56 protein-coding genes and 4 tRNA genes (1 of these 60 only partly in view) are annotated in these 52,959 nt (G+C 68.8%); 19 read left to right on the forward strand and 41 right to left on the reverse strand.

Going from position 1 to position 52,959, the window contains the following annotated elements:
- The 17 genes from ACF088_RS18705 to ACF088_RS18785 all read right to left on the reverse strand — a co-directional run.
- Positions 1-42 carry the beginning of a hypothetical protein gene (locus ACF088_RS18705; RefSeq protein WP_392376874.1) on the reverse strand. Its footprint begins 2,028 nt before the window's first position, so 42 of the gene's 2,070 nt are visible here — the first part of the coding sequence; the start codon lies at positions 40-42; the stop codon falls past the left edge of the window.
- 178 nt (positions 43-220) lie between these two features.
- The gene (locus ACF088_RS18710) at positions 221-2,830 is read right to left on the reverse strand and encodes an ATP-binding protein (RefSeq protein WP_392376875.1); all 2,610 of its coding nucleotides are present in this window, start codon (positions 2,828-2,830) and stop codon (positions 221-223) included.
- A gap of 3 nt (positions 2,831-2,833) precedes the next feature.
- Entirely contained in the window at positions 2,834-3,652 is an 819-nt protein-coding gene (locus tag ACF088_RS18715; RefSeq protein WP_392376876.1) for a hypothetical protein, read from the reverse strand.
- Positions 3,653-3,678: 26 nt separating this feature from the next.
- Positions 3,679-4,488, reverse strand: coding sequence for a cell division protein FtsK (locus ACF088_RS18720; protein ID WP_392376877.1), 810 nt, complete (start codon positions 4,486-4,488; stop codon positions 3,679-3,681).
- 11 nt (positions 4,489-4,499) lie between these two features.
- Positions 4,500-5,078 carry a hypothetical protein gene (locus tag ACF088_RS18725; protein WP_392376878.1) on the reverse strand — a complete coding sequence of 193 codons (579 nt, stop codon included), beginning with the start codon at positions 5,076-5,078 and terminating at the stop codon, positions 4,500-4,502.
- Between the two features lie 12 nt (positions 5,079-5,090).
- Positions 5,091-5,327, reverse strand: coding sequence for a hypothetical protein (locus tag ACF088_RS18730; protein ID WP_392376879.1), 237 nt, complete (start codon positions 5,325-5,327; stop codon positions 5,091-5,093).
- Between the two features lie 87 nt (positions 5,328-5,414).
- Positions 5,415-6,449: a conjugal transfer protein gene (locus tag ACF088_RS18735; RefSeq protein ID WP_392376880.1), complete on the reverse strand. Its 1,035-nt coding sequence runs from the start codon at positions 6,447-6,449 to the stop codon at positions 5,415-5,417.
- Positions 6,450-6,654: 205 nt separating this feature from the next.
- Positions 6,655-8,628, reverse strand: coding sequence for a hypothetical protein (locus ACF088_RS18740; protein WP_392376881.1), 1,974 nt, complete (start codon positions 8,626-8,628; stop codon positions 6,655-6,657).
- 440 nt (positions 8,629-9,068) lie between these two features.
- On the reverse strand, positions 9,069-10,271 hold the full coding sequence (locus ACF088_RS18745; RefSeq protein ID WP_392376882.1) for a DUF2637 domain-containing protein: 1,203 nt from the start codon (positions 10,269-10,271) through the stop codon (positions 9,069-9,071).
- Between the two features lie 191 nt (positions 10,272-10,462).
- Positions 10,463-11,392, reverse strand: coding sequence for a hypothetical protein (locus tag ACF088_RS18750; RefSeq protein ID WP_392376883.1), 930 nt, complete (start codon positions 11,390-11,392; stop codon positions 10,463-10,465).
- A 384-nt stretch (positions 11,393-11,776) separates the two neighbouring features.
- Complete coding sequence (locus ACF088_RS18755; protein WP_392376884.1) at positions 11,777-12,097, reverse strand: hypothetical protein; 321 nt, start codon at positions 12,095-12,097, stop codon at positions 11,777-11,779.
- Positions 12,098-12,201: 104 nt separating this feature from the next.
- Positions 12,202-12,651 (reverse strand): hypothetical protein, encoded by a 450-nt coding sequence (locus tag ACF088_RS18760; RefSeq protein ID WP_392376885.1) that lies wholly within the window; start codon positions 12,649-12,651, stop codon positions 12,202-12,204.
- Between the two features lie 895 nt (positions 12,652-13,546).
- Positions 13,547-13,966: a hypothetical protein gene (locus ACF088_RS18765; RefSeq protein ID WP_392376886.1), complete on the reverse strand. Its 420-nt coding sequence runs from the start codon at positions 13,964-13,966 to the stop codon at positions 13,547-13,549.
- A 219-nt stretch (positions 13,967-14,185) separates the two neighbouring features.
- Positions 14,186-14,428 carry a hypothetical protein gene (locus ACF088_RS18770; RefSeq protein ID WP_392376887.1) on the reverse strand — a complete coding sequence of 81 codons (243 nt, stop codon included), beginning with the start codon at positions 14,426-14,428 and terminating at the stop codon, positions 14,186-14,188.
- A 72-nt stretch (positions 14,429-14,500) separates the two neighbouring features.
- On the reverse strand, positions 14,501-14,767 hold the full coding sequence (locus ACF088_RS18775) for a hypothetical protein (protein ID WP_392376931.1): 267 nt from the start codon (positions 14,765-14,767) through the stop codon (positions 14,501-14,503).
- 1,092 nt (positions 14,768-15,859) lie between these two features.
- Positions 15,860-16,165 carry a hypothetical protein gene (locus ACF088_RS18780; RefSeq protein ID WP_392376888.1) on the reverse strand — a complete coding sequence of 102 codons (306 nt, stop codon included), beginning with the start codon at positions 16,163-16,165 and terminating at the stop codon, positions 15,860-15,862.
- 200 nt (positions 16,166-16,365) lie between these two features.
- On the reverse strand, positions 16,366-17,103 hold the full coding sequence (locus tag ACF088_RS18785; protein ID WP_392376889.1) for a hypothetical protein: 738 nt from the start codon (positions 17,101-17,103) through the stop codon (positions 16,366-16,368).
- A 423-nt stretch (positions 17,104-17,526) separates the two neighbouring features.
- Between ACF088_RS18785 and ACF088_RS18790 the strand changes: the two genes are divergently transcribed.
- From ACF088_RS18790 to ACF088_RS18805, 4 genes are all read left to right on the forward strand, one after another.
- Positions 17,527-17,721 carry a hypothetical protein gene (locus ACF088_RS18790; protein ID WP_392376890.1) on the forward strand — a complete coding sequence of 65 codons (195 nt, stop codon included), beginning with the start codon at positions 17,527-17,529 and terminating at the stop codon, positions 17,719-17,721.
- On the forward strand, positions 17,721-18,683 hold the full coding sequence (locus ACF088_RS18795; RefSeq protein WP_392376891.1) for a hypothetical protein: 963 nt from the start codon (positions 17,721-17,723) through the stop codon (positions 18,681-18,683). The genes ACF088_RS18790 and ACF088_RS18795 overlap by 1 nt, the downstream gene beginning before the upstream one ends.
- 144 nt (positions 18,684-18,827) lie before the next feature.
- Positions 18,828-19,418, forward strand: coding sequence for a hypothetical protein (locus ACF088_RS18800; protein WP_392376892.1), 591 nt, complete (start codon positions 18,828-18,830; stop codon positions 19,416-19,418).
- Between the two features lie 76 nt (positions 19,419-19,494).
- Complete coding sequence (locus tag ACF088_RS18805; RefSeq protein WP_392376893.1) at positions 19,495-20,040, forward strand: hypothetical protein; 546 nt, start codon at positions 19,495-19,497, stop codon at positions 20,038-20,040.
- Between the two features lie 454 nt (positions 20,041-20,494).
- Here ACF088_RS18805 and ACF088_RS18810 read toward each other — a convergent pair whose 3' ends face one another.
- From ACF088_RS18810 to ACF088_RS18850, 9 genes are all read right to left on the reverse strand, one after another.
- Entirely contained in the window at positions 20,495-20,659 is a 165-nt protein-coding gene (locus ACF088_RS18810; protein ID WP_392376894.1) for a hypothetical protein, read from the reverse strand.
- Positions 20,660-20,745: 86 nt separating this feature from the next.
- Complete coding sequence (locus ACF088_RS18815) at positions 20,746-21,615, reverse strand: hypothetical protein (protein ID WP_392376895.1); 870 nt, start codon at positions 21,613-21,615, stop codon at positions 20,746-20,748.
- Between the two features lie 78 nt (positions 21,616-21,693).
- Complete coding sequence (locus ACF088_RS18820; RefSeq protein ID WP_392376896.1) at positions 21,694-21,858, reverse strand: hypothetical protein; 165 nt, start codon at positions 21,856-21,858, stop codon at positions 21,694-21,696.
- A 350-nt stretch (positions 21,859-22,208) separates the two neighbouring features.
- Positions 22,209-22,454, reverse strand: a complete 246-nt coding sequence (locus ACF088_RS18825) for a hypothetical protein (protein ID WP_392376897.1) — start codon at positions 22,452-22,454, stop codon at positions 22,209-22,211.
- Between the two features lie 255 nt (positions 22,455-22,709).
- On the reverse strand, positions 22,710-22,982 hold the full coding sequence (locus ACF088_RS18830) for a hypothetical protein (RefSeq protein WP_392376898.1): 273 nt from the start codon (positions 22,980-22,982) through the stop codon (positions 22,710-22,712).
- A 493-nt stretch (positions 22,983-23,475) separates the two neighbouring features.
- The gene (locus ACF088_RS18835) at positions 23,476-23,796 is read right to left on the reverse strand and encodes a hypothetical protein (RefSeq protein ID WP_392376899.1); all 321 of its coding nucleotides are present in this window, start codon (positions 23,794-23,796) and stop codon (positions 23,476-23,478) included.
- Between the two features lie 397 nt (positions 23,797-24,193).
- The gene (locus ACF088_RS18840; RefSeq protein ID WP_392376900.1) at positions 24,194-24,592 is read right to left on the reverse strand and encodes a hypothetical protein; all 399 of its coding nucleotides are present in this window, start codon (positions 24,590-24,592) and stop codon (positions 24,194-24,196) included.
- Positions 24,593-24,687: 95 nt separating this feature from the next.
- A complete protein-coding gene (locus tag ACF088_RS18845) occupies positions 24,688-24,885 on the reverse strand; it encodes a hypothetical protein (protein WP_392376901.1) in 198 nt (65 codons plus the stop codon).
- A 112-nt stretch (positions 24,886-24,997) separates the two neighbouring features.
- The gene (locus ACF088_RS18850; RefSeq protein WP_392376902.1) at positions 24,998-25,591 is read right to left on the reverse strand and encodes an LPD29 domain-containing protein; all 594 of its coding nucleotides are present in this window, start codon (positions 25,589-25,591) and stop codon (positions 24,998-25,000) included.
- Between the two features lie 554 nt (positions 25,592-26,145).
- Between ACF088_RS18850 and ACF088_RS18855 the strand changes: the two genes are divergently transcribed.
- Positions 26,146-26,283, forward strand: coding sequence for a hypothetical protein (locus tag ACF088_RS18855; RefSeq protein WP_392376903.1), 138 nt, complete (start codon positions 26,146-26,148; stop codon positions 26,281-26,283).
- Positions 26,284-26,553: 270 nt separating this feature from the next.
- Here the strand turns inward: ACF088_RS18855 and ACF088_RS18860 are convergent, their stop codons facing one another.
- The 8 genes from ACF088_RS18860 to ACF088_RS18895 form a co-directional block, all read right to left on the reverse strand.
- Positions 26,554-26,736: a hypothetical protein gene (locus ACF088_RS18860; RefSeq protein WP_392376904.1), complete on the reverse strand. Its 183-nt coding sequence runs from the start codon at positions 26,734-26,736 to the stop codon at positions 26,554-26,556.
- 123 nt (positions 26,737-26,859) lie between these two features.
- Positions 26,860-27,348, reverse strand: a complete 489-nt coding sequence (locus ACF088_RS18865) for a hypothetical protein (protein WP_392376905.1) — start codon at positions 27,346-27,348, stop codon at positions 26,860-26,862.
- A 1,343-nt stretch (positions 27,349-28,691) separates the two neighbouring features.
- Entirely contained in the window at positions 28,692-28,967 is a 276-nt protein-coding gene (locus tag ACF088_RS18870; protein ID WP_392376906.1) for a hypothetical protein, read from the reverse strand.
- Complete coding sequence (locus tag ACF088_RS18875) at positions 28,939-29,256, reverse strand: hypothetical protein (protein ID WP_392376907.1); 318 nt, start codon at positions 29,254-29,256, stop codon at positions 28,939-28,941. The genes ACF088_RS18870 and ACF088_RS18875 overlap by 29 nt, the downstream gene beginning before the upstream one ends.
- A gap of 46 nt (positions 29,257-29,302) precedes the next feature.
- A complete protein-coding gene (locus ACF088_RS18880; RefSeq protein WP_392376908.1) occupies positions 29,303-29,761 on the reverse strand; it encodes a hypothetical protein in 459 nt (152 codons plus the stop codon).
- A 235-nt stretch (positions 29,762-29,996) separates the two neighbouring features.
- A complete protein-coding gene (locus tag ACF088_RS18885; RefSeq protein WP_392376909.1) occupies positions 29,997-30,677 on the reverse strand; it encodes a hypothetical protein in 681 nt (226 codons plus the stop codon).
- 695 nt (positions 30,678-31,372) lie between these two features.
- Positions 31,373-31,906, reverse strand: a complete 534-nt coding sequence (locus ACF088_RS18890) for a hypothetical protein (protein ID WP_392376910.1) — start codon at positions 31,904-31,906, stop codon at positions 31,373-31,375.
- 486 nt (positions 31,907-32,392) lie between these two features.
- Positions 32,393-32,587: a hypothetical protein gene (locus tag ACF088_RS18895; RefSeq protein WP_392376911.1), complete on the reverse strand. Its 195-nt coding sequence runs from the start codon at positions 32,585-32,587 to the stop codon at positions 32,393-32,395.
- 922 nt (positions 32,588-33,509) lie between these two features.
- Between ACF088_RS18895 and ACF088_RS18900 the strand changes: the two genes are divergently transcribed.
- From ACF088_RS18900 to ACF088_RS18915, 4 genes are all read left to right on the forward strand, one after another.
- Positions 33,510-34,013 carry a GGDEF domain-containing protein gene (locus tag ACF088_RS18900; protein WP_392376912.1) on the forward strand — a complete coding sequence of 168 codons (504 nt, stop codon included), beginning with the start codon at positions 33,510-33,512 and terminating at the stop codon, positions 34,011-34,013.
- 452 nt (positions 34,014-34,465) lie between these two features.
- Positions 34,466-34,951 carry a hypothetical protein gene (locus ACF088_RS18905; protein ID WP_392376913.1) on the forward strand — a complete coding sequence of 162 codons (486 nt, stop codon included), beginning with the start codon at positions 34,466-34,468 and terminating at the stop codon, positions 34,949-34,951.
- A 1,006-nt stretch (positions 34,952-35,957) separates the two neighbouring features.
- The gene (locus ACF088_RS18910) at positions 35,958-36,251 is read left to right on the forward strand and encodes a hypothetical protein (RefSeq protein WP_392376914.1); all 294 of its coding nucleotides are present in this window, start codon (positions 35,958-35,960) and stop codon (positions 36,249-36,251) included.
- 196 nt (positions 36,252-36,447) lie between these two features.
- Positions 36,448-36,753 carry a hypothetical protein gene (locus ACF088_RS18915; protein ID WP_392376915.1) on the forward strand — a complete coding sequence of 102 codons (306 nt, stop codon included), beginning with the start codon at positions 36,448-36,450 and terminating at the stop codon, positions 36,751-36,753.
- Between the two features lie 434 nt (positions 36,754-37,187).
- Here the strand turns inward: ACF088_RS18915 and ACF088_RS18920 are convergent, their stop codons facing one another.
- Positions 37,188-37,826, reverse strand: a complete 639-nt coding sequence (locus tag ACF088_RS18920; protein WP_392376916.1) for a hypothetical protein — start codon at positions 37,824-37,826, stop codon at positions 37,188-37,190.
- 66 nt (positions 37,827-37,892) lie between these two features.
- Complete coding sequence (locus tag ACF088_RS18925) at positions 37,893-38,387, reverse strand: hypothetical protein (protein WP_392376917.1); 495 nt, start codon at positions 38,385-38,387, stop codon at positions 37,893-37,895.
- A 674-nt stretch (positions 38,388-39,061) separates the two neighbouring features.
- On the opposite strand from ACF088_RS18925, the gene ACF088_RS18930 reads away from it, so the two are divergent.
- The 3 genes from ACF088_RS18930 to ACF088_RS18940 all read left to right on the forward strand — a co-directional run bounded on the left by ACF088_RS18930 (position 39,062) and on the right by ACF088_RS18940 (position 40,486).
- A complete protein-coding gene (locus ACF088_RS18930) occupies positions 39,062-39,301 on the forward strand; it encodes a hypothetical protein (protein ID WP_392376918.1) in 240 nt (79 codons plus the stop codon).
- 181 nt (positions 39,302-39,482) lie between these two features.
- Entirely contained in the window at positions 39,483-39,824 is a 342-nt protein-coding gene (locus tag ACF088_RS18935; protein WP_392376919.1) for a hypothetical protein, read from the forward strand.
- 140 nt (positions 39,825-39,964) lie between these two features.
- Entirely contained in the window at positions 39,965-40,486 is a 522-nt protein-coding gene (locus ACF088_RS18940; RefSeq protein WP_392376920.1) for a hypothetical protein, read from the forward strand.
- 519 nt (positions 40,487-41,005) lie between these two features.
- Here ACF088_RS18940 and ACF088_RS18945 read toward each other — a convergent pair.
- Together ACF088_RS18945 and ACF088_RS18950 are read right to left on the reverse strand one after the other, a co-directional pair.
- Entirely contained in the window at positions 41,006-41,590 is a 585-nt protein-coding gene (locus ACF088_RS18945; protein WP_392376921.1) for a hypothetical protein, read from the reverse strand.
- Positions 41,591-41,955: 365 nt separating this feature from the next.
- Positions 41,956-42,570 carry a hypothetical protein gene (locus tag ACF088_RS18950; protein ID WP_392376922.1) on the reverse strand — a complete coding sequence of 205 codons (615 nt, stop codon included), beginning with the start codon at positions 42,568-42,570 and terminating at the stop codon, positions 41,956-41,958.
- A gap of 828 nt (positions 42,571-43,398) precedes the next feature.
- On the opposite strand from ACF088_RS18950, the gene ACF088_RS18955 reads away from it, so the two are divergent.
- From ACF088_RS18955 to ACF088_RS18985, 7 genes are all read left to right on the forward strand, one after another.
- The gene (locus ACF088_RS18955; RefSeq protein ID WP_392376923.1) at positions 43,399-43,587 is read left to right on the forward strand and encodes a hypothetical protein; all 189 of its coding nucleotides are present in this window, start codon (positions 43,399-43,401) and stop codon (positions 43,585-43,587) included.
- Between the two features lie 362 nt (positions 43,588-43,949).
- Positions 43,950-44,204: a hypothetical protein gene (locus ACF088_RS18960; RefSeq protein WP_392376924.1), complete on the forward strand. Its 255-nt coding sequence runs from the start codon at positions 43,950-43,952 to the stop codon at positions 44,202-44,204.
- Between the two features lie 490 nt (positions 44,205-44,694).
- Positions 44,695-44,767: transfer RNA gene (locus ACF088_RS18965), tRNA-OTHER, on the forward strand.
- Between the two features lie 118 nt (positions 44,768-44,885).
- A tRNA-OTHER gene (locus ACF088_RS18970) sits at positions 44,886-44,954 on the forward strand.
- Positions 44,955-45,126: 172 nt separating this feature from the next.
- Positions 45,127-45,202: transfer RNA gene (locus tag ACF088_RS18975), tRNA-Glu, on the forward strand.
- 26 nt (positions 45,203-45,228) lie between these two features.
- Positions 45,229-45,300: transfer RNA gene (locus ACF088_RS18980), tRNA-Arg, on the forward strand.
- Positions 45,301-48,523: 3,223 nt separating this feature from the next.
- Entirely contained in the window at positions 48,524-49,360 is an 837-nt protein-coding gene (locus ACF088_RS18985; protein WP_392376925.1) for a GIY-YIG nuclease family protein, read from the forward strand.
- A gap of 996 nt (positions 49,361-50,356) precedes the next feature.
- On the opposite strand, the gene ACF088_RS18990 is transcribed toward ACF088_RS18985, so the two are convergent.
- The 3 genes from ACF088_RS18990 to ACF088_RS19000 all read right to left on the reverse strand — a co-directional run bounded on the left by ACF088_RS18990 (position 50,357) and on the right by ACF088_RS19000 (position 52,217).
- Positions 50,357-50,953 carry a hypothetical protein gene (locus tag ACF088_RS18990; RefSeq protein ID WP_392376926.1) on the reverse strand — a complete coding sequence of 199 codons (597 nt, stop codon included), beginning with the start codon at positions 50,951-50,953 and terminating at the stop codon, positions 50,357-50,359.
- 166 nt (positions 50,954-51,119) lie between these two features.
- The gene (locus ACF088_RS18995; protein ID WP_392376927.1) at positions 51,120-51,383 is read right to left on the reverse strand and encodes a hypothetical protein; all 264 of its coding nucleotides are present in this window, start codon (positions 51,381-51,383) and stop codon (positions 51,120-51,122) included.
- Positions 51,384-52,022: 639 nt separating this feature from the next.
- Entirely contained in the window at positions 52,023-52,217 is a 195-nt protein-coding gene (locus ACF088_RS19000) for a hypothetical protein (protein ID WP_392376911.1), read from the reverse strand.
- Between the last annotated feature and the right edge of the window lie 742 nt (positions 52,218-52,959).

The following is a 52,959-nucleotide window of genomic DNA, read 5'->3' on the forward strand; positions in this document are numbered from 1 at the left end:
GTACAGCAGCGCGGTCCGGCACCGTTTCAGCACAGCCTTCATCACCCCTCCTCCCACACGGGAGCGGCGAGGCCCTCACCGGGTGAGCCGAAGCCGGCAGCGGCGGGCAGGGGTATCGCCGCGGCGGCGGCCGCGGCTCGGTCGCGGCGATCAAGCGTCATGCGAGGCTGCCTCCTTGGCGCGGCGCGGCCGGCAACGGCCGGGCCGCAGCGGATCGGTGTCATGCGTCTTCCGATGCTGGGGGCCCGGGCCTGTGGACAGAGCCAGCCGCCTCGCCCTCGCCGGCAGGGGAACCGTCCTTGTGCAAGTCGGGTTTGGCGGTGCTGGCTTCGTGGGCTTCGGCCTGGTCCTTGGGATTGGTGGACAGAGCGCGCAGGAGTTCGGCGCTGGGCGCATCGACCTGCATGGTGGCCACCCGGTCCCGGCGGTCACGCACGATGCAGTGTCCGTGCCGGATCTCGCCGTGCGCGGTCTTGCCAACACCGTGGATCAGGGCTCGCGACGATGTACCGACGGGCAACCGCAACAGTTCCGCCATGGCATCCTGCTGTACGGCCGTGCTCTGCTCGAAAGCGAAAACCGTAGTGATCGCTTCCAGCACGCCGTCCATACCCAGCAAGCTCTTGGGGTCCTGCGTGTCGATGGCGAGGCTGGTATCGAGCGCGCGGCCGGTGCGGGCGATGTAGTCGATGAACCGGCGGCCGTCATCCGTGCCGGTCAACACGTGCACCTCGGGAATCGAGATCACCTTGGGCAGGTCGCGAAGGTCCGGCCGTGCGGACGTATTGAGCGCGTACGCGATCAATCCCCTCATCAGAGCCAGCGACGCCCGCTCGGTCATCGTCATATCGCGCGGTGCGGTGCCCATCTGGGGCATCGCCAGGCCAGGAACCTGCACCAGCCACAGGCCCGGCTCGGGACGAAGCGGGGAGGCGCCCGGCCGTGGAGCCCCGAGCAGCGGAGCACCCAGCGGCGTCCGTGAGAGCTCCTCCAGCGCTTCGCCGGCCTCTGCGGCCAGCGGATCACCGCTGTTCTTGAGCAGCTCGACCACGCGCCAGGTCGCTGCATCGGGATGGGCTGCTACCTCGTTGCAGGCCCGCAGAAGCCGCGTCTCCACACCGGCGTCACGCATCCGCTCCGGAAGGATGATCAGGAGCTGGGAGACCACCTGAAGGGCCGCGTCGCCTTGCGGCAGGAGGCGGAAGAGGTCGGCGACGGCCGGGGTTTCACTTCCACAGGTGACGTGGTGCGAGTCGAGACCGAGATACCCACCTGCCTTGATCAACCCCTCCTCATCGCCCTTGAAGCCCAACATCAGCGCAAAACTGCCCTTCAGGGCTGCGATGAGGGTCGCCAGCATCATCGCGGTGGTTTTGCCCCTACCCGAGCGACCCACGAACGCAGTGGTGGTGGCGTCCCCCCTCGCACTGCCCGCGGTGATGTCGATCCGGCACACCCCGGGCGTGGTTCCGGTCAGCAGGCCCATGATCGGCCCCTGGTCATCGCCCGCCTCCGAGCCGCCCCAGAACATACTCGCCGCGAGCGCGTCGGTACCGCGCACATGCCGCAAATCGTCGACACGCAGCATGTCCCCGATCTGGGTCTCCAACCACAGTTCGCGCTGCTCCTCGGAGGCAACGGTCACGTCGATCGACAGGCCGGCGTAGTGTCCGATGACCGCGTCGGTGCGGGCGCGCAAGTCCTCCAACGATTCGGTGGAGACGACGATCAGACGCGGATGGTCCTCCAGCAGGGTCCGGCCGTCCCGGGACATGCTCTTGCGCAGTCCCTCCATGACCACCTCCGTTTCCTCCGTCTCGGCGAAGGTCTCCCCGGCGCTCCCCTCAGCAGCCGAACGCCTCTGCTCCTTGGCGCTCTGGCGCACCTTGTCGACGGCCTTGATCGCATGGCCCTTGCGCCACACGGTGAACCGCACGCTGGCCTCGGGACACACCAGGGCGTCCAACCCGGTCTCGGGGTGCGTGTAGGTGATCTCACTCAGACAGCGCAGCCACTCCTGCTCGCCGGGGGTGACGATCTGCTCGGGAAACTCCGGCATCGCCAACACCGACACCCACGCCGCGGTCTGCCCACGGCCATCGATCAGACGTACATGATCGGCGTGAGGTATCGCCTTGGACTGCGTCAGCCGCACCAGGGAGGCCCCGGTGACGGTGGGCAGGCGGGGCGGAGCGGGCTGAGGCCGGTAGGACTCACGGCTGATCGCCCAGGCAAGGAGTTCGACCGGCGCGATCCGCGCGCGCCAAGGCGTCGCTTCCAGGCGCCGCTCCATACGACGGACGAGGGCGTCGAGCTGAGCAAGCTCTGCCTGCTCCAGCCCGGTGCGGCCGATCCCGAGCGCGTCGCTGGTGGTGCTCTTGACGGTCGCGTTCGTGGCGGAGTCCCGCTCTGCGATACGTACCCCAAGGAGGATGTGACGCTGGGGCAGGTCCAGGGTGTCCAACCGCTCCGCCCACATCGAGGCCACGGACTCGACATCGCCGGCCGTGAAGATCTTGTGGGCCTCTTCGCGGTAGATCTCGCCGTCCAACCGCGCCCAGATCACCTTGAGATGGCAGTCAAAGCCCGGCAACACCTTGGCCAGAGCCAGGGCGGCGGCGTCCTGCTCGGCATCCTGGGCGGCTTCGGGCATCAAGTCGGTGTTCGAGGCCGACAGGACGTACCACGCCTCGGCGGCGGTGTCGGTGACCACGAGACCATCCGCCAGGGCGACGAGCCTGGGTTCCTTCATCATGCGCTCGGCGCCCAGTCCGAGCATCCGGCCGAACCGGGAGACGGACTTCTTGGCCGCTTTGCTGGTGCTGCTCATCGGTCAATCTCCTCGCGTGTGCGGTATCTGGAAGGTTGAGGCGGCCGGCGCGAGGGCTGGCGGGCGTCCCCGCAAGCGGCGTCGGACATGCGGAGGGGTGGAGGAGGTAGCCGCGGTGGAGGCCAGACGGGCTGCCTCCAGATCGGTCAGCTGCAGGAGCTGCACCGGCCGTTCGGTGCTGTTGCTGACCAGGTGCATCCGGCCGGCGTGGAACGACTCCTCCGGTGGCATCGCGGTACCGGCCCCGCCAAGCAGGTGCCACGTGAGAGGGGTGGGGCCGGCCAGCAACCGCGTGGTGAACAGGCTTCGGGCCGTATGGCGGAGCGGGATGGGCACTGCCCGGCAGGCCAGGACGACACGGATCCCGTACAACCGCCCGGCGCCCAGAACGGTGGTCAGGGTGTCCAGACCAGTGCCGCCAAGAGGCGGGTGGTGTCCGAACCGCAACAGGGCATTGATGGTCAAGTCGCTCTCCACCATCACGACACGCGGTGCCCCCGACCGTTCCGCGCGCACCTGCTCAGCCAGGTGGTGCAGGTGACGGTGCACGGAGGCGGCATCTGCGTAGCGCTGGACGCGCGGCTGGCCGCGGGCCCAGGTGTGCTGGTCGGCAACGTCGAGGATGTCGACGTCCGCGCCGCGCCGGGTGTACTGCGCGGCCAGGGAGCGCAGCGCGGTGGTCGCACCCAACCCCGGCCAGGCGACCACCATGATGTGGCCGGCGCGCGGCCCGAGATGCACGGGCGCACCGGCATCCGAGAGACCGAGGAGGGGGCCCGGCCCCCGGTCGAGACTGCCGGCGTCGAGATCGTCGAGTCCCACGCGTGGGACCGCCGGCTGCGGCACCTTCACGCGCAACCCCGCCCGTTCGTGACGCCGGAACCTGCCAGGGCGAACGCGCGCGCTTCGGCGCTGGTCAGGTACAGAGCCTGGAACGGGGTGGCCGCCCCGCCCTCGATCACGTGAAAGCGGCCGATGCGGGCCGAGGGCTCCGGGGCCGGGACGCCGGGGGCCAGGCGCCTCCACAGCAGGCTGCTGCCGTACCCCAGGATTCGGGTCGAGAACTCCCGGGGGCTCACGGCGCCCGGACCCGGGAGGCTGCCACCGGTGTCCCCGGCCAGGATCGTCCAGCCGCAGACGCGACCGGATGCCAGCAGCAGAGCCAGAGCCTCGACTGCGGGCGCCTCCTGCAGCTGGGTCTCCGGCCGGGTGAGCAACCAGTACGCGCGCAGAGCCTCGACGAGCCCGGCGAGCTCCTCGATGACCAGGACGCGGCGTCCGCCCCAGCCGTCGCTCGACTCCTGGCGGTCGTTGCGCAGGCCGCCCGCGGCGATCATGAGGTAGTCGTGGACCTCAGCGACGTCGTTGAGGTGACGAGCTCCAGGAATCTCGCGGGCCCAGGTGTGCTCGGCGTGAGTGAGATCGAGGATGTCGGCCTGGGCGCCGCGGGCCAGGGCCTGGGCGGCCAGCGACCGCAGCACCGTGGTGGTGCCACCACCGGCACCGGTCGCGACCAGGACGTGGTCGGTGCGGTCGGGCACGGTCACCGGCCGGTCTCCGGCGGCCAGCCCGAGGAGCAGGTCCGGACTCACCAGCAAGGGCGGAGTGCAGGCGTCGTCGAGGCGGACCGAGTCGCGCAGGACTGTGTTCGGGGTCATGACGGGACGGCTCATTTCTCATTGCCTTTCGAGCGACGCTGCTTCTTGCGGTACTTGGCGCGTGCCTTGGCGACCGCATCCGGCCCGTAGGCGCGCAACCGCGGACGAATGCGCGCGGCCGGGCCATAGGACTCGGCCTGGTCAGGTCCGTCGTCCTCGGCCGGAGCGAACAGGGGCGCAAGGGAGGGAAGTTCTGCCAGTTGTGGGAGTTGCTCCCCCAGGCGCCGGACACGCAGCTTCATGCCAGGTTTCGGCGCTGGGATACGGCCGCGGCCCAGCACGGGCCGCACACCGGTGTGCAGGTAGTTGAGGCGGATGGCCCAGACGAGGAGGTTGGTCCGCCGCCAGTAGGTGGCGGAACGCTTCGCCCCGTAGTAGGTGAGGCCCAGCGGAGGCAGGAGAAACAGCGGAGCTGCGCCCTGCGCGGGGAAGCCGAACAGCAGCAGCCAACCGCCCCAGTACAGGGGGAAGATGGCCGCGCCGTAGCGCAGCGTGGTGCGGGGCAGTCCCTCGCCGAGGTCCAGCCCGAGCAGTTCATGCTGGCGGGTCTCGATGTCCCAGTGCCGGGAGTAGGTGGACGAAGTGCGCATGGCCGGCCCCGATCAGCCGGTGCCGGTGAAGATGGAGGAGAGCTTCTCGCCCACCATCTTCAAGATCGTGACGGCTTTGCTGGAGTTGAAGATGAAGAAGGCGACGACCGCGCCGCCCACGATGTGGGTGATCAGGGCGCCGTGTTCCTTCTTGGCCCAGTGCCCGAAGGCCCGCGCCGCCAACACGGCGATGAACAGGGATCCGGTGATGGTCAGGATCCACGAGACGAGAGGATTGGTTTCGCCCATGGTGCAGCGACTCCCTTGTGGTTGAAGGTGAGGTGAGGGGAGGGCGCCGGGAGGTCACCGGCAGTGCTGTCGTGCAGACCCGGGAGCTCAGGACTCCGCGGTCACCTGCTGGACCTGCCACCGAGTTCCGCTGCTGGCCGATACCTGGGTCAGGGCAATCCGGTAGGACTGCTGCAGCTGGGCGCCAGCGATCTGCCACCGCACGGCTGCGGTGCCTGTCCGCCTGTCGCCGGATCCGGTGTCGACCGTCCAGGAATCCAAGGAGCCCAGCGTCAGTCCGTGGCCGAGTGGGGCGATGTGAGAACCGGGCGCAGCGGTTTGGTCCTCGCTGCCGGCAGCCCACGAAGTCAGGAAGTTCTTGACCGTCTGCCGGGTCGCCCCGGCCATGGCCGAATCGGCCTCCGGCTCGGTCTTCGGCGTGTAGGGGGCAGCCTCCGGCATCCCGACGAGGGCCGGCTGGCCGCTGACCAGCACCCGGTCCCGGGCCTTCGCCACGGGCACCTCGAGGCCGTACCACCGGGAGACCACGGAGCTCTTCTTCTTCTCCCGCACGGTGTAGCTGACCCGCACATCGACCACGACCCGCGCATGCTTGCCGCCGGTCTGGGTGACCGTGCCAGGAATGGTCTGCGAGACAGTCTGCGCACCCTGGCCGTCCCAACCCATCTTCGTGTCCGCACCCTTGGGCAGATCCATCGCCAACTCCTGGGCCCGCAGCCGGGGAGTCTGCGAATTCCACGTCATGTAGGAGCGGCCGAAACGCGCGGCAACCTGCTGCGCCTCCTCGGTGGGCACATCCTTCTTGCGCGCCTCGGCCGCCGAGTTGGTCTGCGGGGACACCGCGGGCGGTTTGACGGGAAAGACCCAGCTGCGCACGCCGGTGAACGCCGCCAGCCCGATCACCGCCCAGATGGCGACGCGTCCGGCCCGGCGGGCGAAGGAGCGACCGGAGGATTCCGCCTCCTGCGCCCATCCCCCGTGGTTCCAGCCCGACTCCGTCAGGTCTGTGCCCGTGGACGCCGCCGCAGTGAAGGGTGCTTCCTCGTTGGCTGCGGCGGCCTGGTGCTCACCGCCCTCGGGTTTTTTATCGGGAAGATTGAGAATCTTCCGCACAGTACTCATGAATTGCTCCTCGGCCCATCCCGTTTCCCAGTCCCGTCCGATGCGGACGACCGGGTGGTCAGTCCTGCTTTCTGCGGTGGGAAGCTCACCCGAGAAACGTAGAAGCGTGAGCCTGTGGATAAAGTCCGGGACTTCGAGGGGCGGCGACGCACATGGCGGCGGCCGCGGAGGAAACCCTCCGCGGCCGCCGCCATGTATGGCCCTGCTATTCGATGTGTGAGTCTTCGCTGAGAGTCTCTTCTTCGGCCCCGCAGCCATCTGGGTCGTTGTCGGAATCCTGCGGATCGCCACCTTCGCCTTCCTCGACCCAGTCGAGTTCGTAGTAGGTGGCGATGGCTTGCATCGTGAAGCGCTCCTTCCCATCGTCCTGAACGACGCCGACGGGAAAGTCCTTTCGCCGCAACTTGTGCGTCCGAAGTGTGTTGGCGTTCAGTTCCGTCCCGCGGGCGGTGAACCGTCGGGAGATTTCAGCCAGGGTCAGCAGTTCCCGCCGTTCCTCGGGCTCCTGGGCAGGCTCCTCCAACAGGACCGGGGCGGCGTCGACCGTCGGATCGACTTCTGTCTCTCCTTCCGTGTCTTTGCTGAAACGCCCCTGGTCGGCAGAGGTGAAACGCTCCGGCTCGTTGCGGGCTTGACCTGCGGAACTACTGTCCGTGGTAGGCCGTGCATCCGCATGCTCCGCGATGACTGGTGGCGTCTGCTTGGTCAGCAGCGGGCGGGAAACCTGCAGCAATGAGGGCAGGCGCTGCGGGCTGCGCGCAGGGGGAGTGCCGTACAGGTCTCCGGTGGAGTACCCGCGCTCGGCGCGCAGCTGGATGCAGTGCTCGCGGAAAGCGTCGGGGTCCGCGTAAGGGACCTGGATCCACACCCGGCGGTTGCCTTCGATGACCAGCATCCGGCCGGCCTTGTCGACGGACTCGGGCACCGGGCTCGTGTTCACGATCATTTTCCATTGGTTGGCGTTGAAGTTGCCCAACAGCAACAGGCGGAACATGTTGCGCAGGCCGCGGTTTCCGACCGCAGATTCCCGCAAATCCTGGAAGACCCCGATAATCGTCACGTTCACGTGGCGGCCCATGCGCATGATGGACGCGATGTCGCCCCAGATCGGATCGCTTGCCGGGTCTCCCTTCTCCTTGTTTTCGTTCCACCACTCCTTCGAGGCGTCGCCGAATTCATTTCCCTCTTCCAGGATGAGAGTGAGTCGGTCGAAATCCTTTCCAGGATTCTGCTGCTTCATGTAATTGCGTGCTTCGACCTCCCTGGCTGCCCAGGAGATGGCGGCCCGCATGTCCCCGATATTGCCCGGGTCGTTGTAGAGGTGGACTCCCTCGACATCGTCGAAGCAGTTGATCGACGCCATCTTCACGTCGATGCCGATCACCGTGGCCCGCTGGGCAACGAGTTGGGTGATGATCATCTGCAGGAAGCTCGACTTACCGCCGCCGGACCCCACCGAGAGCCCCCACATGGCACTCTCTCCGGTCATCTCCTTCAGCAGAGCGTCGGAACGCTCGTCCAGGCCAAGGAGCAGCTGTCCGGGCTCGCAGTTGCTGATGGCCTGCTGCACCTCGGGGGCGAAGAAATCCACACGGTCCGGGATCTCGTAGGTGACCTTCTTCTTCTGAGGTTGGAAGAGCACATAGAACGGGTACCGCTTGAGGTTCCATTCAGCAGACCACTGCCCGCCGAGCCGGGCATGGATCAACTCGCGCAGAATCTCCTTATGTCCGTCCTGTCCGTGCCACGCGTCCGGCAGAGCGATTTTCACGAACGACCTGTCCAGCGGAATGGTCACTGCGGCCAGCCGCTGGGTGTCGTCCCAGACCGGCATCACTTCCTTCAGCGCCAAAGCCAGCGGTACGACCAAGGTCTGCATATGCCGACGGCGCGTCCTGCCACGAACCCGCAACACACTCACGGCCGTGGTCAGAACGACGGCTGCGCCGGCCGATGGCCAGATCACCCGCTCGTGATCCCCCAACCACCACCAGGTCCACCCGGCCCAAGCCGCCCACCCGAGCACAGCCAGCCGCAGCATCACGTGCTGCCACCGAGGGGCTCCGCCCGGAGCCCGCGGCTGATCCGTCAACGGTGCGCCGCTCAGGAAGCGTCCCACGAACGTCGCAGCGAGCTCGGCTCCCTCCTCGATCTGCCGGTCCAGCTCCGTACGCGCCATCGGTCCGCTCCTCCGCCTGCTTCTTACCGCCCGGCCGGGCAGATACGGACGCTAAGAGCGCGCACCTGTGGACAGGGAATGGCAAAGGACGCAGAGCACTGTCGCCGAACCGCGCGATGGGCAGATGAGCAAGCTAGCTGGAAAATGGGGATACACGCGCTTCGGTGGCTGTGCCGAGCGGCCACCCGTTGATGACCGCACACCAGCTACGTTCGTCGCGTGCGCCAACCGCGGCGCGCTGTGCCACGATCGCTGGTCGGAAGTAGCAGCTACCGCTACTGCTGCTCATGGCTGACGGTCCTGCGGCAGCAGCGTCCGCAAGCTGCTGCCCGTACGGACGCCCATCTGCTGCTGCCGAGCCGGCGCCGTCGTAGGCAGCGCAAAGAGCCCGTTGCTGCCCTTCGACGGATGTGGGCAGCAACGGGCTCGGGCTCGCGCGGCTACTCGGATGCGGTGACGGACGAGGAGCGCTGGCGCTTCCTCTCGGCTTGCTGCTTGACCCGGTAGACCTGGCCCCGGTTCACTGTGCGGCCGAGCTCCGCGAGCCATGTGACGACGGCACTGTCGTCCGCGCCCGCGTTCGTGGCCAGCGCATAGCGAATGGCATCCGCGTTCGTCCGTGCACCCTCCACCGCGTCACGGTGCACCTGCGCAACGGGAGCAGGCACAGTAGCCGTGTGTCCGCCGGCCAGCTGCTTTGGTGCGCGACGGCGTTGCGGCACAGTTCGAACGCCGGTGCGGAGAGCAGGCGCAGAACTTGGTGTCCCCGCCTTTGCTGTCCCATCGGCGGTGCCTGCCGGCCCTCCCTGTAGCGGAAGCGGCTTGGCGGCAGACTCGTCGGCGTCAGTGCTGCTGGAGGCATCGGACGTCGAGGTAGCAGGTTCCCTGACCTCTTCGCCGCAGGGCGATGTGCCACTCTCCGGAGGGAGCGGAGCAGGGACGGGAGGAGGGGGCTCAGTCGCGGAGCCGGCCCCTGCAGAGGTACGCAAGGGAACGCCGAGCCGAGCCAGGCGCAGGGGAAGCAACGCGTCGAGTGGTGCGCGACGCCGCCACTGCCACCCGTACTTCGCACGCAGCCTGGCCTGATGGACCAAGCGGTCCTGCTCATCGCTGATGGCATCGGAGTAGCGTCGAAGCTCCCATAGGCGCATCTTGCGCCAAAGCAGGAAAGTCGGGAGCGGTGCGAGGACCCACCGGCTGACACGGATCCCGTCCATGTGCTGATCTTCGGTGATCGCGGCAAGCCGACCTATTGCATGCCGGGCGGCCTCGACCGCGACCACGAACAGAACCGGAATTGTCGCGTGCATGGCAACGCCGATCGCGTCAGATGCTGCGGCGGCATTGAAACTGATGGTCGCCAAGGTCAGCAGCCATGCCACCTGACGCAGCATCGGCAGCGGGATCCGCAGGTGCGTCAAGAGCAAGTCCAACGAGAGCAGTACGGCAATGCCGGCATCGACCCCGAGCGGGAAATACACCGAAAAGGAGCCGAAGCCCTTGCGCGCGGCGAGCTCGCGAACCGCGGTGTAAGACCCGGCAAACCCAATGGCGGCAATGACAGTCGCACCGAGCACGACCACGGCGACCAGCACCCTCTGGGCCCTGCTCAGCCTGATGCTGCGGTTGTTGCTGCGCCCCACGCCGCTCACTCCCCTTGATCACTTCGGATCGAGAAAGTGTGCGGAGGTGAGCTTGTGGACAGAGGCCCCACAGAAACCGGGGCACATGTCATCAGCCCAGGTGGAGGCGGCCTCGAATGGAGACTGGATGGCGACCGCCGAATGCCGCAGTGCCGTCCGCGCTCACGGGGTTGGGCTGGTAGGCACAGACTTCAGGCGCCGGAAGCCTTCGCTTCAGGCACGGCGTCGGGTACATAGTCGCCGCGGCGGAGCCACGCGCGAACCTCTTCAACGTCCCTCGTGTCGCAGTCGTCGGACGGCGGGAACGGATCGCGACATCCGGCCGGGTAGCGGCGTGCGTAGCCAACGAGGCGGTGAACGCCGAATCCGAGCTCACTCGACAACGCTCGGAGGGGAAGGCGCCCGTTGGGCACCGGGCTTCCCCCCGCGAGGAGTTCGGCAACGGCCTGCGGCTCGTCCAGGTCGAGAAGATCAGCCGTCCACTGGGCATCAACGGTATGCCCCAGGGCGGTGGCGACTCGAACACGCTCCAGAACATCACGCTGCGCCAGGCTCAAACCGTGTTCGTCCTGGAGCTGGCCGACCTCGTCCTTCTCCTGCTCGTAGATGGCAAGCAGCCAGGAGCGGAGCTGCGGCCACGTAATCTCGCCCGACGGAAGGGGGGCGTCACGGCGGAGCAGCCAGGAGCGGACCGCTGGCCACGAGCGCACTGTTGCCCGGCCCTGGCGAGTGGCAGGCGGGAAAGGGTCGGCCGACTTCTCGGGTGTGAAGTGGGAGGTGTAGTACTGCACGGCTTCTCGGGTGATGCCCAGCGCGGTACTCAAGCCCTTCACTGTTACAAGCAGCCCGGGTGAAGCTGTGCGCGCGCGCTGCGCGACGACTTGAGGTCCCCGCCGGGTGCCTAGCAGCTCAGGGTGATCGAGAAGCCAGCGGAGCACTGCGTCGCGGTCGCGGACGTGAGTATTCCCCCGCCCCCCGACGAGGGGGGGAAAGTCGCGGTAGGTCTCGATCAAACTGTTCAGAGCTCCAGCGGAGCGGTGGGTTGCATCGAGGATCTGCCGGCGGGTGATCTGGCTGGGCAGTTCTTTGAACGCCTGCTTGAGGTCGTGTGAGCTCGTCAAAGGAATCTCCTTAAGTCCGGTGTACCCCGAGAGTGCTAATTTACTCTCAATAAGCTGCGATGTCTAATTTATTGCGACGAGCCATGGTGCAGCGCAAGCGTGGGCCCCTGCAGCATGACGCCGGGACCGGCAGGTCTGGAAACCGTTCTTCATGCGGGCGACGGCGACACTCTTGGACTCGTAGTGGCAGATGCTGGAACACAAGGTTGCCCCTTCAGCCGAACAGCGCGAACAGCGGTCTGGCAATCTCACTGTCGGCGGTTGGTTGGAGAAGACAGAAGTCGCAAGGCACCGTGGAGCGGGACGCGGGACTGAAGGTCACGCGGCACAGAACGAGCCAGGCCCCTGGACGGGGTCCAAAGGGCCTGGCTCTTCCCAGTGAGCTCATGCAGCGCCGGAGCGGCCGTCGGAGGGGCCGGGGGTACGTTGCCACTGAGGCTGGCACATCTCGGGGTAGCACTCGACACGGGCGTAGGGCTTCTTCGCGTAGATCTTGCGCCAGGTGGTGATTCGGCTGCTGACCCTGCCCGGTGCGCTGTACGGGCCTTCGTACCAGGTCAAGGTGAGACCCTCACGGCTGAGGGTCTCGTTGTTGGCGTGGTAGCGATTCATGTCGTCGATGAGAGGGTCCTCTTCGGTGTATGTCGCAGTGATCACCGCGCGGTACAACGGCGAGTTCGGCCCCATGCCGATGTTGCGTGCCAAATCTGGCTCCTTGGTGTCCTCAGTGCGGGTAGTGGGCGTGGGCTCGGGGCGAGGTATTGGTGTCCCTCGCCACCGATGCGAGGGTGTGAACTCCGGACGGCGTGTCACTGCCCGAAGAAGTGGTGGCGCTCCCTGGCGCGTAGCTGGGCGTGCACCGCGCCTGCGCGTTCTTCGCCAACGCCAAGCCCGGCGATCGTGGCCAGCGCCTGCTGTTCACGAGCTTGAGCACGGGCGACATCAGCGCGGGCCTGGAGGACGTCGTCCAGTGTGCGGGCTGCGACGATCTCACGGCCAGCGACGACAACCGATTCGAGGTCGCCGAGGTGCTTTTCCAGGATCTGAGAGGCGTGCTCGCCCACGCGGTCCCGTACGGCCTGTACGGAGGTGAGCGAATCCCGCTGCTTGGAGTCGATGCGGTGCAGCTCCCATTGAGCGCCGTCGCTGTGGAAGTGGACGGAGAAGTGCAGGGGGATGCGGAAGCGAGTGGAGACGTCGGCGACGAGACTGACCCTCAGTTCAAGTCCGTGACCGGTGAGGCCCGGTTGGAACGTCACGGTGGTAAGCCGACCGTCGATTTCAGATTCGACGCTCAGAGTGGGGACGCCCTTGGAGTGGTCGTACGGGCGCTGTCCGATGGGCGGGCGATCAGGGATGGTGGGCCTCTTTCGTCAGGGCGGAACCGGGACGGCCCTGGTGGCCGGCCACGGGAAGGGGGGAGCCGATGTGGCTGTCTTTGAGGGATGTGCAGGGGGTGCCGGTCGGAGCTCAGCCTGTTGTGCGGGAACTCGGTGGTGGCGTAGAGCCAGGGGCGGAGTAGGCCCCACTGTGGGGTCGCAGCCTGGTGATGAGGAGGTAAGTCCACGTGAGGGAAGTGCCCGTGCTGGTGGAACGGATGTAGAAGCGGCCTGCGGGCCGGTGATAGTGGACCGCAACCCCACTGCTCTCGACGGCCTCAGCAAGCTCCTTGCGCAGTTCACTCAGCGAGAGGGTCGGGCGGGCAGCATCAGGGCCGGCCATGGATGTTGGAGGCAACGACACATCTGCGGGTGAGTAGATCGCGACACCGGCAGCGTGCAGGCGTAGCACGGCGGTTGTGATGGCTGCGGGAACGGTCAGGCGTGACCCGGGCAGGCCGCCGCGGGTCCGGTCGGAAGGCAGGTACCGCAAGCTGGGGCGGGTGCCCCGGGGATGCCCGCCGAAGATTGCCCGCTCCTGGCCGATCAGCCCGCCCGCAACCTGCTGGTCGCTGAAGGAGGGCGATTCGTCAGCGAACAGCCAGTTGATCCAGCGCCCGCCGCAGCGATGCCAGACCTTCCGGCCGTACGGCTGGGCGACACGGTCACCGTCCCAAAAACGCTGAGGTACGAAGATGGCGGGAGCAGGCACAGATACGAACCCTTCTGGAAGACGGCCGCCGATCGACGGTTGGAACTCGGCTCACCACGGATGTCAGCGGCAGATGTGACGAACGGTCCGGCGAAGCTTGTGGTGGAGGGTGCGCAGTACGGCGAAGAAGCCCAGGGCTGCCAACCCCGGCAGAGTGATCAAGGCGGCCATGGTGCTGCCGGCGATGAGGACACCTAGGACCAGGCCCGCAGCAGTAAGGAAGGCCAGACCGTCCATGAGAAGGGCGAGGGTCGTGAGCTTCGGAGTGCGGGTGAACCGCCTACGGCTCCGCCCATCAGGCCAGATGGCGAAGGCGAGCATCCAGAGGCCCAGGATCACGAACCCTGCAAGGGCCAAAGCCAAGAGAGGAACCAGGCCGCTGAACAGCGCGGGAAGGGCCAGGGCGAGAACCGCGAGCCGTAGCTTGGGCATGACACGCAGGGCGATCGGGCTGAAGATGCGGATCTCGGGGGAATTGCTCATGGTGACCCTCTCGAAGCTGGGACCTGGGGCTGACCACCCCTTGCAATGGATAATTTACTCTCATTAGGCCCCTAAGTCAAATGTTAAGCGTCACTCCACTGCTCGAATGTGCAAGGGGTGAACCGCCTGCGGGTAACCAGCGATGCGGGTAGCTCTCGACCAAGCCCGCTCGACGCGGATCGGCGCCGGGCGCGGAGATCCGGCCGCGCCCGGCGCCGCCTACAGTCGGCCCACCAAGGCATCCCCGATGACGTCGTCGATGGTCTCGGCCAGCTCGCGGCACGCCTCGTACCGGGCCTCGTCGTCGGAGGCTGAGCCGTCAATGGGGAAGTCGGCGACGGTTAGGGGCTGCCGAGCCCCCCACGTCTTGCTGCGCACTGCACGCAGCGCCGCGCGTAGTTGCTCCATCGTGCCCGCGTCGATGAGTGCATCGAGCTGCTGAGTGTTGCCCTGCTTGCTCACGGGGCCTCCATTGGGGTGTAGGAGTTAGGGGGGAGAGCTGGCGGGGCGACCCTCACAGTCGCCCTGAGAGCGTCAGATGACACGCATACCTACGAGACGGGGGCTGGTGTCGCGGTAGCCACACCACTCGTCTGCGCAGTCGGGGCAACTGACCGGGCAGCCGCACTCATCGCGGTCCAGAACATGCCATCCGGCATCCTGGGCGTCATGGTCGCCGTCGCCATCGTCGAAGTACGGAGACTTCTTTGGGCACTGATCGCAGACGATTCGCTCGAACTCTGTCGCGTCCAGGGGGCGGACAGGTGATGAAAGCGGGGCAATGGTCTCGGCGATCAGCACGGTCAAGGCGCGACTCCCTGGGGGTGGTGGCTGTGGTGGCCGGGGAAGACGACGCCCCCGATGTGAATAGTTTACTCTTAATTAAGCGTCGAAGTCAAATGTAAAGCGTCAGAGCCTCGCGGTTGAGGGTTCGGGAGGAGCCGGGGCTCGCCGAAGCTCTCGATGCGGTCCGGGGGTTGCCGCTGAGGAGCGTGAGCGCGCCCGTGGCCCGCGGCCCTGACCCACTGTGTTCCCTGGCCGCCCGCGCCCACCTGATAGGGAGTGCCTCTTCGTGGCGGGTCAGCGCTGGGTGCCGAATGGGGGTCCTTCCGTCCGCCGACTCACGCGAGACCCCCGGTCTGGCTATGGATGGCGCCGGAAGGCTCCATGGGGATGCGCGGTTCTCGGCCGCGACCCGTCCCTGGCGTGGCCTCGGCCAGCTCGCCCTCGGGTTGCCATCTGGGATCAGAGTCCGGCTGAAGTTCCGGGCGTCCTCCTTCGAGCGGGACCCCCGACGGCCGGTTGCTATCACCCCTGAGTCCGGTGTCCGGGGCTGCGAGCCAATCTCCGTTGGTGCAACAGGTAGCACGGCCGGCCGGGTCGCCCCCGCGTCGGAGATCGTGGTTCGAGTCCACGGCGGAGAGCCACCTGCAACCCCGGCACGCCCCGGCGTAGGAAGGTCGTGCGCCCGAAGCTGTGCCTGCCGCCACCACCTGCCGGCGGAATGGGCATTCATGAGCCGGTCCCACAGGGGCACGCAAGGCGGGTGAACTGTAGGGGCGTCACACGCCACAGCTCTGCCATCACTTCGAACAAGCCCCCTGCCGCATCGCGGTCGGGGGCTTGTTGGCATCCCTTTGTGGCTGCCGCACTCTTGAGGCCGACCGGGAGGTTCAGTTTCTGCCTCGGTGGCCGGTGGAGGGCGCACGGCGACGATTGAGCGGGCGTCCGCCCGGCGGCCCTGGGCCCACATCTTGTACCGGGAGTCGGGGCCCTAGTTGGCACGGTTGTTGATGGCGCGGCGCATGTGAGTCGGCCAGCAGGGCGCGGGTGCCTGGGCGGCCGGGCCAGGCGTTCGGTTGAGGTCATACTCATCGGCGCTGTTGGTACTCCTCAGAGCCAGCTGCTCGGGTCCCCACCGAGTGCCAGAGCGGTGGCCGTAATGCCCTCCTGGTGCCCAACGAAGAGCACATCTGTGTGCTCGTCGTGCAACACATCACAGGGGTCTCCCTGCGTACCGGCCCTCTTCACCACGACCGTTAGAGTCGCGTACTCATCTGTGTGGGTCACGCTTGTCTCCTCTTCGTCTTCGTTCAGATCCGTCTGGCCGTGCAGCCCCGGCAGTCGCATTGCCCTTGGCTGAGGTCGCCTCGCCCGGCAGCGCTCCTTCTGCTGATCCGACACCTCGGTGATGTCCACGCCCCGCGTCGCTCACGATGCACACTGACGCGTCCGGCCAGCGCTCTTCGGCGCGACCCAGTTGCCCAATACGCGGGCCGGCGAGGCTGTGGTGGGTGTGGGGGTGGCGAATGGGGCCATGGGAATAGGTCGTTGACGCGACGGGAGAGCAGGGCGGTGCACCGTTGGTGGGGTGCACCGCGTAGGCGGGGAGGGGCGTCCTACAGGCGGCCGAGGCACTTCAGGGCGCTGATGATCGGCTTCATAGCGAGGGGGCCGTGGACGCCCTGACGCCTGATGGGGCCGTTGACGTCGCGCCGGGCGCGGTTGTAGCTGTAGACGCGAACCTTGGCTCCGAAGATGTCGGCGAGGGCGGAGGAGACGCGCAGCAGGTCCACCTCGTCGGGGATGTTGCCCCAGCCGGGCTCTGCGGTGAGCAGCAGCCACCGGCGGCCATCGCCAAGGGGGTTGCTCCCGTCCTCCAGGGTGAAGGGCGAGAATCCCCAGGTCCGTTCGAAACGGTCCCAGTAGGCATCGACGGCCGCGAGCGGGTGGTTGGCGTATGGCTCGCGGTGGATCTCCGCTCCCTCTTCATCAAGCATCCAGGTGATGCGGTGCGGCTTGTCCCAAAGGGAGGAGACCTCCAGCAGTAGCTCCTCGTCGGCCGTGACGGTCCAGACCTCCGCTTCGGTCCAAACGCCGCCGTCGAAAGCCGGGCGCTCCTTGGGGCCGACCCCGCCAACCACGGCGGTCGCGGTGCCATCGCCGTTCGAGCGCAGCCAGGAGTAGCCGGTGCAGGGCTCGAATCCGGGCCCCGGGTGCCAGGTAGGAGCGTCGGCGAACGCGCCGTCCGGGAAGATCAGGAGAGCCCCGACCATGCCCGCACGCCAGGAGTTGGGGTCAGCGCTCCAGGTCTTGTTGACGGCGCGATCTATCTTGCGGGCAAGGCTGCGCTGCATGGTGGCTCCTCAGAAGAAGTCTGGACTGTCTGCGACCCGTGTAACTAATTTACTCACATAAAAGCGTGACGTCAAATCATAAGAGACATGCGTGAGGTTCGGTCCGTGGCGCCGTCGGCGCGAACCCGGCGACACGTGCTCGAGGGTCCGGCCGGGGGTTGCGGGCCCATTCGGGCCGTACTGGCCCGCCAAAAGTCGAGCGTCCCTTAAGATTTGACATGAAATGGGCTAGAGAGTAAATTAGTCAACGAATCGCGTGGGCGTACGGCGGAAAGTCGACTACGACGCAGACCACCACACTCCGCCCCGTCTGCCCGCACTGGTGCTCAACCCCACCCACTGAATCGCGGACGCTGCCTGGGTCGCGCCGGTCGCGCAGCTGCCCACCGACCGCCTCACTCCATCGTCACCAAGTTCGACCTGGTGCCGGAGCAGGTGGACGTCCCTGCCCTGTGCGGCCAGTGTGCAGAAGAGGTGCCCCTTGGCGACGACTGGCAGCCGGCCCTGATCGAGCACGCCTACGATCCCACCGCCGAAGTCCTCATCAGCGCAGGCGCCTCAGTCCACGACGCACACCGCGCCCACACCCATCCCGCGCTTCGAGGAGGACCCTTCTGATGACTCCCACCCTCGCTGTCCCTGCTTCCGCCCCCGCCGAGCAGTACCCGGCGAATCAGGCGGGGCTCGCCGCCGCCGACCGCGACCTGCACGCCGCGCGCGTGCTCCTGCGTACGGAGAAGGCCAAGAGCGTTCAGTTCGCCCTGCACGACCGATGCGCGCAACTCCGCTATCGAATCGCGGAGATCCTCAACATCGTCAACGGCTCCCATGCGGAAACGCCGGTGAAGCCGACGTTCACGTACACGCTGGTCCCGGAAAGCCAGCCCGACAACACCCGTTGCTGCATCCAGTGCGGCAATTCGGCCGACGGGCTTCTGGAAGTCGTGCACACCGCGTCGGGCGTAAGCACGTCCGTCTGCCTGGCCCACGACGGGCGGCAGGTGCGAGACATGCTTGCCACACACGCACGGCACCAGGAGCTGAACGCGCTCGCCGAGCGGTACCCGGTCAACTCCACCGCTGTCTACCTCTCCGAGAGCGAGCCATTCCGCGATGTCGTCGTGCAGTCAGGGCCCGCCGACGACGGCACTGTGGAAGCCATCAGCGCGCGGCAGAAGGGCAAGCCCATCCGGGTCTCCGTGGACAAGCTCAGGCCGCTGCCCGAGCACCCCCCGGTCCTCGAGGGCCAGCCTCTGCCCTGGAAGAGCCGCGTACTGCGAACCTCCGACGGCCGCCACGGCACTGTCACCGGCTACGACACTGAGCGCCGCATGATCATCCAGTGGGACAACGCTGCTGTCCCCGAGCCGCATCACTACACCCAAGCCGAGCTGATGGCGCCCGGGTTCCAGGTCTTTCCCGCGGTCACCCACTGCTCGGGCTGCGGGCACATCGTCGAGGACGCCGAGATCGAGGACAGCTACACGACGTGCTGCAACGAGGGCGCGTGCAGCTCCTGCGCGGCCGTCAATGGCGTCTACGGGTGTGGCACCGAGGCGCCTGCCGCCGACGCCGCGTAGGCCGACAGGCCCCGGCCCGGGGCTCGGCACACGACGCGCCCCGGGTCACTGGCTCTTCCGCGCCACCATCTTGCTCCCTCTACACCACCGCACGGCGGGGCGCGCCACCTGTACCACGCTCCGCCCCGAGCCCAGGAGAGCCCTGTGCGTACGTTCACCCTCGCCGACCATCCCGGCTCGCTCGCCCTGCCCGACCAGTCCACCACCGTCGTCGCACGTGCTCAGAACGCCCGGCCGCGTCTGTCCACCGCACACTTGACCCCCATCTCCGTTCTCGACGACGCCGAGAAGCGGGCACGCACCGCCGCCCGCGCGCTGCTGCCCCTCGTCGCTGCAACAGTGCACGCCCAGTTCCCCGCCGGCGCCTACCTGGTTCTCACTCGCTCCGCCGACGACGAACTGAACCTTGACTCCGTACGCACGGCCCAGGGCGTAATCCTGTGGGAGTCCACCCGAGAGCGGTTCCGCAACTCCGTTCCGGCCGAGATCGCCGCCCTGTGGGGCGACAGCGACGCCCAGAAGCCCGGCACGGTCCTCGACCTGGTCCAGCGCATCGACGGCCTCTCCTCGTACGACTTCCTGCCCGCGCACGCCATGCACGAAGAAGAAGAGACCGCGGAGCGTACGCCGCTGGGCATCCCCCTCGACCCGGCCGCCGTCTGCCCCGAACGCGGCACTGCGCGCGAGTGGGACGACCACGTTCAGCCGTCGACCCCGCACGGTGAGCGCATCTGACCACCCGACATCCCCGCAGCCACCACTCCGCGCGAGCTCCACCACGCCCGCGCCCCATCCGGAGCCGTCTATGTCCATGACCACACCCGAATCCACAGCCGCACAGAAGGCCGCTGCCCTCTTCGTCAACGCCTTCGAAGAGCACCGCAGCCTCAGCCCCGACCGCATCACTGTGGCCGTCCGCACCACCACCGGAACAACCAGCGCAACCGCCGAATTCGACCCCGACCGCTACACCTACTGCTTCCACCCCGACGCCGTCCGCACCACCGTCCACCACATCGTTATGGCCCTCACCCGCAGCACCCCCAACACATGGATCACCACAACCCATCCTGAACACGGCAAGGAAATCAACGACGACGTCGGCACCGCCTGGGAAATCACGCCTGCCCACGCTCGCCCCCTCACCGCCGCCGAAGTCCACCTCCGTCACCCCGACCTCGCCACCATCGACTTCGACCACTCCGCCCGCTTCCACCAAACGTTCGGTGGTGACCCCACCTTGCGCTACGCACTCCGCATTCCGGAGATCGCCACCCACCCCGAGACCGTCGAAGTCCTGCGCGGATTCGGTCTCCGCGTCTGCCAAGAGTGGGACGAATCGCAGCTCAACGACTGACGGGGCGGAGCCCACGCTTCCCGCTGGCTGCTGTCCGTGTCGCATGCCTGGCAATGGCCGACGAGCACGGCCTCGTCCGCCACCAGGTGCTGGTCCTTGGGTGCCCGCCGATGGGCGGGCGGGCCGGCCTGGTTGGCGCCTCCTCTTTGATGAGGCCATGGCCGTCGTTGTGTCCCCGGCCAGGGAAGCTCGTGGGGCTGACCCGACCCGGCTGTCCGCCGACGGTGCGGGGGTAGCGTGTTGTGCGGGCTGCGGGCTGCGGGCTGCGGGCTGCGGGCTGCGGGGGAGGGGTTGGGGCCAGACGACAGGACCGAGGTCCTCCACCCGGAAGGGGCGGTGTGCAAGATCGCCTGGCCCCGCCACGAAGTGCCACAGCCCGGGCGAGGTCTTGCTGGGGCTACGGGGCGTGTGCCGCGTTGTTCTGGGCTGTTGCTGTCAGCATCGGTGGCTGTGGTCAGCTCACGAGGGTGACCATACAGATTCCCAAGGAGCCAATGGTCATGGCCATTCCGTAGAGGGTAACGGGGCGATGCGCGGATTCGCCGTAGACGCGGAGTATCAGGCCCAGGCCGGTGAGGACGATGCCGATGGTGACGAGTGTGCGGAAGGGCTCGGGCATGGACGGACTCCTTGGGGGCGGGGCGTAGCGGCGGCTTCCCGACTCCGGTTGGTCGGTGCAGTGCTGTGGTCGTTGGTGTGGTTGTTCTATGTGGGGTTTTTCCCGTGGCGGGTGAGCCAGGCGCGTACTTCCTCGATGTCGCGTGCGCCGTTGTCGTCAGCGGCCGGGAAGGGGTCGTCGCTGTCGGGGGTGTGGTTGCTGGCGTAGTTGTACAGCGAGCCCCGGCCGATGCCCACAGCACGGGCGAGGGGCGCCATGAGCATGCGGCCGGGCGTCGGCTGGCGCCGTTTGCGGGCGGGGGCAGGTGCGAGGGCGGGGACGTTGGCCTTAAGGAGGGCTTCGGCGGTTGGTGTGCTGATACCGAGCTGGGTGGCGAATCGCTTGGTGAGGTCGCCTGTTTCGGCTGCATGGGGGTCGGCCAAGATGGCTTCGGCGGCCTTTGAGCGGATCTTGAGCTGGGTGGCGAGCCACTCAGCCAAGGGGGTCTGCTCGACGGTCTGGGGGTCCTGGTCCAAAAGCCAGGCGCGTACCTCCGGCCAGCTGCGCCTCCGCTTGTCGTCGGCGGCCGGGAAGGGACGGTCGGCGGTGCCGGGGCGGTAGTTGGCGGCGTAGTAGTTGACCGCCTGCCTGACGACACCGAGGACTTCGGCCATCTCGCTGACGGTCAGACGCAGAGCGAGTGGAGGCAGCGCACGGGCGCGTTCGGCGAGGTTGCGCGGGCCCGGAGGGTTCTCCCTCTGCGCGAACGGCTGCTTCTCAAGCCAGGCCAGCACCGCCTTCGTCTTCCGTAGGCGTGTGCCGCCCGGGCCGCGGGCGCCAGACGGGAAGGTCGGGTCCTGGGCCCAGTTGCGCAGGACCGAGGAGGGTTGGCGTCCGGTGGCCTCGGCGATCTGGTCGGTGTCGATGTCCTCGGGCAGGGAGGCGAAGGCTGCGCGGATGTCGGTGAGGGACTTCACGGGTGGGTCTCCTGGTCGGGGGTGAGCAGGCGGTGGGCGATCGCCTCGCCCCTCCGCCACGCTCTGACATCGGGCGGGTTAGGTGTGCGCGGTGCGGGTGCGGCGGCCCTCAGTCATGCGCTGTTTGGTCTGTTCCTGGGTGGGCGGGGTCCACCGGTGCCAGCCGGCGGCGGTGGACCACCTCTGCATGTGTTCGTGCTTGCCGATGCCGCAGTGCCGGCATGCGCTCGGGGTGGTGGGCATGGGGCGAGGTTCCTTAGGTCAAGGCCGTCAGGTCCGGGTAGGACCTTCCGCGCATGGGTAATTTATTCAAAAATGCCGGAGGCGTGTCAATGCTGCCCGGTGCGGTGGGCTTCTTTGGGCACGGCCGTCGGGCCTTGCGGCCCGCCGCAGATGGCGTCCAGCCTCGGGCGGCGGCGGAACCGGCCGGTGGGGCCGGGGCCGTAGCAGAGGTTTCTCTCCTCCGGGGCTGGTGGTGTCAGATGGCCAGGGCGGGGCCGAGCGGGTGGCGCGCCGCGGCCCAGTGTTGCTGAGGGAGGTGGTGGCGGATCGCGGGGCCTGCTGTCAGGAGAGCGGGCCTTTGAGGCGGTGCACTACGACGCGAAGCCGTGCAGGCCCGGCCACTTCGCCGTGCACGCGGGGCAGGTGACGCCGCAGTCGTTGAGCAACTCCTCGTGGTCGTGCCAGCCTGCGGAGCGAGCAGCCCGGGACCCCTCGACCCGGCCGCCAGGGAACGTGGCCTGGTTCCCGCAGTCCGCGCAGATGGCCTTGTGCTCGTCCAGCTCACCAGCGCGGGCGGCGAGCTGCTTCAGCACCATCTCGGCGTGCTCCACGTGCAAGGCCGCATGCTCGTACCGCAGCGCACGCAGAGGCTGGTCATCGTAGGCGAGCGCGAGGGCGTCGGCGAACAGCGCCCGGCCTGCCGGGTCGCCATCGAGGAGGATACGGGCGAGTTCTTCGGCTCTCGGCGCTCATGGGAAATCCCTTCGAGGTTCGGGGTTGAATCTGGGCTGGCCTCACGCCGCGTGGTCCAAGCCGAGAGGCGGGCCGTGCGTCAGGCGCGGGTGCCGGGGCGGCTGGCGCCCCGTGGTGGATCAGGGGCGCTGCGCGGATGCGGCCCGCAGGCCACGGGCCAGGGCATCGTCGAGCTCGTTTCCGACCGCCTCCCGCGCCTCGTACTGGACGTCGACGATCTCGCGGGGAAGGTCCATGCCGAAGCCGTACGAGGTGACGTTCGGTCCGGCCTGTGCCGAGGCGGTCACGCCCAGGAGGGCGTGCAGGGTGGCCCTGGCCTGCTCCAGGGTGAGCGTGTCGCTGTCGATGAGCGCGCGGATCTCGGACTGGCGCTGCTCGGCTCGCTGATCCATGGGCTTCTCCTCGGGTGGGCGCCTCGCTTCGTGGTGGCGGTGCGGGGCTTGCTTCCCCGACACCACCTGACAGGTAGTTTAGTCGAAATGGGCCGCTAGTGTCAAACCTGGTTCGGGCCGGTGACCCCGTGGACGGGCCCTGGCGCGTAGGCCAGGGGCAGGGTGCGCCGTGGGGCAGGGGACACGGATCCCGAGAGGCTTGAGCCCGGACGCCCGGGATGAGGGCGGGAAGCGGGGAGTGCAGCGTGAGGTCACCAGTCGGTATTGCGACGGGCTATGGCCGCACCCTTCCAATCGCTGACGCGAGGCGCCTCGCAGGCCCAGGCGTGCGTCCGAAGACGCTCCGATACCCCGCCGGGATGCGGAGATATGTGGTCGCGCCGGGTTCGAGCAACCGCGGAGGCGGCCCGCCCACCGGAAGGGTCAGGACTCCGCGACCACAGGCGGTGCCGTGCGACAGCCCGGCCGCGAGGTAGCCGGGCTGTCTGCGGCGTCACTGGTCGCGGTGGACGGAACCCCGCTTACGGGGGGCGGCGAGGAGTCCTTCGGCCAGGCGCAGGGCCTCGTAATCGGTGGCGGCTTCGGGGTTGAAGGCGGTGTCCCCTGTGCGAGCGAGGTAGGCCCTGGCGTTGAGCACCTCGACCAGGGCGAGGGCGACATCTTTGGTGAGCAAGTCGGCGAGCGCGGCGGGGTTCTTGGCCCGGACCGCGTCGTGAACCTTGTCCGCGCCGGCGTTGAGCAGGTCGGCGAGCGCGGTTCGGCCCTTGGCAGGTACGGCGTCGAGAGCCTCGTTCGCGGCGGCGGGGTCGGGCATGTTGGTCTCCTCGGGCGTCGTCATGCTGTAGCAGTTGTTCCGGTGGTCGAGCCGGTGGCTTCATCCGGTGACGTCTGCGGGGTGTTCTAGGCCAGCATCGTTGGTCTCAGTGCTGGGGGAGGACGAACCGGGAATTCGCCTGGCGTGTGCCGGGAGGTTCCGGAGCCGGCGCCGGAGCCGCCGTGGGGACGGTAGGCACCCCCAACCGCTGGGCCCGGGTGGGCCGAGAGGGGCCGCGGCCGATGCCCCGGTACGGGCGAGGTGGCCACGCAGCCGCCTGCTGCGTGGCCACCTCGCTGGCTTCGCCGTGGATGCACACCGTCGCCTGAAAGGGCAGACCGGTTTCCGGCGTTGGGATAATTCGGAGGCGCCGGCGATCACTCGGGGGTGCGGTCGGTCAGCGGTCGTACGCGTCGGTGGTCAGGTCCACATGCCCCTCGCGTGCCTCGAACGCGGCCCGCAGCGCGGCCGCGGTCTTCTCCGGCGGGATAGCGACGATTCCGTAGAGCAGATGCATCGCGTCGGTGACGTCCTCCACGGTGACTTCCCCGCGTGCGGACAGGCGCTCCTGGGGAATCAGCCCGCGCCAGGTGACGTCGTAGAGGGCGCGCCGAGCGAGGGAGATGGCTGCGTCGGCGGCGGTGTGGAGTTGCTGGTCGAACCGGGCCGTGAGCTCCGCTTCATGGCGGTGTCGGCTTACGCGGGCCGCGAGCGGCGCGGTGAGTGTTCGGACCACGCGCCCCAGGAAGACGCGCGTACGGGCCTTGGCGAGGTGGGGCTGCTGGGTCGCGGTCATGGGCTTCTCCTCGTCGGGGCGTGTGCTTCGTGATGGTGTGGGGCTTGCCTCCCCTCAACCAGTGTAAGGTAAATTAGCCATTGAGTGCGATCATGTCAAATCGCAAGGCTTTCATGCGTGTTCTGTCCGGACGCGGTCGGCTCGGTGCGGTCTGCGGCGATGTCCTGCTCGACCCCCCGACGCCATTCCCTGTTCTCGCGGGCGCGTTCGGTGCCGTGGTCGAGTTCCTTGGGGTTGTGTCCGTGACAGCAGTAGTCGCGGCGCTTGCCCTCGCGAGTCATCATCCGTGCCATTGCACTCTCCCTGTACGGGTTGGTGGGCGCCGCCGGGCCGGGCCGGAGCCGGGTGACCCGGCGGCGAGTGGGCTGTGGTTCGGGGCGGGGCGCGGGCCCCGCCCTGGTCAGGTCAGGCGTGAGGGGAGCGGCACAGGTGGATGGCGGCCGCGTTCGGCGTGCCGCTGTAGGTGCGACCGCCAGCGGTGACGGTGATCGCGCGCGGCCGGACACGCTCGGGAGTGCCGTAGTGGGCGAGCAGCGGGGCGGTGATGGTGCGTACGGCGGTCTTGGACGGGCCGCCGCCCCAGGTCACGGTGATGTGGCCCCGCTTGCGGTCGCGGCCGCAGCGTACGGAGAACTTCACGCCGGGGAAGATGGCGAGCAGTTGGCGGCGCAGATAGGAGGCGGTGGCTTTGGTGGAGACCCGCATGTCGGCCTGGTTGGGCTCCTCATCGCCGATGACCGGCGTGACGGAGGTGTGGCGCACGTGGTAGGGCCCGGTGGCCCGACCTTCGAGGGTGCGCAGCTCGTAGCGGGTAGCGGGAATTCCGCGCCGGACGTCGCGGGTGCACCAGCGACAGCTGCAGGGATGGACGGTCCATTCGCCGTGATTGGCGTGGACGCTGCCGTGGTAAGTGACGCGGGCTCCGGGGGTCAGGCGCAGTACGCGGTAGTCGGGGGTGTGCAGGTCGCTGGCGCTGAAGACTGTGTCCGTGCTGCTCATGACGGGGCCCTCCTGGTGACGTTCGTGGCGGCGGCCGACGGGGCTTGCCTCCCCGTGCCGCTTGATAGGTAATTTAGTCAACCATGGTCAACATGTCAAGGCTTCGTCTGCGGTGCGCACCACACTCCGGGCGGGTGGGGCGCACACCGGACGTTGGTCACCGGGTGGGTCCGGGCGACGAGTTGCAGTCGGTTCGGGGCCGACTCGGCGTCGCGTACACGTGTGCCGCCCCGGCGCTGGGCTACGTCGGGGCGGCAGGGGGCAGATGGTGTGGCGCGAGGGAGACCGCGCATGTTGCCGGGCTACCTGTCGGGGCGGAAGGAGCAAGTGCTCCGTCGGGGTCATGGCACCCGCCCGCCTGCGGGGTTCACGTGATCAGGCCGTCGGCGCGGCGTGCATGGGCGGGCTCCCGCTCTGGTCGGCCTGGCGAAGTGCGCGGACCGGCGGAGCGCTTTCTCGCCGTCGTGTACGTGCGCGTCCGGCGTGGCTCCGCCGGCTAGCTGGCCTCGCTCGCCGCCGCCATCGAAAGGGACAATCTGCTGGAGGATGCGGGGATGCATCCGGACGACCGTAAGACGCGCTGGACCCACCAGACCTGGGCGGCCAACTGTGAGGACCGGCATATGCGGCCCACTGCGAGCCAACTTCTCGCAGAGGCCCTGGAGCTTGAGCGCATCCGCGCCGCACGCTGAGCATCCACCTCCTGGCGGAGCAGCGTCAGCCGGGCCGCTGCTGCTGCGCGGTCCGGCTGACGCTGCCCGCGGAAGCCCAATTGATGTGGCACTCGCGAATGCCGCTGGGCTGGGGCCGGCCGTCCTACCCGTGCTCGAGACTGGGGTCCGAGTCGCGAACGACCCGGCACGCCCCCTCCTCGACGCTGGCGACACGGCCAGCGCCTTCACTCATTGCCCCAGCCCTGTCTAATCGAGCTCGCCGCGCTTGTAGCGATTCTGCCGGGGTCGTCACTTTCCGGTGGTGCGCTGGCAGGCGGGGCAGGTGACGGGGTTGTCGTCGTCCAGGAACTCGCCGCCCTCGGCGATCTTGTTGCATGGGGTGACGCGGTCGGCGAATCCGGACGCGTACCCGGCGGCGTGGGTGTGTCGGCCACCCGGGAGTCGTACTCGCTCGGGCCACTTCGTGCTCATGGTCGGTGTCCTCTCTGCGCGGTGCCGCAGTTGCGGGACCGGTCATTGCGGAGCACGACGCGGCCCACCTGCTGGGGAGGCATCGGGGCCGCGGTGCGCCGGGCCCGTTGCCCGTTTGTGGTGCTACCAGGGGCTCGTGGCGTAGGCGTCGTCGTAGGTGTCGGGCTGGTGGTGATGTTCGCCGCCGTGGCCGAGTACGTAGGCGTGCAGTATCTCGGCGGGGACATGGGGGTACCAGCGGACGTCGTCGTCTTCGTAGTGCGCCTCGCGCAGTTCCCAGCGGAGGTCGGCGGTGGCGCTGGGTTCGGGTGCCGGCCAGTCGGCGGGGGCGTGGCGGGGGCCGTCGAGGAAGTCGGGGCCGAAGTCGATGCCGACGCACAGGGCGGTGTAGGGGCCGGGGTAGTCGGCGGGTACGTCGAAGAAACTGTCGCGGTTCCAGCGGTAGATGCGCTCCGGTGCCGGGGTGGGGGTGCAGGTGGTCTCGGGTCCGGCGACCACGATGATCGACTGGTCGTCGGCGAGGAGGATGCGGTGGGGGACGCCGCGGGTGCCGCGTGTGATGGCGGCGTCGGTGAGTGTGGTGATCAACAGTCCTCCGGTTTGTGTGGTCACGAGTGCGGTAGTCGCGGGGCCCTCGGCCAAGAATAGGTAATTTAGCTATAATGCGAGAAGGCGTCAAGTTGTGAGGGCTCGGAGGATGGTCGCTGCGGGCTTGGGGCGACGCTGCCGGATTCCTCTGCTGTGCCGGATTCGGCCAGGCGTCGTACCCAGCGGGCCTGGCTCCCCAGCCGGTGCCGCAGACCTGAATCTCGTGGAGGTAGCGGTCAGCCAGCGGCATGGCGCGCAACATCTCCACGACGTCCTCGACAGCGTCGACAGCCGGGCGGCGGCCGGCGCGCGGCCGGTGGCAGACTGGGGCGTTGGCCGCGCTGCGCCGCCGGCTACCTTCCACTTGCAGCAAGGGCTACCGGCTCCCTGCTGCCCTCCTGGCGGAGATGGGGGATGCTCCTGCTGCTTTGAACCCTGCGATCCGCTGCTTCTCGTGAGCGCTATACGTGCTGCTGAGTGCGGCTGTTACCTTCGGCAGCGCCGTGCCGCCGGCTGTCGCACTGTGCTGCCGCGCTGACGTGCTGCTCCCCATCGCACACGGTGTCCCCGCTCGATAGCCAGCCGACGACGATGGCCTCCGAAACGCACCGTCACGCCTCGAACCACCGCGGCGAATGGATGATCTAACGGAGCCCCAGCACTGAGTCTCTCGGAGCGGTCGGGGCACGCGACGGCGGGCAGGACCCGCCAGCTTCCCGCGACTGCTCGCTCCGGGCACTCCTGACCGAGGCTGAAATTGAGGGTGCAACGCGGGGCGTTGGCTTTGCAAGCGGAAGCGCAACACCGAGCGGCGTTGCGGGGCTGACCTGTGCAAACACCAGCCGAGGACTGCCGCCGGAGAGTGTTGCAGTACGCGACCTGCGGAACATGGGCTCTGTCTGCCCGGACAGCATTTCGCCCCAGGGAGACATAGCCACGTACGTGGACCGACATCCCGCCCCGCACCTGGTCTCTGCACGGCACGAGTCGACGTGGCGGCCGCTATCCGGGCGCGCGTCGCCGCGGCTCACTCCGGATCGCTTGCGCCACGAGTCGAGGCGCGCGGTGCATTCTGCGGGGGCCGACAAAGTGCTGTCATCGGGCATGGTGCAAAGTCGCTGCCTGTGGCGCTGCTGCTTCGGTGCGGCCAGGTCATGCAGGCGCGCTGCTGCTCATGTCGCTGCACTGTGGAGCGCCCACGCTGCCCGGAGACGCGAGAGTCGTGCTGCTTCCAAGCCCAAGCACCCTCTGCTGCCCTTGGCTTGTGCCCTCTCGAGCTACTGCTGGCGTTCGCGAGCTGCTGCTCCTGCGACGGGCAGTGGCGTACTGCGGGCGGCCTACAACGCCCGCCCGCCGCGTTGCCGGATTCAGTTGCTGGGGTAGAGCACGACGGCGGGCACCGCACCCTGAGGCGCGCGGTCTTCCTCATCGTCCGGGTCGGTGTCGTAGATGTGGCCGTAGTTGCCGCCGCCGGTGGTGTCCGGCGCGTACAGGCCCGTGCTGACGTATTGCGCGGCCGGTGACCAGCGGGAGTCGTGCGGGTGGTCGGCCGGGGAGATCACCACGAGTGCGTCGTCCGGCATGTCGCAGAGGGCGTTGAGCCGGTTGCGCAGGTCACCGAGGCGGAAGCCGACGAGATGCATCGGACGGGGCTCGGTCCAGTTCGGGGCGACGCGCGCGGTGTGCACGGTGTGGCCGCGCGCGCGCCGCGTACGCGACGGCCTCGGCATCGGTGATCGGTTCCAGAATCCGGGAGCCGGAGGGCCGGTCGTGCTCGTACTGCCAGGCTCCTACCTGCCAGTGTCCGGCGGCCATCTGGAGGGTGGGCCGGGACAGGTGGATTACGCCGTCGAGGCGCACGTCCCGCAGGCTGGCGAGGCCGTGGACTTCGAGGGCGCGGCAGTCGACCTCCACGCAGGTGTTGGCATGCATCAGAGCATCTCCATTCGTCGGTGTGCTGGGGCAGGGCCGACAGCGTTCAGCTGCGGGTGTAGCGGATGCGGGCATAGAGGATGGCGTTGGGCTGGACACCGATGGTGCTCAGGTAGCGGCGGATGGCATCGTCCTTGGTGCGTCCGGTGGCGCGGGGCTCGCTGGTGCTGTCCGGGGTGCGGGTGTCGTCGACGTACCAGCCGGTGACGCGGCCCGCGGTGTTGCGGGTGCGGCCCAGGGTGGCTCGGGGCGGCCGGATGTGGCGGGTGCCCTGGTGGACGGTGATGGCGCCGTGGCCGGGCCCGGTGAGTTCGGCTTCGACGTCGACGATTTGTCCGGTGGCCTGGAGGTGGAGCTGGTGGAGTTGGTCGACGGCGGCCCGGGGGACGGCGTCGCCCCAGTGGTTGGCCCGGCCGTCGGGAAGGCCGGTGAGGTGCGCCTGATAGAGGCCGCGCCCGGTGTCGGTCAGATGCAGGTCGTACTCGTCGCTGCCGATCGTGAGCAAGCCGCAGGTCACAGCGTCGCCGAGGTGAGTGCCCAGGCCCAGCGCGGTGGTGTGCTTGACCGGGTCGCCCTCGGCGGTGCCCTTGACCAGGGCGAGGACGTGCGTCGGGCTGAGGAGGAAGTGGGCTATGAGCGGGGCTCCTTGTCGTGTCGCGCCTGGAGGCGGGGCGCGCTGCGCCCCGCCTCCGGTGCGGGCTTGTCGGCCGCCGGGCGGCGCGGGGTGGGGCCGGGCGGTGTCAGAGTTGCGGGGCGTGGGGGGCCAGGACCCCAGGGGCCTGCTGGGTGTAGATGCCTTCGAGTCCGGAGGGTGCGGTCAGGCTCCAAGTGAAGCTGTCGGTTTCGGCGTAGAACTGGCCGCGCCGACGGTGCGGGGCGAGGTAGGGGCGCAGGATGCCGACGCCGTAGGCCGCCAGCGTGCCGTCGCGGAATCCGTCCTGCTGCTCCTCGGTGAGGTCCGGCCCGTAGGTGTCGAACTCTTCGTCGGCGACGACGGCGAGCACGGGGCTGAGGTCATCCTCGGCGTGGCCGAGGAAGCTGCGCCTGTGGGCGAGGTCGGCCATCGCCTCGGCGCGGCTGGAGCGGGTGTTGATGTAGCGGACGGCGTCGCGGTGGTCGGGGACCTCGTTGGTGTCGTGCAGCCACGCCTCGACCTGGGGCTGCGCGTACGTCCCGACGCCGTTGTGGCGTAGGCGCAGGAACCCGAACGGCTTGCCGTCGACGGGGACCGGGTGCCGTTCGGTACAGAACTCGCAGGTGATGCCAACGTGGCGCAGGAAGCGCTGCAGGCGGGGGAAGCGCGCGAAGCCGGTGCCGCAGTTGCAGCAGGTATATACCTCCCAGCTGGAGGGGTTGGCGACCGTGTCGTGGTTGCACTGCGGGCACTGGAAGGTCTTGTGGCGGTACCAGTCGATGACCATGGGGCTTCCTCCTGGATGCAAGGCGGGTGTCTTGGCGGTCGGTGTTGGCGGGTGGCGTCAATCGACGTGCCGTGAGGTGCCTTCCCTCGCCATCAATAGGTAATTTAGTCACGGAATTGAGTCATGTCAAATCTTGGCCCTTCGGCTGGTGCCCCTTGAGCGGTGCGCTGGCCAGGTTCGCCAATGGACGGCCCGGACGGCTAGTTGCGCCCGACCCGGGGTGATCTCGTCGTCTACCTGTCCTACGAGGAGCAGCCGTGGCCCAATCGGCGGCAACTCGCTTCTGTCATCAACCAGGTGGCGACCGTGCGCTTGGCGCCAGCCCGCCCCCGGACCTCGTCGCGTGCGTGCGCCGGACGCGACCGCCGTGGTGTCCCCGCGCTGACCTGAGAACCCGTTGGCGCGCCGGCCAGGCTGGCGCGCCGAGGAGCGGCCGCGGAAAGCGGCCGGGCGAGCGCGGTAGCAGCGGACTCGTGGAACTTCACGTCCCAACTGGCATGGTTATTGGCAGGTTCGCGGCGGATCACGCTGCGCTCATCCCTGCGCGCGAGACCGGCACTGTGAGCGCTGGACGGGCACGTGGGACTGGCGAGTGGCGCCCCGGATACCCCGCCGCGGCAGGATCGACGGGATCGACGAGGTGCGCCGCCAGCAAGAAAGCGATCAACGGAGCGGATGCAATCGTCGGCAGAGAATCAACTCCGGCGCTGCGAGGTGCGCCACGCCGCGTCGAGGAGAAGCTCAGCGATGAGCCACTGCCCTTTGTGGTCTGGCCCGCCTATGAAGATGGGGTAACCGGATTCGGCGCTACCGCGTAGCATCTTCGTCCAGTCCTCCCAGGATTCGGCGTCCACCGCGCAGCCGGCGTAACGGTTGCTCACCGTGGTGCGCACGATCTGGAGGGTGGTGCGGTCCAGTGCCGCCAGTGCCGCCGCTGCTTCGGCACTCGTCACGATCCAGCCGGCGCTGGCCAACTTGTGGGCACTAATGCCGGATGGCTGTGCCGGGTGCCAGGAAATGTAGCGATTGCAGGCGTCGGTGTGGGCGCGCAGATCGCTGTCCAGGTTCACCGTCGACAGTCCCAGCACAGCCTGGACGCAGTCGTGTTTACGACCCGGGATCGGCTGGGGCTGCTCCGGCGCGCCGTGAACGACGTGCATCATGCCGAGGTCGTTCATCGCCTGGACGGCGGCGTTCGACTCAGCCTTGGTGAGGGCGAGGAAGTTCATGCGATATCTCCTTGCTGAAAGTGCGCTGGGTCGGCCTCACGGGGCGGCGTCCCGCGCGCGGGTCGGTGCGGGCGCAGCCGCAACAGGGTGCTTCGAGCTCCAGTCGACACATCGCCCGGCCCAGTGGCGCACCACTGCCAGCCCGGAGTGCAACGCGCACGCAACAGGCTGTGCCGTTTCACTCCTTACCTGCGAAAACGTCGTTGAGCCACAGCAAGTGGGAGCGTTGCGCCTTGGGTTGCACCCGTCCGCACCGGAACGCCGAGGGGCGCCGTGCCTGCGATCACCGAGCTTCCCGTGCGGCGCTGAGGTGGCCGTCGGGGTGAAGCCCATGACGGTACCCGGTCACCCGGGCGGGGAGGACATCTCGCCGGTGCCACGCGCGACACTTGTGGGTCACTCTGCCAGGGGTGGCTTCGCCGGAGCGAAGGGAGCAGCGGGTCGTCATGCCTCCTGGGGCTGGTAGTGGCTGTGGGTTGTGGTGGTTCAGGAGTCGCGTGCGGCCTGCCATGCGCAGGGGAGGCAGTACCAGATCTCGGGCCAGTCGGTTTCACCGAGGGCTTCGCCGGTGGGGTGCTGGCCCCGCTCGGTTGCGGTGCGCTCGCAGGCGGCGTAGTCGAGTTCGCACTGAGGGGCGGCCGAGAGTATGGCTTCGAGGATGTCGGTGTCGATGTGGCGCATGGGTTGCTCCTTGCTGGGGTGTGCTTCGTGGTGGTGTGGGGCTTGCCTCCCCGCACCGCTCGATAAGTAATTTAGCCAACCATTGCAACAGTGTCAACATCGGCGGCCGTAAACGAGCCTCGACGTGTGGCGACATCGGAGTCGGGGGCCTGGCGCGAGGTCGAAGCGCCTCGCCGCTGTTGATCTCTCTCGATACCTCGCCCCGCCTGGTGGCGGCCGGTTCGGAGTGACACGGCGGGCCGTCATGCCGACGAGTGGCGCCTTCGTGTACCGGGTGAGATCAGACGCGGTGGCGCGGGTGGCCGACCGGCGGGCATCGCACGCATCTAGGCCCTGCCTACTCGGCTGCGCCCCGCCGCCTCGCGATGCCTGATCGCCCGCCTCGTGAACGCCGCACCTCACCTTGGCTCCACCCCCCTTTTTCTCTGTCCCACCCCCTGCCGCCTTGGAGGTCTGTAGCCGTAGCAGATCCAGCCGGGCACTGTCAGGGGTGGCACCTGGTTGCGTATCGGGTCTGCGCAATATAATATCTTAAGCGTCGCAGAGCAGTTTGATCTCGGCCCCGCCTGGCGAGGACGTGGCAGCGTGACGGTGACGAGCAAGCCCTTCGCGGGCCCCATCTGATCCGGTCCCCGGCCGATGGCCAAGGGGCCACCGCCTGTGCCTGGACCTCTCCCATCCGGCCTGAGTTGGCCTGGCACGGTCTGGCGCGTCGCGTCACCGAACAGTTCTACCCGCGTCTCCGGGCCCCGGCCTCCACCGGCCCCCAGCCTCGGTCGGCGTGTCCCCGAGGCACACACCTTCCTGTCGTGAGAAGAGACGGAGGCACCTCATCACAGATTCGATCTCGCAGTTTCTTGCCCCTGTTTTGGCAGGGGGGTGGGTGCTCCATGTGCACCTCCTCTATAAGCGCCTGCACTGTATGCGGAGGGATCCGCTCACAGGGCTTCTCACCCGAGACGGCTGGAACCGGGCAGCCGACCGCATCATCCGGCGGCACGACCGCGCGGCCGTCCTGATCATCGACCTCGACGGTTTCAAGATGGTCAACGACACCTGTGGCCACGCGGCCGGAGACGCTGTCATCGCGGCCACCGGTCAACGGCTGGCATCCTGGTGCGGCGAAAATGGGATCGCCGGACGGCTCGGCGGAGACGAGTTCGTCGTGGTCGTCCGCGACGGGCCGCGCCTTGCCGCTGCGCTGGCTGACCTGGGGGCGCTCCTGCGTGAGCCCGTCGACTATCGCGGTGGACGGCTCAGTGTCGGAGCCTCTATCGGCGCGGCGCAGGTCGCTGACCTTGACTCTCCGACACGTGAGGCCGCCATGGGAGCCGCCGACGCCGCGATGTACCAGGTCAAGGGTCACGGCCGGAGCGGGCGCCGTCCCGTGGCCTCGGAGGGCACCGCCGCAGCCGACGCCTCCTGATCCGCTCTGTTCCGACTCCTAGGGCCTGACCGTGGCGATCTCGCTGCGGTCAGGCCCTCCAAAGTCGTAAATGGCCTGTGGCACGGGGCGGCATCAGCCGCCCAGTTCGCCCCGAGGGTCGCCTGGCCCTGCTGTCAGGGGGAGTGTGGCGGCCGGCTCGCTCGTGGCCGCCGCCGAGGACGCGGGCGCCGACGGCTACGCCCTCGTGCTGTAGCACCTGGCTGGCCGATCCGGTCGCTTGGACCGCCGTCGTCCTCCGGGTTCTCGCCGCCCTGGCCCGGCCGGAGCCCCGCCGTGCACAGCGGGGCGGGCCTGCGGGGGCCACGTCCGGATCGTAGAGGGTCCCCTGCTGCCCCGGTCCTACCGAGTGAACACGCCGCGTGGTTCAGCTCGCCGCTTGAGGGGTGCCGCGATGCTGGTTCCCAATGACGTCCGAGATGGGGTGAGCCGTTGTGAACGAGCGGGCCGAACGGTTGGAGGGGGCGTTGTCCCGGCTCGGCATCGACTTCTTCGAAGACCCCGAACGCTCTCCTGCCTTAACCGAGCTGGAGATGGCTAACGCTCTGGTGGGTGCGGCCGAGGCGCTTGTGCTTGGTGTGGAGATCGACGTCATGGACGATGAGGTCGCCACGCGTGCGGAGGCGGTGGCGGACCAGGTGCTGGAGGAGTTGCTCCCTGAGCAGATTTCGCCGCTGCTGATCCACCAGTTCAAGGCTGAGCGCCTGGAGCATTCGTTGACACGAGTCGTTGGTGAGGAGGCGGATCCGGATGACCCGGTCCTTGCTGCTGCTCGCGATGCAGCGGTGCTGGCCACGTTGCTTGTCAGCTATCGACTGTCCGCCGAGCGGCTCGACGCGGAGCTGCCGGAGGATCTTCTTCATCTCGCGGTGGCTGCACTGGGGTCCTGCGCGCAGCGTGTGCGGGGCCTGACCGGGTAGCAACTTGCGGGAGATCCGCGCCAGCTTCCGCGATTTCCCAAGTCCTCCAGAGGCCGTGTGGTGCTACAGGGGGCGTTACGACTGCCCTTCGTCGTTTCCGCGGCCTTTCCCGCAGCGGACCGCCGCACGTGGGGATCACCCGTCAACAGCCTGCCGGGCAGGGTTGGTGGCGGCCCGGACGCCTGGCAGGAATCGGGGCCGCCGCACGGCGCCCGGCGTGGGCCGGCCATCAGCGCACGTGTCACCTGGCAACGCGCCAGCCCGAAGAAGGTCACGCGGTATGGGCCGGCCCCGGTCAAGGCGCGGGGCGCGCTCGTCGGCCGGGGCCCACGCCGCCGGCCCGTGCCCCCATCGCGACGGACCACGGCGCCGGCTACGTGCCGCATCCCGCCGAAGTGGAACCGTGGCTGGTGCCCGCGGAGTTCGCGGCGACCCGCCTCGTCCGGCCGTATCAGTTCCGGGAGCGGGCGCGCATGCCGCCCCGGGTGCCCGGGGCGCGGTATAGGTGCTGTCGCGCCGCAGCACCCGCATCTGCTGCATCACGATGGCGACTGGCGCACGGGCCCCGGCGGGTCGCGGCTCGGTGCGGTACCGCCTTAGTGGCGTCTGAGTCGCGCCACGAGCGTCAGTGCGGGTCTCCGTGGCGCCCCGCGTGCCGTCGGGCCGTGGCCTGGAAGTGTTGCACTGGTGAGCAGTCAATGAGACTGCTCACCACCCAGAGCAGTGAGCGACATCTAAGATTTGACGTGGAGCACATTTAGGAGTAAATTAATGCTTGTTCTCGCCGGTTACTTCTCTTGGAGGCCCACATGAAGCAAGCCCTGCCCGGCATTCTTGCCGTCCTGATACTGGTCGCGTCTGTGCTCGCTTGGTTCGCTGCTCCGTGTGAGGTGTACTCCTTCGCCTCGGACGTGCGTACTCCAGCACGCTGCATGGCGGACTGAAACCACAGGCATCGGGCTACCGATTCCACGATCGACGCGCACTGTCATGGAAAGGACCGCACTTGAGCTTGCCGTTGAAAACGGTCACCTACCCCCAGGTTGAACTCGAAGCACTCGAATGCCTTATCCGCTGTCACTACGGCATGGAGTACAGCGTGATTCGGGCGCTCGGCGTGGCCAATGGCTCGTATCGCCTAGTCGAGGCGTGGGCAGAGCCTTTGGACCCGCTTGAAGCCGAGGAGATTGCAGCCTGGCGCGCGGGTGGACCCGAGCCCCACCTGGCTTCGGTCATGAACGACCTCGCGTGCCTCGGTGTCATCGACAGTGGCAAGTACCTCGTCCACGTCTGGTGGTAGCCGCGCCCGTCTGCTCCCACCCGCCCCCAGCCTCGGTCGGCGCGCTGCGGCCTGGAGGCCAGGCGAGCGCGTCCGGCCCCTACAAACCAAGGAGCAACCCATGGCGCCTGCCGCCCGGTCGGTTGCCGGGCCCGCGGACTGTGCGACCCGTTGCAACCTCGGTCTGCGTCGGCCGGAGTTCGGCATGATGGTTGGTATGGGGACCACCATGTATGAGGTCGAGAAATACGGCAATGCTGTTGACGCTGGCGAGTTGACGTTTGAGGAGGCCGTTTCGCTGCTGGTCGAAGCTCGATGCGGTCTGGCTCGGCTGGGGGCCGCGGACCTCCTTGCGAACTGGAGGACTGCCCGCGATGACAAGACGGAGCTCGTTGTTCCGCCCGAGGAACCAGCCGAGCACCTGGCGTTGGTACGGCAGTACGGCAACAGGTCCCGGGCGAGGATCGCCGACCTGGACTTCGCCGTGAAGAGCGGCATCGTCCCTGCCCGGATTCAGGACTGATCGGCCGCGGGGGCTAGCGGCTGCCGTGGCGGGTCGTGTCGTGACCGGCGACGGCACGGCGGCCACGGCGCCCGGCCTGTGGCCGTCAGCCGGCAACGACACCGCGGTGCGCATACGCCTGCCCGGCCTGCGGCGGCCGGGCTTTTAGCTGGCTCACCGCGGTGTGCGGGCCCGGCCACGCGGACCGCCGGCACCGCGGCCCGCCCTGCCGTCGCCCGGGTCCGCGCCCGTCCGTACCGGTGGCAGGAGAAGTGGTGCCGGATCGAATCCGTGGCCCGTCGACTGCGACCCGTCAGACGGGTTCGCCTGGCCGACAGAGGCGGACGGTCTGCCACCGCTGTCGGTCGGCGGCGTGGACGAACTGCCTGTGGTGGACGGGGTGCTAGCCACCGCTCTTGGCGCTCAGGTGCCGGACCCGTACGCGAACTCCTGGATCACGAGGCTTTGTGTACGGGGTGACCGCCGCGGCGGCTCTTGCGATCGACGGGGACGGAGATGGCAGTGATGTCCGGACCGATGGGCAGGGTGGCCAGAGCGGCGGCGACTCGTTCCCGGGAGCCGTGCAACTGCTCCCGAATGTCCGGGTCGGTGGGGCCACTCATGGAGATGGGGTTGCCGCCGAGGGTGACGCGGGTGACATCCTCGGGGTGGCGGCCGTGGCGGAAGGCGACGTTGTCCAGGCCAAACGTCCGATGCGGCTGGTAGATAGCGACGCGGACGCTGGTCACGGGCTGGTCGGGAACATGCAGACGAGCAGCCTCGGCAACTGCGTTCTTCAGCTCGTCTGGCTGGTGGCGGGGGGCAAGGGCGACGACCTGCCGCATCAGGCGCGTCGAGGCGATCGGGTGGAGAGCGAAGGCACATACGACGACTGAGGCTGTCCGGACGTGCGCGACAGCCTCGACGGTCCATCGCGCCGGGTGCCAGGCAGGCTTGGCCAGCCACTGGATGAGGACTGTCCGGGTGCGGGAGCGTAAGCGGCCTGTGGCGCGCGGGACGATGCCAGAGGCGCCCAGGTGATAGGCGACCGCGGTGGCGATGGCAGAGCAGATCAGGACGGGGGTGTTACTCATGAGGCCCTCCGGGGCGCGTGTGGTGGGTGCTGGGTGGCCGGGCCGTTGTGCAGCCCGGCTGTGGCGTCAGCCGTATTCCGTGCGGCTGCGGACAGTCAGTAGCCGCAGCTGCACCCAGTCGCAGCCCGACGAGGAGATGCGCATCGAGTTGTCCGGCCGCAGCAGGAGGCACCCCAGCGTGACGCTCGGGTCGGCGGCGGCGCGGAACGCCTCGAATGCGTGGAAGGGGTCGCAGAAGACGCCCGTGAGGGTGCCGCCCATATACTCCTCGCCTTCCTCCACTACCCAAACGCCGGTCGTCGGGCCGGTGACGCGGTAGGGCTTCAAGGACAGCGAGTCGCATCCCGCCCGCAGGCGCACTGAGCCGTCCGGCTCCTGGCGCACTTCCTCGACGCGCTCGTGGAGCCCCTGTGCCTGGGTGATGAACTCGCTGAGGCCAAGTGCGAACTCGTCGAAGGCGCCGACGATGTGACCGCCCTCCATGTACTCGGCGAACTGCAGGAGCCACACGACCGCCTCGTCGGCGTCGGCGGAGGTCTGCTGGGTCTGGGTCGCGATCATGCGCTTCTCCTTCGGCAGGGGCTTCGTGGCGGCCGGCCCGGGGCGTGCCTCCCCACACCGCCTGGTAGGTAATTTAGCCATCTTTAAGTCGAATGTCAAATGTCGTGGTGGTGTTGGACGTACGCGTGGGCAGGTGCGCCGGATTCCGCGGTGAGGGGACCCTGCGGCGCGTTGCGAAGGCGTTGACGGCCTCCGCCCGGCCATCCCGTCGGACTTGAGGCCCTGAGTCTGACCCTGGCCCGCGCTCTGGGGCCGGCCGAGTCCGTGGTCTGCTCCTGGTCGCGCGCCTGCCAGCCGCCCCGACCCCGAGTGCGACGCCGACGTCCGCCGCCATCGGCCCAATAGCCAGGCGGAGCGCAGAGTCGCTGCTGCTCGATGTCTCGCTCGACTTGGCCGAGGCTCGGTGCATGCCGCCTCAGTGGTGCCCGAGTCGCGCCGCGAGCGTCAGCGCGGGCCTCCGTGGCGCCCCGCGCGCCATCGGACTGCGTCCCGGAAGTGCGCTGGAGAGTAGTCGCTGAGCCCACCCGTCAGGCGACATCTAAGATTTGACTAAAGGCTTATTTGGGAGTAAATTAATCCTTGCGGTAGCCGCAAGGTCGACTCCCGCCCCAGCCTCAGTGATCGGTGAACGGGATGGGATCTTGGGGGCACCTCCTGACCGAAAGGGGAATCTCATGACCACGGACATCCTGAAGGCCATTCGGCTGAAGCCAGCGGGGGAGGGCAACTACTTCGTCTACACGGACAGGCTGATCGGCCGGGTCTGGCGGGAGCCGAACATGGAGTGGTGGGCCACCTTCTATGTCGACGATGGGCGCAGCGAGTTGGGCGGCAAGCACGAAACCCGAAATCATGCCGTTGTCGCGGTGTGGACCCGGGCGCAGAAGCCCCAACCGATCGTCCCTGCGGTGTGACGTAACGGTGCCCCGGCCCCGCTCGTGGCAGATGGAAGGCGTGCTGCCGGTCTCGTTGCCGCGCGACGGGCCCGGACATCCGCGCCCGCGCCGCAGCGTGAACCGGTACATGCCCGGACCACCCTGCTCTGCCGGACCCGGCCGGCCCTGTGAAGAACACCGCTGCCCCTTGGAGGCTTTGATGTCCCGTACCAAGCACCACCGGCGCATCCGCCCGCTGCGTGAGGGCAACCCCGCACGGCTCATGGTCGACAACCAGGCCGCCGTCCGTATGGGCATTCTGCGGTCCGGTTGCCGCGACGAGCACGGGTTTCCTGAGTACACCCGGGGCGTGACCGTCTGGGCCAAGCCGGGCGTCCGCAAGACGTTTCAGAGCGCTGCTCACCGCCGTGACCGGCGGGCCGTCCGGGAGGCGCTCGCCACCACCGCCTACCAGCGCGACCCGGCCCGCCGCCAAGCGCTCCGGATGGAGCGCGCGCTGACTCCCGCCGCGCTCCGCAGCGTGAACGGGGATATGACCTGATGCCAGGGCCCGGGAACTCCAGGAGCCCCAGCGGCAACTCAGCTGGGAACCGGGCCGATCGAGAATCGAGAGCCGCTGGTGATCGTTAACGACAGCGACGCCGTGCTCGGCGGCGCAGGAGAGGCACGGAGGAACGAGAGTTGAGCCAGAGCATGAACCAGTCGGGGGGCGGCGCCGGGAGGTACGAGAGCGATCTCGCGGCTGCCAAGCGGGCGGGAACCGCCTGGGGCTGCATCTGCGGGGAGGACAACCCGCCGTCGTATGACGCCTGCCACTTCTGTCAGCGCCCGTCCTGGACCTGCGCGGCGTGCGGCACCGTCAGCACCTGCGGCCGCGACGAGTGCGGCGAGTGCGGCAACACCATGCCCGCCGCGCTGCTCGGGGACCGCGACGAGGGCTTCGAGATGACCCACGAGGAGTGGGTCACCATGCAGGTCGGGCCACGCGTCGTCGGCGGTCGTTATGACCACGGCAACGTCGCCGTTGCGTACGAGGTTCTCGCCATCGACCGCGGTCCCCGCGCGAGCTGGCCGACCTGGCAGATCAGGGTCCGCTACGACCGGGACGGGCAGGACACCACGCACTGCGCCGGCTGGAACCCCGCCCGGGACCGTGTCCTCGTGCGTCCCGCCAGCCCCGCGGGTGAGCAGGCATGCCGGTGATGCCTGCTCACCCGCCGCCCCGGGACCCACGGTGCGCGCGTGCGCGCACCCCGCTGCGCCGTTCGCCGGGTTACCGGCCGCGCTGACCGCGTCTGCAGCCAAGCGCCCGGCGGTCGTAGATCGGGGCGTGCCGGAGCAAGGCGCACTCGTAGAGCACCGCTGCGCCGCCGGCCTGCCCGGCGAACGCATCGACTGCTGAGGAGCACATGGGTAGTAAGGAAGTCGCGGCGGCACGTACCCGACTCGCCAAGATCGCACGCCAGGTGGAGGCCGCCCTGGGAGAGATGGTCTACAGCCGGACCACGGACTGGGCGAGCGACGGCCATCACGTGATCCGGTCCCGCCCCCGGTGCGGCTCGTGCGGGCGGTACGAGAACGCGCGCGGCGCCCCGCGACAGGCACGGGCGGCCATGTCAGCGCCGCCCGCTGCCGGGCTGCCGCGCCCGCTGGCCGCGCGCCGCCCGGCGTCTTCCCGGCCGGATTCCGGAATGCTCAGGGTGCTAGCAACGCCAGATCTCGTCACCCGACGTCGTATATATGCAAGGTATGGCCGGTTGGCAGCAGAGCAGTACCACTTGCTCCGTACCACCTCACGTCGACTTGGTTCGGCAGGTTCCCGACCAGACGTACAGCGGCTTTCGACGGGGCGTCGGAGCGGGCGATGGCTGCACTGACCTCGTGATCGGTCTTCATATCGGCTACCGAGAGCTGATACAGCTCCGCCGTCTCCAACGAATCGGCCCAGGGAAGCAGGTCCCGCAACACGTTAGCCGTCTTTGCTGTCGTCGTGCTGCGCATGGCAGCCCCCGATTCAGCCCGAAGCGGCGTGAGAGTTATGGCAATGACCCTTGTCCCTCCCAGCTCGCCTTGCACGCTGTAGGTGTAGATACGGTCGGTGACGGGTTTGACGGTCGCCTGTGAGCCCAGCACGTGGGCGACGCGTTCGATCATGCCGCGCTGAGTGTTGATGGGCCCAGGGAACGAGGGTCGCAACGTTATGCCAGGATTCCGCACCTTGAGGTCGACCGTCAGTGGTTGCGCATCACCGATGGCGTCCAGCAAACCGGCGGCTCGCGTCATCAGTTCTGGCAGAGAGTCACTCACTTAAGGCTCCTTGCGGAAAAAACTCGTGTCGAGAATGTTGACGGTGCCGCGTATCCGCAGGGTAGGGAAACGCGGTATGGCGCTCGCCCGCGCCTGTGGGATGCCCCCGGCTGGCCGGTCCGTCGCCGAGGTGGGCGACTGCCGACATCCTGCCGCACCAATCCGGCTGCATGGCGGCGCCATCCCGCCCGTCGCCGTGGGCCCGTGCTGCTACTGGAGCCGCTGTCGGCGTCGTCCTGGTTCCCGGGTTGCCCCGGCTGACGGCGGCACGGTGCAGGAATACTCGGCCTGCGGGTCCGGGGCAGCGGCCAGGTCCCTCATGATCTCGTCGCTGCGGCGCGGCGGGTGGCCTGTGGCTTGTGCTGTCAGATCAGGTCGAGGGTGGGCCACAGGGTGAGGGTGCTGAGTTCGACGATGCCGTCGGGGTGGCCCTCCAGGAGGTAGGGGTCGTTGCGGAGGGCGTCGTCTCCGAGGCGGACATGCATGGACAGTCGGGGAAGATCGTCCAGCGGGTAGCTGTCGGCGTCGGCGACAGTGGCGTACGAGCCCTGGCGGGTGAGGTACACGCGGTCGCCGGGCTGTGCCTGGTCGATCAGGGCCTGCCGAAGGCGGCCCCTGGCCTGCTGGTAGGGGGCGAGCGCCTGGGCGGCGGCGCGGAAGCGCTCGGCGTCCGCTTTCGTGGCGCCCTCGCTGTGCAGGATGCATTCGAGGCGGACGAGTTCGGCGCGCTTGTCCTGAAAATCGGGGAAAGTCGGGGGTTGGCCGTCGGCGGACAGAAGGGCGACGTGCTCGCCGTAGATGGCCTCACCCTTCTCGGGTGCGGATGAGGCGGAGGTGAGGAGGGCGACGTGCTGGCCCCGGACGTCGTACACGCGGCGGACGGTGGCGGGGCGGCCAAGGTGGTCGGTGACGTCCTTGCCGAGCCAGGGCGAGTCGTTCACGGGTGTGGCGGGGGCGACGAGGTCGGCGGTGACGGACATGGTGACTCCTTGTTTTTGGCGGCGTCGCAACGGCGGGGCCTCACATTAGTAGGTAGTTTAGTCAATAAATCCGAAGCTGTCAAAGTGGCTTTGTGTGAGGAAGTTGACGCCAGGGCGCTGCGTCCCGGCCGCTGTGTGTCATCCGGCGCCGCTCTGACCGCCCTCGCGCCCGGCCCCGGTGCCACCGTGCGGCGCGCCGTCCGTCGCCCTTGCTCCGGCGCCGTCTCGTCCTGGTGTCTGCTCCTGCCGTCCCGCCGCCGCGCGGCTCCATCGTGCTTCGTCGTCATCCCGGCCGCTCTCCGCAGCCCGCAATGCCGCGGTGCCGCTGCGCTCCGCGTCCGGCCGCCGGCCCGCCTGTGGCTTCGGCTTCGCGCCGGCTCGGCTGTCCTGTGGCTCTGCCGTCCGACCGCCGTCCTTGCGTCGAGCCCACTGTGCCGGGCTGCCCCTCGGCGGCGGCCGTCCGTTCGCACCGCCGCCGTCCCGGCCCTCGTCGACGTCTCCGTGCCAGCCTCCGCGCCGCTTTGGCGTTGTGTGCGCGCTGGACGTCGGGCGACCCCGGCGCCTACCCCAGGCTGCTGGAGGGCGGGAGCTCGGCTGGCGGTCGACTGTGGGCCGCGCTGGCCCGGGCGCCGTCGGCAGTTGGCAGCCGGCTTCCGGTAGATGCCTGCCCAGCGTTGGTCGGCTTCGGGCCGCGGCAGGCAAGCCGCACTTCGGAGCGTCATGATGACGCTTTACATTTGACACAGGAGCGCTTTTGCGAGTAAATTATGCCTATCGGCCGAGGGGCCACGGATAGGCAACGGCCACCATTCATCGCAGGAGGCACAGATGACCCGCTACGTACTTCGCACCGGCGAAGCCACCCACGGCCGAGTGATCCACAAGAGCCGCGCGTGGCACCGTCAGGACGTCGTCTGCGGCGGCGCCGTCCTCCTCAACATCCGGCTTACCAAGGAGGAGGTGGCCCGCCGCCTCGAGAGGGGTTCGATCCTGTGCCCTCGCTGCTTCCCTGCGTGACAGCCACCCGGCCAGCGCAGCGACCGGGAGCAAGGCGCAGCGACCTGCCCGGCATCTATCGACACCGCCGTGCTTGGGTGACAGTCCATCCGTGTCCGTCCACCGTCCGGTCGCGCTGCGCCACCGACAGCGGCACCTCGGTGGTCTACGGCGGCGACTCGCCCCAGCTGATCTACGAGCGCACCCGGCCCCGAGCGCGCGCCCCAGGGAGCGCGCCCGCGCCTGTGCGCCCTGCGGCAGGTGGCGACCGCCCGGGGCCGCGCCCCGGCGCCCAAGACGCGACTTCGTGCTCATCAGACTTCCGACGAAGGGGTCCGGCCCCGTGCCCACCGCCTACCGCGCTCGACGAGGGCGCCGAGCCGATGGGGGTCACCGCGATCGCCCGTTCCATCTGCGGACGCCTCGACATCGACTGCTCCCCGCGAGCGGGTGAGTCGTCCCAGGCTGCTCTGCGCCGGGCTATCAGGGTCCATGAGATCCGTTCCCTGTTGACGCGCGGGATGCTCGGCCGCGACGTCGAGGCCCGCTACGCCGACGAGTGGCGGCCTTCATGCACCAAGCGGCGGGATCAGAAGCTGTGGACGAGCGCCGGCAACGCCCGGCGCTGGGACGGCTGATCTCCATGCCCACCCAAGGGGCCTCCGTCTCCGGGGGGTGGCAGGAGGGGGGAGTGTCCGACATCGGAGACCTGTTCGCGCACGACCTCACACTTGCCCTCGTCGGCAAGCCGTTGGAATGAGCCGCCGGCAGCCGGGCGTTCGCAGATGTCCGGCGGTGTTCGCCGCTGTTCGGCCCGGTGTCGCCGGTCTCGCCGCCGGGCTACGCTGCGCACGCTGTCCAGCCTGCTCCGCCTGCTCCCGGCCTCGCCGGTCCTGGCCCTTGCCCGCGTCCGCCGCGCGGTCGTCGTAAGCCGCCATGCGGAGGTTCTGACCCGCCCCGCGGCCGCACGGCGGCGAGCGGCTCGTCGACGGAGACGCCCCGGCTCGAGTTCTGCCCGGTGGGTCTGTTGCTGTCCGGCCCGGCCTGCCGGGGTTGCGCTTCAAACGCCCATGAGGTAATATCTTAAGTGTCAGAAGGAGGGGGCGACCGCCCTTGCTCCTCCGCCTGGCAGGTCCGTAGCTCAGTTGGTAGAGCGGCTCCACTTGTGAGTGTGCAGGGGTTCAAGCCCCCTCGGATCGCGGAGTGTTGGTGTGTGCCCCTCCAGAGGCGAGTCCCCGTTGAGAGGGCACACACCGGCACAGCAACGGACCTGGCTGGCTGATCACTGGTCGGGTTGAAGAGGGGAGGACGCTCTCCTTGGGACGGTAGCTCAATGGTTAGAGCAACCCTGAGGGGTTGGGTGCGGGTTCGAGTCCCGTCCGTTCGCGACGTGCCAGCGGGGAGGTGATGCTTCCCCCGGCGGATCCGGTCCGCTGGCACGCGTCGCCGTAGGCTCCTGGGGAGGAGCCGACGGTGGCCCTGCCCCGGCCGGGGAAGGTGACGAGCAAGCCCTTCGCGGGCCCTATCTGATCCGGTCCCCGGCCGACGGCGGGAATCCACGCCCTCGTGGAGTAGTCCGGCTTAGCTCGCCCCGCTCTCAACGGGGAGGTCGCGGGTTCGAATCCCGCCGAGGGTACGCATCACCGCGCAACGCGCGGGCCAGCTCCTGTCGTTCAACGGAGAGGACGCCGGACTACGGATCCGGAGATCGAGGTTCGAATCCTCGCAGGAGTACGCGAGGGACCCCCCAGTCTGGTTATGGGATGGGCGCCGGTAATGCATTCGGGTTTCATGGACGTCAGGTCCCGCCCGGGTGACGACCCCGGCTCCATGGGGGTGCGCAGCCGTTCGGCTGTAGGAGAGACCAGACCCGCTGCCCCGCCCCCGTTTCCCGGGGGCGGGGCAGCGCAGTCCGCACGCGGTGTTGCTGCCCGGGACCAGAACACCCTCTGTAGGCCGTGAGGGCCGGGCGCCGCCCGGCGCCGGCCTGTTGACGGCTCTGGGCCCGGAACACCGTGAGCGGGCGACCGCCGCGCTGTTCCCCGCCCCGGTCCAGCCCGGGGCGGGGAACAGCCGCCGTCCCGCCGCTGACGCGCCGGACTGCGTGCTGTGAAGACCAATCCGCGGGCCCTCTGGCCTAACGAGCATTGACCGCCTGTTCCGCTGTCGCGCCGTCCCGGGCGCCCAGAGACGATAGCTCGCCGCTCAGGGGAAGCGATCTGCGAGCTGCTGTCACCGTGCCCAACCACAGCCATCTCCCGACCAGGAAGGCAGTCCGTGACCTCCCTTGATCAGCCATGCCTGGACCTGGACGGCGCCGCGTATAGCGCGCGCATCACGGTCCTCGGAAACGTCACACCGGAACTTCTCGAAAAGTACGTCGGAAGGCATGTCCAGGCGCTGACTTTCGGCAGCGGAGTAGCTGGGCACCTCGAGCGTATTGAGGGAGTGAACGCAGTGATCATCAACGGTTGGGGTACCTCCAGCCACCCCATCCCCGGGCGGTGGTGGCTGGTTCACCCAGCCCCCTTCACTCTCCGCGGGCAACCCGTAGGTTCCCAGGGCCGATGACAGGAGAGCCCAACGCGCGCGCCTCACAGACCAGACCGGCCTGTGAGGCGCGCGTTGGGCTGTTGCGTCCGGTCCATTGCCGCGGGGCGTGCCGCTGGCTGCCAACTGCGGCGCTGCGAGTCTTTCGCCGCCTGCTGACGCCGGGGCAATCTCCTGGTCTGGCCTGGCCGGTCAGCCGTTCCGTGCCGTCCTACGGGCGCCGGCAACGTAGGGCCGGAGACGAGACCGCCGACCTTCTCGACCAGGCGCGCGACGGGCAACCAGACCCGCAGCCTGTGCACGAATGCCACCGCCGACGCGCGACCGTGATGGTCCACCTCGCTGCTACGCACCATGAGTTCGATACTGAGGCCCGCCGCGCGATCGCCCTCTACCAGGGGGCGCGGGACCATGCCATCGAAGCCTTGATCACCAATGTGCGGTTGCCCCTGGCTGGCGAGAGCGCGGAGTTACACAGGACTGATCAACGCCGAGCGCCGATCGTGGTGCCCGGTTGTCGGGCGCTCGTGCCACCTGCGGCGCCTGCTCCTGGCCAGCGCGTCGGCCTGCTTGCTGTCCCCGCTCCGCCGGGCCTATGCCGCGCCTGGCCGCCGCGGTACCGGCCACCGGGCACCGGATCACACCCGCGCTGACGGCTCGTCCGCGCCGTCTCCCTGCCGGGCCGACTACGTCAGCCGCACTGGCGCCGTGGTGTCCCCCGCTGCCTCAGGGCGCTCGCGCCGACTGCTTCACCGCCGGCAGCACCGCCGCTCCCGAAGCGGCGCAGGCCGGCTGCTGCCGAGGGCGGACGACCCGCGGTAGGGGAGCCGGCGCCAGAATCTGCGATGGGCCGCGCACGCGCTGGTGACGCCCGTACAGGGGCCGTTGAAGCAGAAGGGAAACCGGCGTCTGCTGGCCGCGGTGTGGGCCGTCGGGATGCGGATGAACGGCGCGCAATGGCTGCTGCTCGCGCGAGCCCCTCAGCAGCGCGCAGTCAGCGGGCCAAGGTGGTCTACGAGGCGCTGGAGCCGGTGGTGGCCCAGCACGCGGCACCCGCGGCCGCTGACGCCCATCCCGAGGGCCTGGCCGGCCGCCGAGCTCCCCCTATTCGACTTGACCGCCGGGGCCCAAGCCGCACGTCGGCCGGACCATGCGACGGACACGAGCACGAGACCGCTCAGTGCACCCCGCATGTGCCGCGGCGGTGCTGCAGCGGGAGCCCGCTCACCGTTGCCGGTGTTGCGTCGAACCGGCTGGCTACCATCTGGCCGTGGTCCGCTGCTATCGGGGCGCCGCACTTGCTGTTGAGCCCGGATGCTGCCCCGGCTGCGTCATGCTGCGGCACCGTCCGTGCTGCACTGACGTGTTGCTGCTCACCGCTTCCGCTCCTGCCAGGTAGCCCCTGCTGGCGAGTGCCCGCGAGCTTCACCGCCACAGGGCGCCAGTACTCGCCTTCGTGGGGGGCTGCACAGCGGAGGGGAGCCCCGCAGACCTCGCCGGGCACAGTTGCCCCGCCACTCCTGAGTGAAGCCGAGAGCGGGTGCAACGCGGCGCACCGATCTCGCGACGCGGAAGCGCAACACCGGGTCGCGTTGCGCTCCTGAACTGCACAAACATCCCGCTGAGGGCCATTCATCGCAGCGTGTTGCAGGTGCGCGGAACCACCAAGCTCCATCTGCACCTGCGAACTTCGCTCAGCGTGAGGGAGCGGTGAACAGGGCCAGCGTGCAAGGGGTCCGTACCGGGTCCGCGCGGACACTCCGGTACTGCACACGACTGCCTGGGAGCGGGAGCGCCTCACCCATGACCCACACTCCTTCCGCAGGCTGAAGCGCGCTGCGCATCATGGATGAGACAGCCGACGTAAGTACTGCTGCTGGCTGTCGGGTCAACCGCTGCCAGTTGGTGCCCTCGCTGCGCTGCTGCTCACGTCACTTGCTGCATCGCAGGAGTGCTGCTTTGCCCGAAGGCTTCGCTACGGCATGCATGCTGCTACCGACGAGTGCCATCTGCTGCAAGACCAGGCCCTGCTGCCAATTGCCGGATGCGGTGTGGGGCCGAGCACGGGCTGTGCACTCACCCGGTCTGAGGGTCTGGTCGTGGAGATCGTCGAGGTGCGGCCGCGGCCGGTCTGGTGATTGTAGGAAGGAGGCCCTCTGGACAGTATCTGCTCTGCCCGGCACGGCAGGGGCCCCAGGTGGGTGCGACTCTGCGGTAGTTGACCAGCCTCCTAGGCAGCGGTGCATGGCAGCGACAGGAAAAGCCCAGGTAGCACGGCATCACGGCGCGGCTGGCCGACTACCGCTACGTCGCCAGTTGCCGCGCAAGAGTCACCCAACACGTGTCTGGTCCGCACGGCGAGCGGTCATGGACGCTGTCCACAGGACGGCTTGCCGAATCTTCAGACATGACCGAAGAACTGCGGGCCGGACGGCTTGTGTCGCACATGAAGGGCAGGACCGCGTCGGCCTTCGGGGTGCGCGGCAGCCGCCCCGGTGGGAGACCGCGTAGTCGACCTGATGCGGCGGCGGGCATCGAGCTGGCAAACGTGCTCTCGGGTGCACCGCACCGGCCCGTCGTGTACTTCGTTCATTGCGGAGACCGGGTCAAGATCGGCACGACAAGGAATCTGAAGCGGCGAATGGCCGATCTGAGCCTCGCCCTGGAATGGGTGGTTCTCGTCACGCCCGGAGGCAAGGAGGTCGAGACTGAGTACCACCATGCATTCGCGGCCCAACGGATCCGCGCTGATCGGGAGTGGTTCTGGTGCAAGGGCAAACTGCACCGGTTCCTCGCCCCAGGGCTGCCGCGAGAGCCCCAAGCGCTGCCCCAGCGACTCTTCGCCGCGCTCCTGCCGACGCTGTACAACCGCTCGCAGGAAGTCGAAACCCCCGAACCGAAAGCCGACGAAGTGGAGCACGCCGCACCGAAAGCGTACGAGATGGAGGCAGAGGCCGAGACCACCGAGGTTCAGTCGACCGTGGAGCCCCTCCTCCCTCATCCGGACCTGCTGAGTCTTGCCGAGATCGCACGGAGGCTCGCTGTCGAAGGCGTGGTGGTGAAGCCGGAGTTGCTACGTGCGCACAAGCGCCGGCATCGCGACTTCCCGCGTCCCGCTCACGAAGCCCCCGGCCGTGATTTGTACGCCTACGAGGAGGTCCGGGCCTACTACACCGCACGCCTGTCGGCCGCCCGAGACACCGTCGAGCGACCTCCTGCTGTCCCCGTTGCTCGGTCGTTCTGAGGCCGTCGCCCGACGACGAAGTGGAGAACTCCGGACATGGGCCCACGCCGAACGGCAGCGCGCGGCCGGAGCGCAGCACCGCCATGGGCGGCGTACCAGGGGACCATGACAGCCCGGCCAAGGGCCGGGGGGGGGGACCACCGCGGTCGCAGGCGCCGACGCCGGGAGACGGTGTCCCTTGCGAGTGCTGGACGATGCACGTGCCGCCGGGCGACGCGTCGCCCGGGGCCCGCGCTGGCTGGGACTGTCACCGCAACGGCAGCATCGTTGTGCTGTCCGCTGGTCGACGCATCGCCCGGCCCAGCGGCGCAACACTGCCAGCCCGGGAGTGCAACGCGCACGCAACAGGCTGCGCCGTTTCACCCCTGACCTGCGCAAACGTCATCGAGCCACAGCAGGTGGGAGCGTTGCACCGTGTGTTGCACCCGTCCGCACCGGACCGCCGGGTGGCGCCGACCTGGCCCCCATACAGGACATCTCGCCGGCCTGCTGCGTGGAATTGCCGATGATCCACTCTGATGGTTCAGGAGTCGCGCGGCCTGCCATGCGCAGGGGAAGCAGTGCCAGATCCCGAGCCAGTCGGTTTCACCGAGCGCTTCGGGGGCTGGCCGCGCTCGGTTGCCGTGCCCTCGCAGGTGGCGTAACCGAGTTCGCCCTGAGGGGCACCCGGTCCGCTGGCGGCCTGGGCGGCACACGCGCTCGAGGGCGGGGGCGGGGCCCTACCCAGGCGAGGTGGCGGGCCTGATGCGGGAGTTGGTGCGCACCGGGGTCGGCCCTATATCCGGCTGTTGCTGCGCGAGGCATGCATGCGGGAGGTCATTGTTCGGGCAGCTTGCTCCGCAGGCTGTCCATTGACGCCTTCACGTCCATGAGTGCGGGGCAGTCGCTGAAGGGCTGCTGGCTAGGCCGGCAGCTTGCGCGGGCTGCTGGTTGTCGCTGGTGCGGCGCCCGGCAGCCGGCCGCCGTGTGCGTCGGCATGCGGGGGCGGGGGCGGGGTCAGGTGCGCAGGCGGGCGAGGTCATCGCGGTTCATATCGACCGTGCAGACTTTCAGGTCGCGGCGCAGGCGCTCCCACTCGCGGGATTCGACGGTGCGGCCCTCGGCGACGGGCATTGCCCGGGTGGGGTCGCTGTGTCGGTGGCCGATGACGACTCGGTGGCCGCAGCCGTTGGGGCACGGTCCGTCGTAGGTCGGCCGGGCGCCCGGGCGCTCCTTTTCGAAGGCGCGGCCCTTGTGGTCGAACCCGAGCTGGATGACACCGCCGTCCGTGGCGGTGTGCACGACCACGCGGCACTTGGCGCAATGGGTGGAGTGCGTGAACCGCACGCCCGAGATGGTCACCACCCAGCCGTCGCGTTCCACGGTCGGCATCGGCGAGGGGAGGACGCCGAGCTCCACGAACGTCTTGCGTTCCTCGTAGCCCCACACGGTGGGCGGGGTGGCCGGGCCGGTGAGAGCCGACTGGCCGGAGCCCTTGCACTGGCCGTAGTTGGTGACGGCGTAGGGGAAATCGTGGGGCGCCACGATGCCCTCTGCGACTTTGGTCGGCATCAGGCAGTGGGGGCAGCGCAGTCCAGTGGCGGTCGTGGTCATGTGAGAGGTCCTTTCGGGCGGCTGCTGGAGTTGTTCGCGGTACCGGGTGAGTACGGCGTCGCGGTCGTGGGTGCCGGCCGGGTAACCGGGTGCGGGGAGCCAATGGACGCGCACCGGGTTGACGGTGCCGCCGCTGGCGCCCGGCGGCGGGCCGGGCGCCTGGGGGTCAGCGTTCGGTGGGGATCCCGGCTGAGTTGCAGTAGGCGGCGACGAGTGTCTGACCGACAGCGATCACGGATTCCTTGGGGGTGGCGCCGCCCGCGGCGTGGCGGTTGTAGGCGGTGCGGATGCGGTCGAGCACGTCGTCGGTGGTCATTCGCGTGCCGGCGGCTTCCAGGTCGTGACCGGGGTGGGCGCCTGCGGCGATCGCCTTGGTGGCCATGGCGGCGATGACGGCAACGGCGTCCTCGGTGCTGCGGATGCGGATCATGGTGGTCTCCTTCTCCGGTCGGGCTCGCGCCCTCCCTGACATCACACAATTTACTCTCAAATGCGCTCGTATGTCAAATCTAAAGCGTCAAGATCCGTGAATCCGGTGAGTGCTGGCTCACCTTCGCGCGCTGGGCCAACTTGCCGCCGCGCCACTTGACCGGTTCTGCGGCTCGTTGCTTGTGGGCGCTGCTCCCGGGTGGCCGGGGCCTGGTGGGCCGGGCGGGCGAGGTGGTCGTCGTAGGGGGTTGGCCGGGCGCCCGCCGGGGAGCGGTTCCCGCCGACGTCGGCGCCCGCCAGGTGGACGGCGCCGCCGGGCCGATCGCCTCGTGGCTGCGAGTGTGGGGCTGGCCCCCGGTCCTGCCCGCGGGCGTGCTGGCCGGCTGGGAGCCGGTGCCGGACGCGGTGCGCCGCCTGGCGCCCACAGGGCCTATAGGCCCGAGCGCTGCCCCCCCGCGCCTGCGCCGGTCGCGGCGACCACCGCCCTGACCGTCGAGGATCGGGTCGAGATGGTCGCCGAGCGCGGACGGCAGCCGTCGCCGCCGCGCTGGCCGAAGCCGGGGGCGACGGCTCGGGCGGCTATGCGATGGCCCTGCATCGCCTCGTCGCCGCCGACCCGGCCGCTGTGGGTTGTGGTGGTTCAGGAGTCGCGTGCGGCCTGCCATGCGCAGGGGAGGCAGTACCAGATCTCGGGCCAGTCGGTTTCACCGAGGGCTTCGCCGGTGGGGTGCTGGCCCCGCTCGGTTGCGGTGCGCTCGCAGGCGGCGTAGTCGAGTTCGCACTGAGGGGCGGCCGAGAGTATGGCTTCGAGGATGTCGGTGTCGATGTGGCGCATGGGTTGCTCCTTGCTGGGGTGTGCTTCGTGGTGGTGTGGGGCTTGCCTCCCCGCACCGCTCGATAAGTAATTTAGCCAAGGCGTCGGCATGTGTCAAAATCGCGCTGTATCGCAGGTCGAGCGTTGGCGCACCCGACGCCCCTCAGGAATTCCCCTCACCCTGGCCCGGCGACGAGCAGCTGCGCTGTTATGTGCGCTGCTGCTCAACGCCCCTGCCCGTGCTGCCGAGGAGTTGCTGCTCGAGCTCGGCCGCGCCCCTTCCTGCCGTCCCGCGCCCGCCCGTCCGGCCGGCGCCCGCGCTGTCCCGGGCGGGCATATCCGGCTCCGCCCCGCGCCGCCCCGGCCCGGCCCCGCCGTCCGCCGCCGCTCCGGCCGCACGCACGCCGCGCCCCGCCGCCCCGTCGTGCCGCCCCGCGCCGTCGCCCGCGCCCGCCGGCCCTGTGCCGCGCCCCGCGCCGTCCCGCCGCTCCGGGCCCGGCGTCGTGCCCCGACGCCCGGCCGCGCCCGGCGCCGCCCCGCTGTCGCTGTCCTGGTCGTCTGCGCGCCGTTGCCCGTCCGGCCGTTCGGGCCCGGCCGTCGCGCGCCGTCTGCGCGCCGTCGTGCCGTCGCCCCGCCTGTCCCGTGCCTCAGGGTGCCGGGTTGTGGGTCTGCTGCCCGACTGTGTGGGTCCGGGGGAGTAGCGGCCGGCCGCCTGCCGCGCCCCGCGCCGTCTGCGTGCCGCCGTCCGCCGCCGTCCCGCGCC

It is taken from the genome of Streptomyces sp. NPDC015125 (assembly GCF_043080045.1).
Lineage (GTDB): Bacteria > Actinomycetota > Actinomycetes > Streptomycetales > Streptomycetaceae > Streptomyces.

Bases quoted from the DNA above. Each gene is read 5' to 3' on its own strand.
- ACF088_RS18710 (WP_392376875.1), bottom strand. From the start codon at position 2,830: ATGAGCAGCACCAGCAAAGCGGCCAAGAAGTCCGTCTCCCGGTTCGGC.
- ACF088_RS18720 (WP_392376877.1), bottom strand. From the start codon at position 4,488: ATGACCCCGAACACAGTCCTGCGCGACTCGGTCCGCCTCGACGACGCC.
- ACF088_RS18725 (WP_392376878.1), bottom strand. From the start codon at position 5,078: ATGCGCACTTCGTCCACCTACTCCCGGCACTGGGACATCGAGACCCGC.
- ACF088_RS18730 (WP_392376879.1), bottom strand. From the start codon at position 5,327: ATGGGCGAAACCAATCCTCTCGTCTCGTGGATCCTGACCATCACCGGA.
- ACF088_RS18735 (WP_392376880.1), bottom strand. From the start codon at position 6,449: ATGAGTACTGTGCGGAAGATTCTCAATCTTCCCGATAAAAAACCCGAG.
- ACF088_RS18740 (WP_392376881.1), bottom strand. From the start codon at position 8,628: ATGGCGCGTACGGAGCTGGACCGGCAGATCGAGGAGGGAGCCGAGCTC.
- ACF088_RS18765 (WP_392376886.1), bottom strand. From the start codon at position 13,966: ATGAGCAATTCCCCCGAGATCCGCATCTTCAGCCCGATCGCCCTGCGT.
- ACF088_RS18785 (WP_392376889.1), bottom strand. From the start codon at position 17,103: ATGCAGCGCAGCCTTGCCCGCAAGATAGATCGCGCCGTCAACAAGACC.
- ACF088_RS18795 (WP_392376891.1), top strand. From the start codon at position 17,721: ATGACTCCCACCCTCGCTGTCCCTGCTTCCGCCCCCGCCGAGCAGTAC.
- ACF088_RS18805 (WP_392376893.1), top strand. From the start codon at position 19,495: ATGACCACACCCGAATCCACAGCCGCACAGAAGGCCGCTGCCCTCTTC.
- ACF088_RS18810 (WP_392376894.1), bottom strand. From the start codon at position 20,659: ATGCCCGAGCCCTTCCGCACACTCGTCACCATCGGCATCGTCCTCACC.
- ACF088_RS18820 (WP_392376896.1), bottom strand. From the start codon at position 21,858: ATGCCCACCACCCCGAGCGCATGCCGGCACTGCGGCATCGGCAAGCAC.
- ACF088_RS18830 (WP_392376898.1), bottom strand. From the start codon at position 22,982: ATGGATCAGCGAGCCGAGCAGCGCCAGTCCGAGATCCGCGCGCTCATC.
- ACF088_RS18835 (WP_392376899.1), bottom strand. From the start codon at position 23,796: ATGCCCGACCCCGCCGCCGCGAACGAGGCTCTCGACGCCGTACCTGCC.
- ACF088_RS18840 (WP_392376900.1), bottom strand. From the start codon at position 24,592: ATGACCGCGACCCAGCAGCCCCACCTCGCCAAGGCCCGTACGCGCGTC.
- ACF088_RS18845 (WP_392376901.1), bottom strand. From the start codon at position 24,885: ATGGCACGGATGATGACTCGCGAGGGCAAGCGCCGCGACTACTGCTGT.
- ACF088_RS18850 (WP_392376902.1), bottom strand. From the start codon at position 25,591: ATGAGCAGCACGGACACAGTCTTCAGCGCCAGCGACCTGCACACCCCC.
- ACF088_RS18855 (WP_392376903.1), top strand. From the start codon at position 26,146: ATGCATCCGGACGACCGTAAGACGCGCTGGACCCACCAGACCTGGGCG.
- ACF088_RS18860 (WP_392376904.1), bottom strand. From the start codon at position 26,736: ATGAGCACGAAGTGGCCCGAGCGAGTACGACTCCCGGGTGGCCGACAC.
- ACF088_RS18870 (WP_392376906.1), bottom strand. From the start codon at position 28,967: ATGCATCTCGTCGGCTTCCGCCTCGGTGACCTGCGCAACCGGCTCAAC.
- ACF088_RS18875 (WP_392376907.1), bottom strand. From the start codon at position 29,256: ATGCATGCCAACACCTGCGTGGAGGTCGACTGCCGCGCCCTCGAAGTC.
- ACF088_RS18885 (WP_392376909.1), bottom strand. From the start codon at position 30,677: ATGGTCATCGACTGGTACCGCCACAAGACCTTCCAGTGCCCGCAGTGC.
- ACF088_RS18890 (WP_392376910.1), bottom strand. From the start codon at position 31,906: ATGAACTTCCTCGCCCTCACCAAGGCTGAGTCGAACGCCGCCGTCCAG.
- ACF088_RS18895 (WP_392376911.1), bottom strand. From the start codon at position 32,587: ATGCGCCACATCGACACCGACATCCTCGAAGCCATACTCTCGGCCGCC.
- ACF088_RS18900 (WP_392376912.1), top strand. From the start codon at position 33,510: ATGCGGAGGGATCCGCTCACAGGGCTTCTCACCCGAGACGGCTGGAAC.
- ACF088_RS18915 (WP_392376915.1), top strand. From the start codon at position 36,448: ATGGGGACCACCATGTATGAGGTCGAGAAATACGGCAATGCTGTTGAC.
- ACF088_RS18920 (WP_392376916.1), bottom strand. From the start codon at position 37,826: ATGAGTAACACCCCCGTCCTGATCTGCTCTGCCATCGCCACCGCGGTC.
- ACF088_RS18925 (WP_392376917.1), bottom strand. From the start codon at position 38,387: ATGATCGCGACCCAGACCCAGCAGACCTCCGCCGACGCCGACGAGGCG.
- ACF088_RS18930 (WP_392376918.1), top strand. From the start codon at position 39,062: ATGACCACGGACATCCTGAAGGCCATTCGGCTGAAGCCAGCGGGGGAG.
- ACF088_RS18935 (WP_392376919.1), top strand. From the start codon at position 39,483: ATGTCCCGTACCAAGCACCACCGGCGCATCCGCCCGCTGCGTGAGGGC.
- ACF088_RS18950 (WP_392376922.1), bottom strand. From the start codon at position 42,570: ATGTCCGTCACCGCCGACCTCGTCGCCCCCGCCACACCCGTGAACGAC.
- ACF088_RS18955 (WP_392376923.1), top strand. From the start codon at position 43,399: ATGACCCGCTACGTACTTCGCACCGGCGAAGCCACCCACGGCCGAGTG.
- ACF088_RS18960 (WP_392376924.1), top strand. From the start codon at position 43,950: ATGGGGGTCACCGCGATCGCCCGTTCCATCTGCGGACGCCTCGACATC.
- ACF088_RS18985 (WP_392376925.1), top strand. From the start codon at position 48,524: ATGACCGAAGAACTGCGGGCCGGACGGCTTGTGTCGCACATGAAGGGC.
- ACF088_RS18990 (WP_392376926.1), bottom strand. From the start codon at position 50,953: ATGACCACGACCGCCACTGGACTGCGCTGCCCCCACTGCCTGATGCCG.
- ACF088_RS18995 (WP_392376927.1), bottom strand. From the start codon at position 51,383: ATGATCCGCATCCGCAGCACCGAGGACGCCGTTGCCGTCATCGCCGCC.
- ACF088_RS19000 (WP_392376911.1), bottom strand. From the start codon at position 52,217: ATGCGCCACATCGACACCGACATCCTCGAAGCCATACTCTCGGCCGCC.